The organism is Geobacillus sp. CCR, assembly GCF_052906625.1.
In genome coordinates, this window is record NZ_JBREBQ010000004.1 from 112,957 (window position 1) to 155,793 (window position 42,837).

The following is a 42,837-nucleotide window of genomic DNA, read 5'->3' on the forward strand; positions in this document are numbered from 1 at the left end:
CTCGCTGATCAGCATCCGCATATGGTCGATCATGTCATTGAAGTGGCGGGCGAGGCGGCCAATCTCATCTTTGGCAGTGATGCGCGCGTGCACCGTCAAGTCGCCGCCCGCCGCCTTTTCGACTTGCTCTTGCAGCGCAGCAATCGGCCTTGTGATCGAACGCGCCAAGAAATAGACGGCAACAAGCGCTACAACGAGCGCAATGACGGTAATGACAAGCATGTTCTTCCCAATGGAACGGCTCATGGCGGCTAAGTCTGCTTCTTTATAGACAGCGCCGACTTTCCAGCCGAGCTCTGGAATCGTAGTGAAGTAAATCACCCGCCGTTCGCCGTCTTGCTCATATTCGTGCATTCCTTTTTCATGCTCGAGCATATAGCGGACCGTCGCGTTTTTCGCCATGTTTTTCCCCTTGTATTGTGGGTGGACGACCGCCGTCCCCTTCGCGTCAAACAGCACCGGATAGCCGTGATAGCCGACGTCGCTCGCATTGACGATTCTTGTCACCGCATCGAGCGTCATATCGATGCCGATGACCGCAGCAATGCGGCCGTTTTCGCTCACCGCTTTGGCCAACGTCACAACGTGCTTGCCGGTAATCGCATCGACGTACGGTTCGGTCCACACCACTTCATCCGGCCGCTTCATCGCCGCTTTATACCACGGGCGGCTCGTCGGATCGTATCCGTCCGGGAGCTCTGTCATCGGCGATATATACATTTTCTTCTGCTCAGTGCCAATATAGATGAATTGCACATTCTCATGCAGGCGCAAAAACGTGCGGAACTGTTTCTCAAGCTGCAGCCACATTTTTTCATCTTGAACCATTTGCAAAGCCAACGGCGATTCACTGAATTGCACTAAGCTATTCTCCTCACTTTGAAAACTGTCGCGAATATCGCCGAGCAGTCCGTCAAGCGCCGTCTGCGCCCGCTGTTTCACGTCAGCATCCACCATCTTCCGCATTTGCACAACCCCAACGAGTTGTGTTGCTGCCAATGAAATCACTAACAATAAAGCCATCAAGACGATCAATTTGCTGCGCAATGTCCGGAACACTCTCTATTTCTCCCCTCTGTTTCCTCTTTTTGTCGCACTAATTTTCATTATACAAAGGACGATCGGCCCCCGTCTATAGGAGGACCTTCTTAATTCATACATAACGAATCGACGCACATGAGACAATAAACGAGAGGAAGGTGAATGACAATTGGGCGCCATCGAACACGAAGGATATCGATTTGAGATCGAATACAGCGTCCTGTTGCAAAAAGGGGCGCTGCATGTTTACCGCAACGGCGAATTCATCGATGAAATTGTGTTTCCCTTTCGCGGCGAAAAGCCCGATGAACAGCAAATTGAAGCGCTTGTGAGCGAGTATGTCGAGCAAAAAGCCCGCGGCCGCTAACAGCGGCCGTTTTCTTTTCTTGCCATTTTTTCGAGTTTTCCGTTATGATGAGGGTAAAAAAAGCAAGGGGGATCGGCATGTACTATAAACGTTTATACGTCTTTGACGGCAACACCCCGCGCGAAGCGGTCATCCGCAACTATACGACAGACGACTTTGCTGATCTCATCCGCGTGCAGCAAGAAAGTTTTCCGCCCCCGTTTCCATCGGAGTTATGGTGGAACGAACAACAGCTTCACAACCATGTCACCTTGTTTCCCGAAGGAGCGCTTTGCATCGAAGTCGGCGGGCGCATCGTCGGATCGATGACTGGCTTGATCGTTGACTTTGATCCAGCCCATACCGATCATACATGGGAAGAGATCACCGACGGCGGCTACATCCGCAACCACCGCCCGGATGGCAACACGCTTTATGTCGTCGACATTTGCGTCTCGCCGCCATACCGGAAGCTCGGCCTCGGCAAGTGGCTCATGCAGTCGATGTATGAAGTCGTCGTCCATCTCGGCCTCGACCGGCTGCTCGGCGGCGGGCGGATGCCTGGCTACCATCGTTACGCTAATGAATTATCACCCGAAACCTACATCGACAAAGTGGTTGCTGGCGAGCTGAACGATCCGGTCATTACGTTTTTGCTCCGTTGCGGGCGAACGCCGCTTGCGATTGTCCGTAATTATTTAGAAGACGAAGAATCGCTCAACCATGCCGTGTTAATGGAATGGCGCAATCCATTTAGGCAGATGACCAAAAAAAATTAACAGACACCAAATGACAGGAATTGTCGGCAACGAACGCAAAAAAATAAGGTTCATCACCACAACGTGTACTTGACAAGCGAGGCTTTTTCTCGTGTCACCATGTAGGAAAATCGTTGATTTACTGATTTTCCTTATGCATGTAAGCAAGACATGATCTGAAACAGTCAAGTACAACTTTTGGTGAAGAGCTACAAGATCAAGCTGATGAAACGTCGGGGATACGGATACCGAAATATCCAGCGTTTTGCATTGCGGGTTCGGCTAGAAACAGCTAACATACTTTCATGACAGGTGCAAGTACAACTTTTGGTGATGAACCATATAAATTATCTTACCCTATAAGGCTTGACATGGAGCCTCTGCATGCATAGATTCTTTTGCGAAGGCCGCAGCACAAAAGGAATTCGCAGAGGCAACCAGCCTACCATGCACGCCACTTCATGTAAAGCCGTGTCTGTGAAATTATATTTTTTGAGAAAAACTGACCTGTTTTGTTTCCAATTTAGTGCTTAATTTTTATCTTGCATTTTGCTAAAGTTTTATTTTGCATTAAACAATTCGGCACTACGCTCCCAAACCAAAATAGCCATAGAGGAGATCTCCCCTATGGCTAAATCTTATTCATCTATACCTAAATATTGTTTCGCATTAATTGTTGTTTGGTATAAGAGAACGGGTTTCTTCTTTAATAGTTCTTTAAGACCTTCGAGTTCTAATGATGGATTTATTATTTCTGAAATGTTCGCTTCTAATGATGAAACAATAACACTACTTTCATTTATTCTATCAAGGTCAAGACAGTCAACTTCCTTACCTTCAACTTTGAAATAGAACCTACATCTAATATCACCGTCAACATCTCGTGGAAGCTCTAGCCCTTTATTTATTTCCTTAATCACTATACCTACATTTACATAATAACAATTAGAGTAATTTGATTTCTGCAATCCAAGGCAACATATTACCTCAGGACTTTCCTTATAATAATATTTGCCTTTTTTCGAGAAACCGTTTGCTAATAAACAGTCATTAACAATCTTTTTAAACTCTTTCCTTTCCATCGCCTCTACCTCCTCAATAAACTTCTAATACTGTTCTCCAGCCTTTACCATAAATTTTTTCAACTTCTTTTTTATAAGCTTTTAATTGTTTTAGGCCTTTTTTTATTGCTCGTGGGTTATTTGGTTTAAGTTCATATATAATTTTCTTCTCGAAATCAATAAAATCAATTCTTTTTCCACTTGGTAAACGAAATTCCTTTTCTCTTACCCCTTTAAGTACCTTATTAGCTTTATATGATTTATGCATTTGTCGTCCTAATTTTAAATTTGACTTTGTATATCGTTTAGCAGCTTTCTTAACGGTTCGTTTTACTGCTTTTTTTATTAAGGATTTGGCTACTTTTTTAGCAACAATCCTTCCACCAACGGAGACCAAGATAATTATATAAGGATTCTCTCCATCTGGGTCGGTTAACATCACCGGATTGTTGTTCGCATACGCATACCCATTCTGCGTGAGAATATCATCTGCATCCCCTGGATCTGGATCCAAAGAAAGGAACACGCCATGCGTTGGATGATAGTATCGGGCAATCAGGTAGTATAGACCCGTTTCGTTGTCATATTGGTACCCCGCATATCGGTATGGGTTTTCGTCCGCCAAGGCACCGGATTGGGAAAGAATATTCCCCCACGCATCGTATTGATAGCGGGCAACAATGTTTCCTTGTTCATCCGTCAGGGCGATGACATCCCCATGCGCGTTATAGTGGTAAAAATACGTCGCATTGCCTTTTTTCATGGTAAGGAGTTGCCCGTTTTCTCCGTATATATATGATCTTACCACATTTCCATCCGCATCGGTTTCATACAGAACGTTTAGGCTATCCCCTTGGTAATGGTAGTTCGTAATGACGCCATTTACATTCTTTTGGATGCGCCGGCCGTCTTCATCATATTTGTACGTCACAAAAGGAGTGCTTTCTCCTTTTCTCGTAATAGAAACCAATTGGTCCGCTTCGTTCCATTGGTATTGATATTTTCCATCTTCGAGACGGTTGCCGTTGGCATCATATGTGATCGATTCGTTTCCAAAACGAATGAGCTGATTGGCAGCGTTATAATCGGCATTGGTCGTCGTCGACTGCCCATCCTTGGTTTTCACGATTTGCTTCCGGTTTCCGAATCCGTCATAGGCATATTCGACTTTTGTACCATCTGGAAGCTGCTCTTCCACTAATTGGTCTAGGGCATCGTAACGGTAGACGGTCGTTTCCCCCGTTGGGGATTCCACTTTCGTCCGGTTGCCGTTTTCATCGTAACGGTACGTTTCCGATAAAATTTCTTTTCCGTCCGCCGTACCGATCGAAACGCTTTCCACTAAGCCGCGGTCATCATACGTAAAGGTTGAACCGGCCCCATTTCCTGTCGTGAAGGTGCGAACGTTTCCTCTCTCGTCATAGTCAAAGCGGTACGTATACGTTCCATCTTGGACGACCGTATTTTGATCCAATGCATTGTATTGGTAATTGATCGTTTGACTAAAGGACCCATGAGAGAACATGAACTGCTGCAATTTATCCGATGTGGTTGGGTACAGCCATTTTTGCAGCCCGCCACGGTCCGACAGTTCCACCAGCCGATTCGCTTTATCAAATGTTCTCGTTTTGGTGGTGCCGTCTTTTAAATATTTGACGGAAAGTTCGTTCCCATTTTTATCATAACTAAATTCGTAATACGAGACGTTGTTGTAGGAAACAGTTTTGACTCTTTCGGCCCCGTCATACGTCCATTGAATCGTGTTTCCTTTCGGCAAAACCGTTTTGATTTTATTTCCGTTGGCATCATATTCATTCGTTGTCACATCATTCAACGGACCGACGGTTTTAATGAGTTTACCGGTCGCATCATAAGAATAGGCAAATGTTTGAGACTGGCCGTCGCTGGTTCGAATGACTTTTGAAGTCATATTGCCATTTAAGTCATAATCGTAGTTGACGGAAGTACCGTTCGCTAACAACAGCTGTTTTAAGCGATCCGATAAATCATACGTGTACTCTTTCTTGTTTCCTTTCTTATCGTACTCGCTTAACAGGTTTCCTACGGCATCATAATTCTTTTTCGCCACATAGCCTTCTTCATCCACTTCTTCCGTGACATAATTTCCGCTTGCATCATACTTGTTTTTCGTCACCACGTTTCCTTCCATTAAACGGATCGCGTCAAACCATACCGTTCCCGTGTAATTGCCACGGAAGACAGCGGATATGTCGATTTTATCAATTGGCTTGGAAGGTTGAATCGAAACGGCGGCACGGTTCCAATCTTGATTGCCAGTAGGGAAATCGGCGGTATACGTTTGGGTCGTTCCATCCACAAAGTATACTTTAGCCGTAATGGAATAATCGCTTGCGCTCACTGTGCCATTGGCTTTTACATTTTCAGCTTTCGAAACCCCAGTAAGCGTAAGGTTAATTGGTGCATCACCAGATGTTTGGCCAACGATGATGGTCTGCTTATACTCACTTGCCGATTGCGTGGTGCTTGTTCTAGATATTTTTAGTGAGTACCCTCCATCAAATGATTGCGTAGAATCTACGCTTCCTCCTGTTCCACTCCAATTCGTGGTGGTTCCTTCAAAACTACTATTTACAACTGGGTTGTAGCAAGAAAGTTTAGAAGACGAAGAATCGCTCAACCATGCCGTGTTAATGGAATGGCGCAATCCGTTCAAGCAAAAACAAGGACACAATTGACAGAAACGAAAAAAAGGAATCACCAGCATCGGCCGCGAACTAAGAAAAGGAGAACGACCGACAGAAAGGAATCGCGGCCGATGAAATCGATTTTGTATAGTGATCCGCTTGCTCCTTTGCTTATTCGCAATGAATTGTTTTCCCTGCTGCCAGCGCACATTTCCCGTTTGACCGTCGTTTGCATCGGCAGCAACCGTATCAACGGCGACAGCCTAGGGCCGTTCGTCGGCACGCTGCTTGAAAACGCCTATCCGGATCATCTAACCGTAATCGGCACACTCAGGCAACCTGTCGATGCGACAAACATCCGACGCGTTTCCGAGCAATTGCAAAACGAACACGGAGCATATGTAGTGGCGATCGACAGCATTGTCGGGCCGCAGCCGTTTGTCCATACGATCGCCATCCGCCCTGGCGCCCTTTCCCCTGGCACTGCGCTTGGCAAATCGCTGCCATCGATTGGCGACATCAGCATGATGGGCGTCGTGATGGAAGATACCGCCGATATGAGCGCACTTCCGTACACGAATTTGCACATTGTTTACCAAATGGCGAAAGTCATCGCTTTAGGCCTTTCACTTACGATCCGGCAGCGGTATGGCTATGAATCATCGACACCGTTGTTGGCTTGAACAGAGCGCGGAAACATATGTCTTGCCTTTAAAGGCAAAAAAAGGCGCAGCGGCCGATTCATGCCGCTGCACCTTTCGCTATGATCAAGCCATATGGAACGTTCGTTTGACAAACGACACGACTTCCTCAGCCGTGCCGAGCGACAGCACTGTCTCTTTCACGCAGACCGCATCCTCTTTTGACAGCCGCTTCAACTGGGCGCGCGCCGGCAAAATCGAGGTGGCGCTCATGCTGAACTCATCAAGGCCAAGGGCAAGCAAAATCGGAATCGCGATCGGGTCGCCGGCCATTTCCCCGCACATCCCAACCCATTTCCCTTCGCGGTGAGCGGCGTCAATGACATAGCTGATGAGCCGCAAAATGGCCGGGTTGTACGGTTGATATAGATACGACACCCTCTCATTCATCCGGTCGGCCGCCATCGTATATTGGATCAGGTCGTTCGTTCCGATGCTGAAGAAATCGACTTCTTTCGCAAACTGGTCCGCCATGACGGCAGCCGCCGGAATCTCGACCATCATGCCGACTTCAATTCCATTCGCAACTGGAACCCCTTGGCGGAGGAGCGCTTCTTTTTCTTCGAGTAAAATCGCTTTCGCTTGGCGGAATTCATCGAGCGTCGCAATCATCGGGAACATGATTTTCAAATTGCCGTGCACGCTCGCCCGCAGCAAGGCGCGCAGCTGCGTGCGGAACATGTCTTGCATTTCCAGGCAAAGGCGAATGGCTCGAAACCCTAAAAACGGGTTCATCTCTTTTGGCAAGTGTAAATACGGGAGCTCTTTGTCGCCGCCAATGTCAAGCGTACGCACAACGACCGGCTTGCCGCCCATTTGTTCAAGCACCGTTTTGTAAGCCGCAAACTGTTCGTCTTCCGTAGGCAGCTCCGATCGTCCCATGTATAAAAATTCCGTGCGATACAATCCGATCCCTTCTGCCCCGTTGGCCAACGCTCCTTTCACATCGTCCGGCGTGCCGATATTGGCCGCCAGCTCAACGTGCACGCCATCAGCGGTGACCGTCGGTTGATCGACAAGCTTCGCCCATTCCGCTTTTTGCTCCTCATAGCGAGCCCGCTTCTCTTCATAACGCGCAAGCAGCTCCGGGGACGGATTGACGACGACTTGACCGTCAAGTCCATCGACGATGACAATGTCTCCGTTTTGCACTTCCGCCGTAATCGCCTTCGTGCCGACGACGGCAGGGATTTCGAGCGAACGGGCCATAATGGCCGAATGCGACGTCCGCCCGCCGATGTCGGTGGCAAATCCTTTCACATATTGGCGGTTCAGCTGCGCCGTATCGGATGGCGTCAAATCCTCAGCGATAATGACGACCTCTTCGGAAATGAGGCTCGGATTGGAGATCGTCACACCAAGCAAATGGGCGAGGACGCGCTTCGTCACATCGCGGATATCGGCGGCCCGCTCTTTCATATACTCATTGTTCATGCCTTCAAACATGGAAATGAAAAACGATGCCGTTTCATGGAGCGCATATTCCGCATTCACTTGTTCTGTTTTGATTTTTTCCTTAATCGGGTTCAGCAATTCTGGGTCGTCAAGCACAAGCAAGTGGGCGGCAAAAATGGCGGCTTTGTCTTCGCCAAGCTTTTCCAAGGCATGCTGTTTGATGGCTTCCAGCTCTTCTTTCGCTTTCGCGACCGCCGCCTCAAGCCGCGCAATTTCCGCCTCGACGTCGGCGACCGTCCGTTTTTCGGCCGCCAAATGAGGCGTCTCCAAGCGGTATGCCTTGGCGATGGCGATGCCGCTTGAAGCGGCGATGCCATGAATCGTCTTTTCCATTATTCCGCAAGGCCTTCCTTTGCCAACGTATCGGTTAACGCCGCCATTGCTTCTGCCGCATCGGCCCCTTCTGCCGTGATTTTGATCGTCGCCCCTTTCGGAATTCCTAACGACATGACGCCCATGATCGATTTCAAGTTCACCGTTTTGCCGTTGTGCTCAAGCTGGATTTCGCTGTTGAATTTGCTCGCTGTTTGCACCAAAATCGTCGCCGGACGAGCGTGGATGCCGGAATCAGAAACGACTTTAAACGTTTTTTCTGCCATGTCCATCATTCCCCTTTTCTTCAATTTTTTCTTTGCCATCATATCAAATGCAGGGGCGGGGAGGCAACGGAAAATGCTTGGCCCCGCCCCGCCGCGAATAAGCAGTTTAGCTGAGCGTAACAACAGCGTCTTCTCCTCGAGCAACCGGGCCTTGCTTGTTGACATGAACCGTTTCGCCGGCTTTGAGATTCGTGAAAATCACCGGCGTGACGATCGATGGCGCGTTCTGTTTTACATAATCAAGGTCGACGCGCAAAATCGGCTGCCCTTTTTTCACTTCGTCGCCTTCCTTGACAAGCGCTTCAAACCCTTGGCCGTTCAGCTTCACCGTGTCGATGCCGACGTGGATTAACATTTCATGCCCGCCGGCCGACTGAATGCCAATGGCGTGCTTCGTCGGAAATACGTTGATGATTTTGCCATCAACCGGAGAGACGACCGTGCCGTCCGTCGGCATGACCGCGAAGCCGTCGCCCATCATTTTTTGCGAAAACACTTGATCAGGCACTTCAGCGAGCGGAACGACCTCTCCTGACATCGGCGAAGCAATCGTTTCGGACTTCGCGGCTTCCGAGGCCGCTGCTTTCGGTTTCTCTTCCGCCCGGGCCGGCGCTTTTCCTTGCATGATGTCTTGAATTTGCCCTTTTAACATATCCGATTTCGGACCGAAAATCGCTTGCACGTTGTTGCCGACTTCAAGCACCCCGGCGGCGCCGAGCGCTTTCAACCGGTCTTTATCGACCCGGCCGATATCATGGACCGAAACGCGCAAACGCGTAATGCATGCGTCCAAATGTTCGATGTTTTCCTTTCCGCCAAGGGCGGCGAGCACTTCGTACGGCAGATCGCCAGCGGCGGCTGCCTCGGCTTTCGGTGCTTCCTCGACCGTTTTTTCCCGGCCCGGCGTCGCCAAATCCCATTTGCGGATCGCAAAGCGGAATCCGAAATAATAAATCACGGCAAACACCAAGCCGACCGGAATGACAAGCCACCATGCCGTCCGGTTTGGCAGAACGCCAAACAGCAAGAAGTCAATGACCCCGCCGGAGAAGGTCATCCCGATTTTGACGTTCAACAGGTGCATGATCATAAACGACAAGCCGGCAAAGACGCAGTGAATGGCAAACAGCGCCGGGGCGACGAACAAGAACGAAAATTCGATCGGTTCGGTAATCCCGGTCAAAAACGATGTCAACGCGGCCGACCCCATGATGCCGGCAACGACTTTTTTGTTTTCCGGTCGCGCTTCGTGGTAGATCGCGAGCGCCGCTGCCGGGAGACCGAACATCATAAACGGGAATTTCCCGGTCATGAACGTGCCGGCCGTCAATTTGACCCCGTCTTTCAGTTGCTCGAAAAAGATTTTTTGATCGCCATGGACCACTTGCCCGGCTTTATTGACGTACTCGCCAAATTCAAACCAAAACGGTGCATAGAAAATATGATGCAAACCAAACGGAATGAGCGCCCGTTCGATGACGCCGAAAATGAACGCGGCCAACGTTTTGTTCGCATCGATCATATTGTGCGAAAACGCATTGAGCCCGTGCTGAATCGGCGGCCAAACGAATGTCATGAGAATGCCAAGCACGACTGCGGACGCCGCCGTCACGATCGGCACGAACCGCTTGCCGGCGAAAAAGCCGAGATATTGCGGAAGTTCGATATTGAAGTATTTGTTGTACATGTACGCTGCCAAAATCCCGACGATAATCCCCCCAAAGACGCCGGTTTGCAACGTCGGGATGCCGAGAATGTTGGCGTACGACGGGTCGGCGCCGATCATATCGGAAGTCACGCCCAAGATGACGCTCATCGTCACATTCATAATCAAGTAGCCGATGATCGCCGCCAAGCCCGCGACCCCGTCCCCGCCGGCAAGGCCGATCGCCACACCAACCGCAAACAAGAGCGACAAGTTGGAGAAGACGATGCCGCCTGCTTGCTCCATCACATTGGAGATGAGCACGACCCAGTCGGCTTTGAGCGCCGGAATTTTGTCAGTGAGCGCCGGGTTTTTCAAGGCGTTGCCAAGCGCCAACAAAATCCCGGCCGCCGGCAAGATCGCCACCGGCAGCATGAGCGCTTTCCCGACCTTTTGCAGCGTGCCAAACGCTCGTTTCATCTTCATAACCTCCTTTAGTTTCCTTTTCTTAAGTTTTACAGCAAACGACCGATTCATGTACCGAAAATGAAGCGGGCGTTTCCGAGGGAGCCGGCGCAATAAAAAAGGCATGACTAAAGAGAGACAAAAAGAACGCTTACAACAGCGCAAAGATGAATTCGCAGCTGTTGCCGCCTTATTTGCCCTCTTTACTCATGCCTGATCGAGTCAGTAACACGTAAAGCGAGACAACCTATGCAGTTGTATTGTTCTTTTTCTCCGCCAGCCGTTGCAAATGCAACGTCAAATAGACCGCCTCGGCATCGTCCGCCGGCAGATGAAGCGTTTGCTGCATGACTTTGACCAACTTCCATGCTAGATTATAGCATAATGGATACGCTTCCTTCAAGATTTTCGACAAATTTTTTGGTTCTTCGACTTTTTCGCCTTTTTTCATCCGCTCAATCGCATAGCGCAAGTGACGGACAAACCGCAAATAATGAACGCTCTCGCGGTCGATGTCAACGCCAAGCTGTTGCTCGACGATCTTGACAAGATCAGCAATGAGCTGGGAATATCGATTCGCTTCCGACACGCTTTGCTTGGAAATCGCGCTATGAATATGAAGGGCAATAAAGCCTGCCTCTCCTTCAGGCAGCACAATCCCAAGCTTTTGTTCAATCATGCGGGCCACTTCATTGGCAATTTCATATTCCAACGGATACAAGCTTTTCGTCTCAGCCAAAAACGGGTTTTTGACATCCAATCCTTGTTCAAGCCGCTTTAATGTAAAAGCGATATGGTCCGTCAGCGCCACATGGATGTGCTCGTCGAGCGGCGCGCCCACGCGTTGCTGAATATGTTGAACCACCTCGCTCATGAGGGCGATGAATTCTTCGCTCAATTCCGGAAGCAGCTTTTTGTATTGCTCTTGTTCGCGTTCGTTTTTCAGAACGAAACATTTTTCCACAGCGCTCTTGGCAATCTCGTCCCCCCGTTTTTTGCCGAAGCCGATTCCTTTGCCGAGCAAAACGACTTCGCCATATGCCGGATGGGAAGCGATTAACACGTTGTTGTTGAGCGTTTTTTCGACGCGAAACGGCTGTTCCATCAGCCTCCCTCCTTTCCGCACCCATCGTCTGCCGCTAGTCTATGCAGACTACATTATAAACCGGATGGGCCATCGCTCTCAATGACGTTTTTTGGATGGGACGCCGCTCTTCTCGACATACTAATGGGAGGGAGGAAAGAATATGCCATACGTATCGATCAACCAACGAGTCCGCCTTTACTATGAGGAAAAAGGAGAAGGAACGCCGCTTTTGTTCATCCATCCCCCAGGAATGGGGCATGCCGTTTTTTGCCGCCAAGAACCGCTCGCCCGCCATTTTCGCCTTATTTTGTATGATATGCGTGGAAACGGGCGAAGCAGTTCGTCAGATGCACCGATCACCGTACCGCTGCTTGCCGACGACATTTCCGTATTGCTCCGCGCCCTCGGCGTTCGGCGCGCCATCATTTGCGGCTACTCAAACGGCGGATCCATTGCGCTTGATTTCGCGCTCCGCTATCCCGAGCATGTCGAACAGCTCGTTTTGATCGGCGGGTTTCCGGAAGTGTGCACCCCGCTTTTGTTCAGCGAGTTTTTGCTCGGCATCTCCGCCGCAAAACTTGGGGCCATCCCGCTGCTTGCGGCGGCTCTTGCTTGGGGGCACAAAACGAACTGGCGCGAATGGCAGCTGTTGCGGCGGTACGCCCGGCTGACCCATAAACGGGATTTAAACGCCATGTACCAGGCTGGGCTTGTTTATGGATGCACAAAACAACTGTCTTCCCTCCGCTTGCCCGTGCTCCTTATTTATGGAGCACGCGATCGTTACATCCATCCGTATATCGCTATGTTCCAACGTTATGTGCCGCATGCAGATATTGTGTTTATTGACCAGGCCCGCCATCAAATTCCGACGAAACATAGCAGCGAACTAAACAGCATTTTGCGGGCATACGGCAAGCGGAGCGAAACTGGCCGAAAGGAGGGGATCGCATGTCGAACAAAGGAAGACAAAACAAGGTGAGCCAAGAAGTAGCCAACCCGACCGTCTCCAAGACGGAGGCAGAAATGGCCAAAGACAGCGTGGATACGGCCAAGCAAGCGAAAAAGAACCGCTCGTAGCGACAGCGAGGCTGCCCTTTTTTGGGGACAGCCCCGCTGTTTTGCCGCTATAGCGCCGGCCATCGGCCCGGCTGCCCACTTCGACGGCGACTAGGCCGTCCGGCGCACCGGATGAAGACGGCTGAAAATCATCTTCAATAACGGCGGCGTCACAACAGTCGTTACCAATACGACGATGATCATGACCGCAAACATGTTCCCATCAAGCAGGCCGGCTTCCAAGCCGATGCCGGCGATGATGAGCGCCACCTCACCGCGCGACACCATGCCAGCGCCGACCGCCAGCGAGCTTCCCCACGAAAATCCGGCCCATTTTGCCCCCAGCGCGGCGCCGACAAGCTTTGTCAAAATCGCGAGCGCACTCCAACCGACAATCAGCGGCCAATGCTCGACGATGCCGGAAAAGTCGGCCGCAACCCCGATGGAGGTAAAAAAGACAGGGACAAACAAAGAATAGGCGATCGTTTCCACTTTCTCAAATACTTCTTCCCGATAGTCCGTAAAACTCGCGCCAAGCCCGGCCATATAGGCGCCGATGATCGCCGCCACCCCCATCGCCTCAGCAAAATAGGCAAATGCAAAACAGATGACCAGCCCGGCCGAGACAACCGCCTCTGTCACACGCAACGGGGCAAACCACTTTAATACAAGCGGGATGGCTTTCCAAGCGAGCAAAATGGCGACGGCAAAAAAAACAGCTTTTTTCAGCACGACCGCACCAAGCTCGACGTCGCCGCCAGTTAGGCTTAATAAAAACGCCAAGGCAATGACGACCAGCACGTCGTCGATGACCGCCGCGCCAAGAATCGCTGATCCTTCCTTCGATTGCAGCTGTCCCATCTCTTTGAGCGCCTGCACGGAAATGCTGACGCTCGTTGCGGACAGCAAAAGTCCGAGGAAAAGAGCCGTGCCGGTTTCCATGCCGAACGCTGCGCCGGCCGCATACCCGGCGAGCAGCGGAACGAGAATGCCAAGCACTCCGACCGCCACAGCAGCTTTTCCAGTGCGCCGAAACTGGTCCATATCCGTCTCAAGGCCGGCGATAAACATAAGCAAAATGACGCCGATTTGACTTAACTCCTGCAAAAGATCCGTATCCTCGATCACACCGAACACGCTCGGGCCAAGCACAATGCCGATGAGCAGCTTGCCGAGCACGGCGGGCTGGCCAAGGCGCACGGCCGCATCACCGGCAAGTTTGGCGGCGAACAAAATGACCGCCAGTTGGGCAATCAACATCCCTTCACACTCCTTCGCTTTAAGTCTCTTTTTCGAATTACGTTTATCATGCGTGGAAGGTTTCACTTTTATCATTTCCCGAATTCAGGCCAAAACGAAACATCTCCCTTAGTTGTCTTACCGCTATCGACGCCGCGCCGGGCCAAGCCGGCAAACAAAGAAGCGTTTCATGTTCCAAACCGCTATGTGCCGACATTGCCTATGGTGATCGGCAAAGCATCGGCCTCTGCCCGCCGTGCAACTCGACTGTCTATCAGCCATCGATTGAGACGTTAGCCAAAAAAAAACAGACATCCTCGCTCTGCGTGGACGCCTGTTGTTATGACAGCGCATTTTGCCGGCCGTTTGCGGCTTTGACGCCGCCGGACGGAAACGTCAAATGAACAGTCGTTCCCTTCCCAACCTCGCTTTCGATCCGCATCGTTCCTTTATGTTCTTGAACGATTTTCATGCTTGTCGTCAGCCCGAGCCCCATTCCTTTTTCTTTCAAAGTGAAAAACGGTTCACCGATTTTCTGCAGCCGCTCTTTCGAAATGCCGACGCCGGTGTCGGCAACATCGACATAGATCTTCCCGTCCCCTTCCGCAACGTGGACGTATAAAATTCCTCCATCAGGCATCGCTTCGACGGCATTTTTCATAACGTTCAACAACACTTGAACAATTTGGTTTTGATCGCCGTACACACAAGCTTTCGGAGCGGTGTTATGGACGGAAATGGAAACGTTGTTCAACGTCGCCTCATGGCCAATCAAGCTGATGACATACGAAATGGCCTCGTCTAGCAAAAACGGCCGATAATCGTGGCTTTGCGGCTTGGCGAGCACCAGCAGCTCGCTGACAATTTGGTTGATGCGGCCGAGTTCACTTAACATAATGCGCATATAATGATCATTCACTTCGCGCGTTTCTTGCATCATCTGAATAAATCCTTTCATGGAGGTGAGCGGATTGCGGATTTCATGGGCAATGCCGGCGGCCAGCTCGCCAAGGACGGACAGCTTTTCTTTTTTCAAGAGCAGCTCCTCGGCAAGCTTTTGCTGGGTAATGTCGCGGCCGATCGTCAACAACCCTTTGCGCGCTCCGTTTTCGTCAAAGAGCGGCACTTTAATGACGTCAAACGTCTTCACTTCCCCATCCGGCGTCGCAAACGACTCCTCGCGGCGCATCACCTTTCCGCTCTCCCACGCCTCGCGGTCTGATGCAATGCACTGCGCAAACGCTTCTTTAAAAAACGGCACAAGCTCGCCAAGCTCGCGGTCCGTCTTCCCGATATAATCGATCTGTTCGAGGCGGTACAGCCGCCGGCCAAAATCGTTGACGCGCAGCCATCGCCCCTCGCTGTCTTTAAAGCAAACGAAATCTGGCATCGAATTGATGAGCGTAAGCAGCTGCTGTTCATTTTCCTCGGTCTTTTCCAGCTGCTCGCGCTTTTTTAACAGCTGGTACAAAAAAATGGCCGAGAGCAAAATAAACACGGCCCCTTTGGCGGCGCCAAGCGCCATATATACATCGCGGCTGATCGACAGCATATTGAGCAGGGTGTCGGTGGCGACAATCCATAAAATGCTGCCTATGATATATACTGCGATTACTTTTGTTTTGTTGACCACGTTGTCATCGAACCCCTAACATGCAAAGTCGCGGCAGCCACGGTCGCCCTCTAGGCTACATTTCCCGCGCCCAGCCGAGCAACCGCACGGCCAAGAGGGCGGCGCGCTCATGGTCAAGCCGCTTTTTTAGCGATGCCTCAAGCCGCTCGGCCACCGCCTCCACCTCTTCCTCATAGGCGAACGAAAATGACCACTCAAGCGCCGGAATGGCAATCACGATATATTCTTCTTTTCGATTTTCGTAAATGTAGACATTAGCCGGAGCTTGTCCGTCCATCACCGGCGTTTTGCGGATTTTCATTTTTCCGTCCCACCTTTTCCTTTGAAACCGTCTCCATTTTGTTTATTTTAACAAACGCCCGCTCCCTACTCAATATAAATCATTTTCCTGGTCATTCCCCCGTCGATCACCAAATTTACCCCAGTGATAAAATCGTTTTCCTCATCGCATAAATACAGACAAGCGCGGGCGATATCATCCGGTTTGCCGACGCGGCCGGCCGGGTGCTGCCGGTGGTCAATGTCTCGCAGTTGCCCATAATCGCCCGTTTCAATCCAACCGGGGCTGATGCAATTGACGCGAATGCGATCATCCGCAAACGACACCGCCAGCGCATGGGTCAAAGCGACAAGGCCGCCTTTCGATGCAGCGTACGCCTCGGAATTCGGCTCGGACATGAGCGCCCTTGTCGAGGCAATGTTGACGATTGCTCCGCCTTTTGCATTGCGGCGCATATATTTAGCTGCTTCTCGAGAAGCAAAAAAAGCGCTGCGCAAATTCGTTGACAGCACGTCATCCCACTCCTCAACCGTCAGCTCATACGGCGACTTCCAGCGTGAGACGCCAGCATTGTTGATCAAATAGTCAATGCGGCCGAAGCGGCCGGCAGCTTCTTGTACAAACCGTTCAATATCGTCCACCTTCCGCACATCCGCCGCCACAAAGATCGCCTCGAACCCGTCCGATTGCAATTGCGCGGCGAACGCTTCACCGTTTTGAATATCGCGGTCGATGATCACGACGTTCGCTCCCTGTTTTGCGAATGCTCTAGCGATCGCCTTGCCGATCCCATTCGCTCCACCGGTGACAATGGCTGTTTTCTGTTCCATGCTCATGTGCAATCTCTTCTCCCTTCCTTTGCTCCGTTTGCTTTCGGATGGGATCCAACCGAAAGAGGTAGGCTTTATGCATGGCCTTCCCTCCTACGATAAGGAACGTTTGTTCTATTCATGACCATTTTATACCTTTCGTTCTCTTGATGCAAGAGAAAGGTGGATGAGGAAAGATACCGATTCATCCCCCACTTGCGCTCACGCATGGAAGTGAGGATTTTCTCGGCTCCAGATGTAAAAAAGACCGCCATTCGGCGGTCTTTTTTGGCATCTTACCGATAGGGGCCATACGAGATTGGAAAGCCAGGCGCATACGGGGTTCCTCCGCCATAATATGGAGGCAGCGGCGCAGCGGGATAGCCATAGCCATACGGCATCACCGGGGCATACGGCTGCGGCGCCATCGGTGGATAGTACAGCGGCGCATACGGATGTGCGCCAGGAACGAAACCTGGTGTTGCACCAGCAGCCATTCCAGACAGCGTGCCAGGAACGGCCACGGGAGCCGTGCTGCCAGCCGGGGGAACGTTTTCTGCATACGGGGCCGTCATGCCATACGGAATAGCGGCGTCATCAGGCGTCATCGGCGGCGTGTTTTCTTTCCCACCCATCGGCCAAACGGAAGCATGGGCCATATTCGGCCCGGCTCCTAAACCGAGCGGCGGCGCCGGCAGCATCATATCGGAGCTGTCCGGACTGTCTGGACTGTCAAGATGGACCGGACTGACAAGCGGCGCTGGCGGCGCAACCGGTGGACACCAATAGCCATAAGGCGCTGCCGGCGGATAATACGCCATCGGCATCACTTGAGTCGGCGTCGCTTCATTTGGTGTCGTTGCCGATAGCGGAGCCATCGGCGGCACGTTATTCTCCATCCATCCGGCTTCATTGTCATGGCCGGAAGAGGTTGAAAACGGACCATTCATATACGGATCCCAATGATTCATTGTTCTCTCCCTTTCTTGCTTATATTCTCGGGGCGCGTACCCACCCATATTGTATGTCAGAACAAGCAAAGGGTGTTTGCCCGGCCAAAATATAGGTATTTAACCCAACAGTCGTCTGTGATACGATAAATAACGGTGACGATGCCGAATCAACGCTTGGGGGGACATGCGATGGATGAAGCACTGGCGGCCAAGCAAATCGATGAATTGCGCAACGGAATCATCTCCGAACTGTTGGTGAAAAAAGAGGACTTCCCTGTTTTTCGTGCCGTGCTCGTCAAACAGCCCGACTTCAAACGATTTCGCGGCATCGCCCAGCGCGGCGGCCACGTTATTTACCACTATATGGATGCTCCACGCAGCTAAAAGCTCCTGTTCCCATGGCTTCACACCCGGCTTTCCGTCCTGGAAGCCGGGTGTTTTTGCTCGCGGAGAATTTTCCATCCCTCTCTATGAAACTAGTCATTTCAATGCCTCGCGCGTTTTTTCCATCATTTCGATAATGACTCATCGCGTGATCCTTGTTACTCTAGTAGCGAGTTTGCAAGACAAAAGGAGGGATGTGGATGAAACAAGCAAAAGCATGGGTGACGGCTATGTTGTGCGGCATATTTTTCTTTGCCGGCCATGCCGATGCGGCGATGATCCACACCGTCAAGCGCGGCGATACGCTTTGGAAAATCGCGAAACAATACGGTGTGCCGCTGAAACAACTGCAGCAGACAAACCGCAAAGGCGATTGGCTATATCCTGGTGAAAAACTCGTCATCCCTGATGCCGGCATCACGGCGGCGGAGAAAGATTTGCTCGCTCGCCTCGTCCATGCCGAGGCGAAAGGGGAACCGTACGCCGGGAAAGTGGCCGTGGCAACGGTCGTGCTCAACCGCGTCGACCATCCGGATTTTCCGGATACGATCCGCGCTGTCATTTATGAGCGCTCTGGCGGCCATTATGCATTCACGCCGGTCGCAAACGGATCGATCAACGAACCGGCCGACCGTGAATCATACCGCGCCGTTGAAGAAGCACTTGCTTTTCGCGGTTTAGGAAACGGCTCGCTCTATTTCTATAATCCGAAAACGGCGAAAAGCAAATGGCTGCGCTCGCGTCCAGTGACCGTCGTCATCGGCAACCACGTCTTCGCCAAGTAAAAGAAGGATAGGCTGCCTTAAAAGACCGTTTTCTCCTAAGCGAGGCGCCATATATGGTCTTTTGAGCATATTGGATGCATATATGCACCCATAAGGAAGGTGCCCAAACTCTTTTTCAGGGCACCTTTTTTAAATATTTAGGAAATAAATCTCTTTACTTGCGCATAAAAATAAGGCACACTAGTAAAAAAGCGCCTAATCCCCGCCGACCGGGGAGCGGCGACGGAATCAGGCAAGCCTCGATTCCCGCGGCCGTTCGCTTGAGCGGTCCGTCCATCATTTTGATTAAAGGAGAATGATGATGATCAAAAAAGCGAAAGTCGGAGATATTATCGAATTTAAAAATGGGCTGCGCGGCATTGTGGAGAAGGTGAATGAAAACTCCGTCATCGTGGATTTAACGTATATGGAAAACTACCGTGAACTCGATTTGCAAGAACGGACAGTCGTCAATCATAAAAACTATAAGATCATCGAATAAAAAAGAGGCTGCCAAGAGCCTCTTTTTTGTTTACGAAATGCGGGCGAGTTCATCACATTCATAGATATGGACGCCGCTCGTTGCTGACGCCGCCCGGTAAAACATCGCCAAAGCAAGCTGATGGGCGTCAACCGGCTTATACTTTTTCCATTTGCCGACGAACAAAAACGGAAGACGGCATAACAACCACCCGCCTAACGCTTCGCCAAGGCGGAACTCCCGGCGCTTGCCGACAAGCAGCGACGGACGAAAAATATGGAGCGACGGAATGGAAAGCCGCTGCAACGCCTCTTCCGTCTCTCCTTTGACTCGCTGGTAAAAAAACGGCGAGCACGGGTTGGCGCCGACCGAAGAGACGGTCAAAAAGCTTTTCGCACGGCACTTTTCCGCCAGCGCCGCGGCGCGCAGCGTATATTCATAGTCGACTTGAATGAACTGCTGCTTTGTTTTCGCCTTTTTGCGCGTCGTCCCTAGGCAGCAAAACACATCGTCCACATAAAAATATCGTTCGTACGATTCAAGCCGCGCAAAATCGACGACGACTTGCTGCAGCTTTTCATGTTCCACCGGCAGCGGAGTGCGGACGAAAATCGTCACACAGCGGTACAAATCCGACTGCAGCAACAGCTTCAGCAACTCTCCGCCGACCAAACCGCTCGCTCCAAGCAAAAGAGCTGTTCTTCGCTCCAACGCCAAAACCTCCAAGGCAAACATTCATTGTTCATTATATAGGAGTTGGAGCGAAAAAACTACCTCTTTTTTTATCTCTAGCGGTTGTCGACTTTTTCTGGATACAAGTCATGATTGAGCAGCCGGTATTCCGCCATTTTTTCGTATTTCGTCCCCGGGCGTCCCCAGTTGCAGTACGGATCGATGGAAATGCCGCCGCGCGGGGTGAATTTGCCCCACACTTCGATATAGCGCGGTTCCATAACTTTAATCAAATCGTTCATAATGATGTTGACGCAGTCTTCGTGAAAGTCGCCATGATTGCGGAAGCTGAACAAATACAGCTTCAACGATTTGCTTTCGACGCATTTTTTGTCCGGGATGTAGCTGATGTAAATCGTTGCGAAGTCCGGTTGTCCGGTTTTTGGACACAACGTCGTAAACTCCGGACAATTGAACTTCACGAAATAATCCCGGTCAGGATGTTTGTTGTCAAACACTTCAAGCAGATTGGGATTGTACGTAAACGAATACGTTGTCCCTTGATTGCCAAGCAGCGTCAAGTCTTTCAATTCTTCCTCTTTTCTTCCTGCCATTCGTTCATTCCTCCCTCATTATTCATTGCCGGGCGAATCGCCGCACCCCGCTTTACACGCCGCGCTTGTTTCCCCAAAGAAGCGTGTGCAGCTGCGGCAGGATGTGGACGTCTGCCAGCTCCTCCGAATCGGCGGCTTGTTCCACCAGCCATTCCAACCGACTGAAAAGCTTCGCACGGAGTGCATCCACATCCGAATCGGCCACATCGGCGTTTCCTGCCTGCAAATAAAACGGAACACTTGGGTAGCGGCAGTGCACCTCTTTCGCATACGCCAAATCGGCGTCATCAAAGACGACGACTTTCAAGCTGATGCGCCGCACTCGGCTTTGGTCAGCCTGCAACCGTTCAATGATTTGATCGAGCGCCGCCCAGTCGGTGTCCATCCCCGAGCTTGGCGGCTTCGGGGAAAGAGTGACGTCGTCAATGTCAAGCAGCCAATCCTGCCAACGGCTCCCTTGCGTTTCAACCGCGACCCGCATCCCTTTTTCATGAAGAAGCGCGATGAGCTCCCCAAGAGCCGCAATCAGAAGCGGGTTGCCGCCTGAAATCGTCACGTGGCGGAAGCGGCGGCCGCCAATGGCTTCAAGCCGCCGCCAAATTTCGTCTGCCGTCAGCTGCTCGATCTCGTCTTTTGCTGATCCGTCCCACGTAAACGCCGAATCGCACCAGCGGCAGCGGTAGTCGCAGCCGGCTGTGCGGACGAACATCGTCTTTTGGCCGATCACCATTCCCTCTCCTTGGATGGTCGGACCAAAAATCTCCAACACCGGAATCGTGCGCGCCATTACCGCTCCCCCGCTTTCGGACGGTAGACGACATAACTTGTCGGCGTTTCGCGGACAAACACTTGCAAACATTTCGGCTTGTGCGGCAGCGTATCCAAATAGCGCTGAATCGTTTCATAAATCGTGCGCGCCACCACTTCCGACGTCGGAAACCGATTCGGGTCATGACCGTCAAACCAATCGCTATGGTCGTTGAGCAGCGTATGGTCCAGCTTGCGATGAACGAGCTGTTTTAACGTTTGAAAATTGACTAAAAAACCGCTCTCATCGAGCTCATCGCCGGCGACCGTCACATTGACGATGTACGTGTGGCCGTGCACGTTTGCGCAACTCCCGGCCGCTTCGTGCGGGATGAAATGGGCGGCGGCGATGTGCATATCTTTGTTCAACTCATAGCGGTAATGATGCGCCACCTGCGGATAGAGCTGATGCATCATCGCGACTCCACCTCCGCTTTTTCCCGCAAATATTCATCCAACCCGCGCTTGCGCAGCGCACATGCTGGGCATTCGCCGCAGCCGTCGGCGATGATGCCGTTATAGCACGTCAGCGTCTTCGTGCGAATGAACTCGAGCGCCCCGAGCTCATCAGCGAGCTTCCACGTCTCCGCTTTCGTCAGCCACATGAGCGGCGTATGAATGACAAATTCGTAATCCATCGCTAAATTCAGCGTGACGTTCAATGATTTGATAAACACATCGCGGCAGTCCGGATAGCCGCTGAAATCTGTTTCGCACACTCCAGTCACAATATGGCGCGCGCCCCGCTGTTTGGCGAACACGGCAGCGAATGATAAAAACAATAAATTGCGTCCGTCCACAAACGTCGTCGGCAGCTCGCCTTTCTTTTGTTCAATGGCAATGTCGCGCCGCGTCAAGGCGTTCGGCGCCAACTGCCCGAGAAGCGACAAATCAAGCACTGTATGGCGGACGCCAAGCTCGTCAGCGATCGCTTGAGCGACGTCAATTTCCCGGCGATGGCGCTGGCCGTAGTCAAACGTCACCGCTTCCACTTCACCAAACTGTTTTTTCGCCCAAAACAAACACGTCGTGCTGTCTTGGCCGCCGCTAAAGACGACGACCGCCTTTTCTTCATTCATCTTCATCATGATCAACCTCCTTCTGAATCAGCAGAAGAAGAGGTTTCCAAAACAAAAAAGGCCATACCCCTAGGATACAGCCGTCCCTAGTTTTTTATAGAGGGTTTTGCTAGAAACCTCTCCCGTACAAGCGTACGGAATTGTGATTCTTCTGTTTTCTTTATTTACTATACCATACTTATGGCTTTTGTTGTAGCGCCTTTTTCACTTTTTCCGCCATCCATACGTACACATACAGGAGCGGAACATACACCGCGACAAGATAAAACCCTGCCTTCGCTGTCCATTGCATCAACTGCTCAATGTCTGTCTTCTCTTGGAAAAACAGCGTCCCGACAAACAAGCAAGCGAGCAACACTGGAAGCGAACGGCGCTGCTGAACAGCAAACAGCTGTTTGATCACGCGCGTCGCCGCCCAAATAGAGACCGCGATGATCGGTAACACAACGAGCACATAAATCGAGATGACAATATACTCCATCCGCTCGATAAACGGCACTTCCGGAATTTTGGCCAGCGTCAGCGTCGGCCATGTAATATGCTGGATTTGCTCTTTGTTATAAAACACGATGGAAATGAGGATCAAAACAAAATAAATGAACATCGTAAACGCGTTGGCCGCATGCGCCCACTTTTGCGAGGACGGAGCCTGTTTTAAAAACGGGTAATACATAAGCAGCATTTCAAACCCTAAATATTGCAGCACCATCTCTTTCGATGCTTTTGCCAATTGCCCAAACGAATGGTCGAACACCGGCAATAAGTTCCGGTATTGAGCATACTCAAGCGGAAAGAAAACCATCGGAAAAATCGTCAACAGCGGAATCACCACCCCCCAAACGCATAAGCCGACAACGACGCGAAACCCGCCGGAGACGGCGTAATACGTCATCAGCAAAAACATAAGGCTGAACTGCCACACCCCAATCAACGGGAACACCCATACTTTAATGATTTCAATGTATGATTGAAGCACCATAAACGCCGCCAACGCGTAGTAAAAAAGAAGTCCAAGGCTCAGCACCCCGCCGATCCACCGCCCGAAGTACTGTTCATGAAGCGACACGAGGTCTCCGCCTGATGGCAAATGCGACAGCAGCCGATACATGAGCCAAATCAACACGTGCGCCGACAGCCCGGCCATTAAGACTGCCATCCAGGCATCCTGCCCCGCCTCTTTCATCAGAGGACGCTGAAAATTGAGTGCCCCGACCCCAACTTGCGTAGCGTGAATGACAAAAAACACAAGAAACGGGGAGATGAGAAACCGTTCCTGAATGGCCTGCTTCATCCTAATCCCTCCTCATGTTCCCCGTCTTATTCGCCAATGCCGGTATGGACGATATCCACCGTGACGTGCGGGCGGATGTCTAGATCCGGGTATTCGCGGTAAAACGCGTCGGAATCCCAATGTCTTGTCACGCTGCGAACAAAATCGCCAATGCCGAGCGGGTCAATCCGTTTTTTCTGAAAATAGTGGAATAACCGGCGCATATTATGCTCCAATTCGTTTTGCATCTTTTTCTTCACATCAGCAAACAAATCACCTCCCGGCTGATCGAGCCATGACGGGTAATCCCTCACCGACGCATGGATATGGACGAACACGTCAAGCACATGGCGTCTTCCATCACGCTTCCATTCATATTTCGGCTTCGCCCATAAGTTTTGCAGCATCACCCGATCCTCCCCCTGTTTTCCGCGATTCCCAACCTTCAGCTGGTAGACGCCGTTTTTCGTTTCCCCGAGCAAAATTTTCATTAAAAACGAATCACGCAAACTTACATGCCCGACATATTGGTCATCGCGAAACAACGCGACCCCTTCAAGCTTGACGAAATCTCCTTTTTTCTCAAAATACGGCAAAAAAGGGTCGCTCCCCGGGGAAAAATAGCGATACAAAAACAAGTGCAAATTCGTTTTCGGCAAGTTCATCGACTGCTCGTTCTGCTCCACAAGATTCGGCAAATACAACGTATCGCTCAGCGTCGTTTTCGCCGTGATTTTCAGCAGCTCCTTCGCGCTTTCTTCCGCCACGCCAAGCAGCAAATGGCTGCCGACTTTGTTGTTGCGCGCGAGGCTGTGCGTAATTTGCGTCACCCCCCGCCGAGCAAACTCCTTGCCGAACAAAATCAAGCGCAGCTGCCCTTCCTCAACCGGCAGCGCGGATTTCGATGACAGGCGCGGAATCAAGTCGTAGACCGTCGGCGACGTCGTCGTCAGCATATTCGGCTTTGTCATCGGCCCTTGCTTGAACGTCGGGTACACCGCAGTGCCCGTGTAGCGGCCGTTCTCGAAATCATACCCCATCTGTTGAATAATTTGAATTTCGTCAATCGGCCGCGAACTGACGCAGCCGCCAAGCAACAGCAGCGCACCGACCCATGCGAGCCCACGCCTCATCATGATCCCCCTTACTCATCAATATCGCGTTTTTGCTTCGCCGCATTCGGATCGTAACGAAACCGCGACCGCGGACGAAGAAACATCGGCCGCTCCGCCGTTTCACTGTATGGCGAACGAATGAATGTATCGCGGAAGCTGCGAACACGAAATGGATAAAACGGCAGCAAATACGGATAACCAAACGACTGCAGCCGCCCTAAATGAATGAGCAGTCCACAGACAGCAAAGATGATGCCGATCCCGCCCCAACATGCAGCAAACAAAATAAACGGAAACCGAATGAACCGAATCGTGTTGGACATTTTGAAAATCGGCGTTGTAAACGAAGCGAGCGCCGCCAACGCGACGACAATCAACAAAATCGTACTCGTCAGCCCGGCATCAACGGTTGCTTGCCCGATGACAATCCCACCGACAATTCCGAGCGTTTGTGCGACTTTCGTCGGCAGCCGCGCCCCGGCCTCGCGCAACAGCTCAATCGTAATTTCCAAAAACAGCACCTCGAGCATCGGCGGAAATGGCACGTTCGAGCGGGAATAAATGATCGGGCCGAGCAAGTCTTCGGGAATCATTTCATAATGATACGTCAGCACCGCCACATAAATCGGCGACGCTAACACCGAGAACGCAACGCCGAAAAACCGGATGAGCCGGAAAAACGTGGCGAGCACCCATGGCAAATAATAGTCTTCCGGCGACGTAAAAAAATCGAAAAGAGCGGCGGGGCCAATCACGGCATACGGGGAGCCGTCGCAAAAAATGGCCACCTGCCCCGACACAAGCGCATAAATGGCCCGGTCGATCCGCTCGGTCGAGATAAAAAGAGGAAACGGTGTCCGCGAATTGTCCGCGAGCAGCTGATCCAAAATAGCGTTGTCAAACACGACGTCAAAATGAATGGACTCAAGCCGCTGCGTCACCGTTTGAATGACTTCCGGATTAACGACACCGTCGATGTAGGCGATGATCACTTTCGTTTTCGACATCGAACCGATCGACATTTCCCGAAACACAAGATTTGGCGTCACCACTTGCCGGCGGATGAGATGCAAGTTGACGCCGACATTTTCCACAAATCCGACTTTGGGCCCAACGACGCTGAATTCGTTTTCCGAATCATTGTTTTCCCGAAGCCCCAAATTTTCAGCCGCGGCGCCCATGAGCGCCGCTTTGTTCGGTTGCTCGCGGAATGTAACAGCGACAAACCCTTTCAGCACCTTCTCTTCAATCAGCGCCGTGTCTTCGCTCACTTCAATGCGCTGAATCGGCACGATTTGCTGCAAGTCTTCCAATCGGACGTTCGGATGCTGGGGAATGTCGTTTTGCAAATGGCAAAAAATCCGCTCTTGCAGCACTTGCGGATCAACGAGCGAATCGAAATAGTAAATCGACAGCTCCTTGCCTCCGACAACAAACGACACTTCGACAAAATCGCTCGATTGCCGAAGCTTTTCCCAAAGTTGCGAAAGATTCCTCTGTGCGGGGCGCTTTTTCTTTTTCTTCCAAAACGAGAACCAACCCACGATGATCCCCTCGCCTTTCCGTTTACGGCATAGTCTTCCAATCGATCGATATTTTTATGCATCCCCCTTTCATCCTATTGATTCGACAAAATCTTCTATATATTATTGAAAATAGACAAATAAAAAAAGGAGAATCGTCTATGAACAAATTGACGAAACGGCGCCGGGCAAAACAGGCGTTAAAAAAAGTAACAGCAACGGCGGAAGCACTGCGGCGGTCCATCGACCGAACGCGCCCGCTTGAAGAGCAGCTCGACCGCATCCGCGCCTTGTTGGATGAACAGCTTGGCCATGATGAATATTTTGTTCTTGTCGATGAAAACGGATACGGACTCGTTCATACGAACCGCCTCCGCGAGGGAAGGGTGTTTGCCGACCCGGTCGGGCTGGCTGCCGCCCGCACGAACGAGCCGCTCTTGCAAGTGTACGAACGCGATACAGGCGAAGTGTTGATTGACGCCAGCTGCCCGCTTTGGACGGAGCCGGGCGGAAGGCGGATCAATTTGCGGATGGGGCGGCTCATGCACCGTCCGTATTTGCAATGGGCGTTAGCAAGCATCGCCATCGCGCCCGCAGCCGTTGGGCTGGCCGCTTCCATCGCAGGGGCGCCGCCCGTTTTGGCCGCGCTGTGCGCCGCTGCGGTTGGGCTTGGGCTTGGCGCCGCCTGGCATCGGGCCATTGCCGCCCAGCTTCGCCATTGGTACAGCGTCACCCGCACTGTCTCCTCGGGTCAATTGCGGACAGAAGTGAAAACGACGGGAAAACGGGATGAATTTCATCAAATCGCCTACGAAATCAACAAAATGATTCTCGGCATCCGCACGATCATCAATGAGCTTGGCAAAGCGGCCAAAACGGTGCATGATGTCAGCCATGAGCAACAAATGGAAATGCGCCGCCTCTCTGAATCGTTTGACGAAATCGCCGCTGCTGTTGAAACGTTCCGCGAAGGGGCGAAACAACAAACGACCGCTGTCGAACAAGCGGGTGACGTCATCGGGCAGATGGTGGAACGCGTGCAACTCATGCGGGCCGCCGTTGAACGCGTCGTACGGCAAGCGGGCGACGCTTGGTCGTCAGCAGCAGAAGGCATCCGCCTCATTGAGGAAACGAAAACAAACATGGACGCGATGCAGCGCGGCATCGGCGAAATGACTGCCCTCATCGACAAAGCAGCCAATGAAGCAGCGCGCGTTCATGAGATGATCGCCGCCATTCGCACGATCGCCAAACAAACGAACTTGCTCGCCCTAAACGCCTCGATCGAAGCGGCGCGGGCCGGTGAAGCGGGCCGCGGTTTTTCGATCGTCGCCGAAGAAGTCCGAAAGCTCGCTGAAGATACAAACGCGTTCGCCGCTGAAATTTTTGCTTCGCTCGACGCCATGACGAACGCGCTCAAAGAAACGGTGCAAGCTGTACAAGGAAGCGGCCTCCGCGTTGAAACAACGAAAGACTCTCTTTGGAAAACAGGGGAAACGTTCACATCGTTTCAAGGCATGTTCGCCCAACTGAACGACTTGCTTCAGCAAAACGAAGCGTATGTTAACGCCATCACCGCCGATGGCGAGCAGCTCGGCGGACTGATGGAAGACGTACGCACCGTCGCCGCCGATTTTTCAAATATGGTGCAAGAAACGGCGGCGGGGCTTGAGCAACAGACGCTCGCCCTTCACCAGTTGGCGCGGGAAGCCGACACGTTGGCTGCAGCAGCGCGCGATTTAGAAAAAATGATCGCCCGCTTCCACTCATAACGAAACGAAGCCCTTTCGTCCCCCTTCACCAAAAAACTTTGGGGAACGAAAGGGCTCATTTACCGGCGCGGCAGCTGCCGGCGCCAAAGAAGCCACAACAGCACAAGACTCATATAACCAAACAGCGGATAGATGAATGACAGCAGCTCCCCGTAATGAAACGGGCTGACCGCCGCAAACAGCAAAACGAGCAGCACGCCCAGCCATTTCCCGCCAAGCGGCGCCCAAACGCGCACTTGGCGTGCAAGTCCAAACATGCCGCCGATGACCGATGTAAAAATTTCTCCGTAAATGACGACGACATAAAGCCAATACAACACAGTAAAAAACGTATGAACGACTTCGGCCATTGGAATATCATAATCGTCCTTGTGTGGAAACGACAGCAGCACCATATGGTTCAACAGCAGCAAAACCGTCAACACCATTCCGCCTAACATCGCTCCGCGCCTCACCGCTCGCTCATCGGTCGCTTCGCGGGCGATGGGGACAAGCACCGCTTGGGCCATCGCCAAGTTAAAGGCCGCATAGGAAAACGGGGACAACATCGCCTTGAGGGAATAGTCCACCGCAGCCATGTCCGGACGGCACAAATCGCCAGCCACGATTGTTTTCACAAAGGCGATGGCGCTGAACAGCACCATCATCGGCGCGACAAACACGTTGACGCCAAACAGCCCTTTGCGGTCAAACAACATGACAAGAAGCGCCAACCCGAGCGTCAGCGCGACGCCTGCCTGCCGTGTCCAGCCGAGCTGCTCTTCAAACACGGCACCCGCCCCGGCGATCATCACCGCCGTCACCCCCGCGATCATCGCCGTCATCACAAGCGTCACAAACGGACTCAACATTCTTCCGAACAAATAGCGATTCAATTCATCATAGGACGCGGCTCCAATGCGGCGCGCCATCACCATTAGGCGCGCGCCGCCCCATGTGAACAAAACGCCGCTGACCGCCACCCCGATCGTCCCAGCCATTCCGTAGCGGGTAAAAAATTCAATAATTTCCCTGCCAGTCGCAAATCCCGCTCCAATCACCGTGCCGACGTAAACAGCGGCGATTTGCCATGCTTCCGACCATTCCGCTTTCTTCTTCACTGACTGCCCTCTCCTTCTCCTTGTCCGTTGCTTTACTTCCATATATATGTCCGCAGCGGACAAGAAAGACGAGTAGAAAAAAAGGATGCCTCCCTCGGCATCCTTCGTTACTGAACCGTCACTTGTTCGACTTGATGTTCGTGCAGCCCGCCGCTTCCTTCGACGTGCACTTTCACCGAATACGTTCCTTTGTTGGCAAACGTGGCCATTGCTTCGTATTCGCCGTTTCCTTTTTCATCTGCATCCACAAATTCATGCTTATTGTCCGCCTGCCAAATCTCAAAGCGAACGGTGGCGTTCGTAAACGGCTTCCCATCTTTGGTGAGGTGAACGGTCAATGCCGCCGGTTTTCCGGCTTCGAACGAACGGGACGACAGCGAAATGGCGACGGCGCCATGATGATTTTCTTCAGCACTGCCTTGGGAATTTTCGCGCGCACCGTCGGCCGTCGCCGCCTGTTCCGGGTTGCCGGCGACAATATCTTTTTTCGGCATGTTATGCATATCGCGCGCCGTCACATGGGCGACGACCGAATATGTTCCCGCTTGGGTAAATGTTTTTTCCACCGAGTAGCGGCCATCGCCGTCATGCTTCGCTTCAAGCATTTCCCGCTCGCTGCTTCCGTGTTTCCATACTTCAAACTTGACTTCGCTCGCATCGTCCACTTTTTCACCGCCGTACGTCACGACGCAGGCGAGCTTGGTCGGTTTGTTCAAATCGATGTGATCCGGAACATCCATTTTCACTTCAAGCACGGCCGGCGTCTCGGCTTGCTTGTTGTGATTTGTACAAGCAGCCATGATCATCATCCCCAAAAGTACAACAGCAAACGCGAAACCAACATGTCTTCTCATCTTCACCTTTCTCCTTTTTCCTTCAAATTCATGATCATCGTCAGCACCAAAGACGGAGTCTTTTCCGCCTCTTTTTCTGTTTTTCACTTTATCATAGCTTTGCCGCACCTACATTAGTATTCACCATTTTTTCAAAAACATTTCATCGTTATCACAATTTTTTTGTACAAAACACTTGAAAGTCAAAAAAGGTCAAAGTATAATAAAGTCAGAAAGTCAAAGAAAGTCAAAGTCAAATCCCGAATAAGAGAAAAGGGGGTATGTCTCATGCTATGCCAAGCATGCCAACAACGTGAAGCAACAGTGTTTGTCAACTTGCAATGGAACGGGGAAAAACAACAACTTCACCTGTGCCATGAATGCTATGAAAAGCAAAAACAACAACTGTCCATTCCGATGAACTTCGGCTTTTCACCGTTTTCCTTTGATGACTTCTTTACTAGCCCGTTCACAGCCGCCAACGCCGGAATGAGCGCGCCGAAAACGATGGCGAAGCGCCCGCAAAGCCATGGCGGTGGATTTTTGGATCAATTCGGCCGCAACTTGACGCAAATGGCGAAAGCGGGCTTGATCGATCCGGTCATCGGCCGCGACAAAGAAATCGCCCGCGTGATCGAAATTTTAAACCGCCGCAACAAAAACAACCCGGTGTTGATCGGGGAGCCGGGTGTCGGGAAAACAGCCATCGTTGAAGGGCTCGCGCTGAAAATCGCCGAAGGGCAAGTGCCAGAAAAACTGTTGAACAAAGAAGTGTACTTGCTTGACGTCGCTTCGCTTGTTGCCAACACCGGCATCCGCGGCCAGTTTGAAGAGCGGATGAAACGGCTCATCGCCGAATTGCAAGAGCGGAAAAACATCATCTTGTTCATTGACGAAATCCACCTGCTCGTCGGCGCTGGCGCCGCTGAAGGCTCGATGGACGCCGGCAATATTTTAAAACCGGCGCTCGCCCGCGGGGAACTGCAAGTCGTTGGGGCGACGACACTCAAAGAATACCGGCAAATTGAAAAAGACGCGGCTCTTGAGCGCCGCTTCCAACCGGTCATCGTCCACGAGCCGACCGTTGAGGAAGCGATCGCCATCTTAAAAGGCATTCAGCCAAAATATGAACAATTCCATCATGTCCGCTATACGGACGAGGCGATCGAAGCGTGCGTGAAATTGTCGCACCGCTACATTCAAGACCGCTTCCTCCCGGACAAGGCGATCGACTTGTTGGATGAGGCCGGCTCGAAAGCGAACTTGCGCCTCGGCCCGACCGATGAAAAGCAACTGCAAGAGCGATTGATCCAAATCGCGAAAGAAAAAGAACAAGCGGCGAAAGAGGAAAACTATGAACTGGCGGCGAAACTGCGCGCTGAAGAGCTGAAGCTTGAGAAACAACTCGAGCAAGGCGTCACCCAAGAACGCCCAACAGTCGATGTGGCGGACATCGAGCAAATCATTGCCGAGAAAACCGGCATCCCGGTCGGCAAACTGCAAGCCGATGAAAAAGAAAAAATGAAACATCTCGAAGAAAACTTGGCGAAAAAAGTGATCGGCCAAGCGGAAGCGGTGAAAAAAGTCGCCAAGGCGATCCGCCGCAGCCGCGCCGGCTTGAAAGCGAAACACCGCCCGATCGGTTCGTTCTTGTTTGTCGGCCCGACCGGCGTCGGGAAAACGGAGCTCGCCAAAACGCTCGCTGAAGAGCTGTTTGGCACAAAAGACGCCATGATTCGCCTCGATATGAGCGAATACATGGAGAAACATTCGGTCTCGAAGCTGATCGGTTCGCCGCCGGGCTATGTCGGCTTTGAAGAAGCCGGCCAGCTGACAGAAAAAGTGCGCCGCAATCCGTACAGCATCATCTTGCTCGACGAGATTGAAAAAGCGCACCCGGATGTACAGCACATCTTCCTGCAAATTTTGGAAGACGGCCGCTTAACCGACAGCCAAGGCCGCACCGTCAGCTTCAAAGACACCGTCATCATCGCGACAAGCAACGCCGGTGTGACCGACAAAAAAATCACCGTCGGCTTTGAAAAAGAGGGCAACAGACAAACAAGCGTCCTTGACTCGCTCAGTGCCTACTTCAAGCCGGAATTTTTGAACCGCTTCGACGCCATCATCGAGTTTAAGCCGCTCGAAAAAGCGCACTTGCTTGAGATCGTCGACCTGATGCTCGCCGATGTCAAAGCGGCGATGCGCGAACAAGGCATTGAACTCGAGGTGACCGAAGCGGCGAAAGAAAAACTGGCCGAACTCGGCTACCATCCGGCCTTCGGCGCCCGCCCGCTCCGCCGCGTCATCCAAGAGCAAGTCGAAGACAACATCGCCGACTGCCTGCTTGACGCGGATCAATCGGTGCGTGCGATCCGTATCGATGTCAAGGACAATGCCATTGTGGCGGAAATCGCCTAATTGTGGCTTAACGACCAACGCGCACACCTATATCATCCATCACCCGAATGACTCGAACATCGCCCCATCCCGTTTTCGGGGTGAGGAAGTGTTTTAGGGAAGAGCAGCAAAAAGAGCCGCCCCGAAGTTTGTATGTAAGGAGGAAATGAATCAATCAGCCCCTGCTTCTTTCGCTCAGAGGGATTGGCGCATCATCGCCATCCCTTTTTCTTTTTCCATCTTTTCGCCAAGAACAATAAGATTTTGCTATAATGAAGAAAAACGCAAGGGGGCATCGCGATTGCCAAACGAAATGGAGACGATCATCATTCAGACGCTCCGCCCGGCTCTTCACCCGTTCGTCATCTACCTGTTCGGTTCAGCCGCCCGTGGGACGCTGCGCCCAGACAGCGATGTCGACATCGCCTTTGTCAGCGACGGCGAACCGCATGATCCGTATGAGCTGTTTCGGCTCGCCGGGGAGTTGGCTGACAAGTTAGGGCGAGATGTCGATCTTGTCGATTTGCGCCAAGCCAGCACCGTGTTTCAAGCGCAAGTCGTCTCGACGGGAAAAGCCATTGATTGCCGCGACGAGCGGAAACGGGCTGAGTTCGAAATGAAAACATTGAAAATGTATGTGAAACTAAACGAAGAGAGAGCACCGGTGTTAAAACAAATTACGGAAAGCGGGAGCATATATGAAAAGTGATGTCATTTTAAACAAGATCAGCGTGATCGAACGCTGCCTGAAACGAATTCGTGAAGAATATAACGGCGATCCAAAAAATTTACAAAATTACACAAAACAAGATTCGATCGTTCTGAATTTACAGCGGGCGTGCGAGGCATGCATCGATTTGGCCATGCATATTGTGGCCGAGCAGAAATTCGGATTGCCGCAGCATAGCCGCGATGCATTCGCTCTCCTCGAAGAACATGGGGTCATCTCCCCTTCCATAAGCAAAAAGATGAAGGCGATGGTCGGATTCCGCAACATCGCCGTTCACGACTATCAACAACTGAACCTTGGCATCTTGCAAGCCATCGTCGAACACCATCTTGATGATTTCAAACAATTTACGAAAGCCATCCTCGATTATGCTAAGAAAAACAGCTAGGCCGGCTTCAGTGCGGAAGCCGGCCGGTTAGCGCCGCAGACCGTTCATCAACACGTGAATCGTCCGCTCCATCTCCGCCTCATCGTCCCAATGGTGGTCAGGCAAAAGGAGAAAGCGGGCGGCCAAAAAGCCGGCGAGCGATGTGATCGTCAGGCGGATGACGGAATCGACCGGCAGCTCGGCCAACTCACCTTTTTCTTGAAAATGGCGGACAATGCGGGCGAATTTTGGATACACGTGCTCGGTAAACACGCGTTGAAAGCACTGTTTAATCTCGGAATGAAAGGCAACCTCCTGCCAAAGCACGCGAATCGCTGGCAAATACTTTTTCACAAAGGCGTAGCGATTGGAAAACACCGCGCGCAAAAACTGTTCGTACGTCTCATATTCGTTGTCAAACACTTCACGGACAAACTCTTTCGCCAAAAACGGGGCGACGGACTGAAACAATGTCGGCGTGACGATCGCCAACAATAAGTCTTTTTTCGTCTTATAGTGGCGGAAGATCGTGCCTTCCGCCACCCCGGCCTTTTTGGCGATTTCACTCGTGGAAGTCGCCGCATAGCCTTTTTCGGCAAACATTTCCACTGCGGCTTCCAAAATTTTCAGCTGCTTTTCACTGAACTGCTCTTCCTTGCCGCCGATTTGCAGCAGCTCTTGAATCCATGGATGCTCACTCATGACTCTACTCCTTACAGCTTGCGGTATTTTTTCAGCGCTACTACATTTAATAGCATAAACAGCAACGTAAAGCCAAGCAGCACGTACACATCCACGGCGATGGCGCCAAAGCCCTCTCCCCGCACCATAATATCGCGCAGCGCATCCGCCCCGTAGGTGAGCGGCATGATGACGCTCAGCGAGCGAAGCCATTCTTCCATCGTGTCAAGATTGAACAAGCCGGAGAAAAACACTTGCGGCACGACGACAAGCGGGATAAACTGCACCATTTGCAGCTCGTTGTTGGCGAACGCCGACAGCAGCATCCCAAGCGCCAGCGCTGTCATCGCCAGCAAAAACGTAATGAGCAGCACATACCAAAACGAACCTTCCATCATCATGTCCAACACATCAATGGCAAACCATGAAATTAAGCTCGCTTGAATCGTGGTAAACAATCCGAACCCGATCATGTAGCCAACGCCCATTTCCCAGCGCCGAATTCACTCGCTTGATCAATGCCGGCGATCATGCGCACCAACGTCGTCTTGCCCGCCCCCGACGGGCCGAGCAGGCCGAATATTTCCCCCGTCTGGACTTCCAACGACACATCGTCGATGACTACTTTTTTTCCAAACCGCTTGGAAACACGCTCGACTTGAATAGGTGGATGAGTGCGCATTGTTCATTCCCCCTTTACACCTCATCATGACGTCACCAGTTTGCCGGATTCCTCCGATTCCTGAACCATACGTTTCTTGAATGCCGAAACGATGACGAGAACAACCCCGACAAACGCCAGCCAACATAAGACGGAAACGGGTTCGTTCCATTGAAATGTCGGATCAAAGAAAAAGAGTTCCCGAAGCCCCTCGACCATGAAGCGCTGCGGCAGCCATGAATAAACCCAATCGCGGTAAAATGATGTCATCAATTCCGGCGCCATGGGAAGCAGTGGAGCGCCGAAGAACAAAAGAAGAATAAAAATCAGGATCCCTTTTAACCCAATCCAAGCGAACACGGCGCTTTCAATGGCAAAAAAGCTAAAAAAGGCAAGGGAAACAAACAGCGCCATATCTATAAATGAAGGGATATGAAATCCGATCGCATCCGCCATCCCGATAAGTCCAAATCCTGCGATCAGCGCCAGCAGCAGCCCAACAACCGTTTTCATCACCTGTGCAGCTAGCTTCTCGCGTCGATGGGCAAACGCGCGTCGATCCATCGCTAAATGTAGCAGCGCCGCTGCAGCGAGGCTTGCCATCCAAATCGGCTGAACGAACGAAACAGGCGCATTGCCGTTGGCGCTGTGTGTGCCGACCGCGTGAATGACGGCCGTCTCTTTCTCAACAGGCGAGGCGAGAAGAGCAGCCTGTTCAACCGTCACCATTCCCCCTTTTTTAGACATCGCTTGCAACAATTGTTGGCGCACGTTGGCATTGATATGGTCCGCCGCTTGATTCAAGATTTGCTGCACGATGGCAGACGCTGCGGCATTCATTCCTTGATTGACGACGATTTTCACTTTTGGGGCAGAAGGACGGGGCGTCTGCAGGGACGCTACTTTCTTGCTGAAATCTTTTGGAATGATGAGAGCGCCATAATAGTGTTGCTTATCCATTCCTTTTTTCGCTTTGTTCTCGCTGTCAACTTGCATCCAATCAATTGGGGGTTGATCCTTTCCAGCTGCATTCGATTTCGCCATGTTTTGGATGGCTTGTTCAATGTTCTTCCCCATGTTGATCGGGGGCTGATTCGGCAATTGCACCCCTTCGTCCTCGTTGACAAACGCAACGGGAAGCTTTTGCGGCTTCGGATGCACGGTTGGAACAAGAACAAGAGAGAAAATCAATACTACAATGGCCACCATGACAGGCGACAAGGCCACCCACTTACTTCTCAAAATGCTCATGCACCTTTCCTCCTTCTTGAAATAAAATAGTGAGTAATCACTCACAAAAAGTATAAAACAGGACAAACGTGTTTTTAAAGTGAGTAATCACTCGCAAAACAAATTTTTTGAGCTGCCGAACTGTCGGCAGCCCCTTCCTAGTTCATCGTTTGAATGTCTTGCCAGCCGTAGCACCACTCCGATAACACTGTTCCGCCGATTTCCACCCTTTCCTCGGCCAGTTTTTCACCGCCAAGCCGTTCGTAAAAACCGCGCGACGGATTGGCGGCAAGCACCCAGACGACGAGCGAATGAATGCCTTTTTGCGCCAAGTCGCGGGCCAAGGCTTGCACAAGCCGCCGTCCCCATCCTTTTCCTTGGGCCTCTTTGAGCAAATACACCGCGTACAGCTCCCCGTCATACTTCGCTATCGGACCGTCGGATGCTCGATTTCGTCCGCCGGAGACGAATCCAACGACGCGTCCGTTTTCCTCGGCGACAAACACGGAATGGTCCGATTGGCTGAGCACCTTCTCCCATAACGTTTGTTTTTCTCCCACTGCCAACGTCTCCAAGTACGCGTCCGGCACGATGCCGCTGTACGTCGTCTTCCAACTTTCGACGTGGACCGAAGCGATGGCCAGTGCGTCGACCCATGTGGCTTTACGGATCATCGTTTTCCCCCTTTTCCCCAGTTTGATAGAAGTTTTCAAATTGAACGCTCTCCCACCTACGCTTGAGCTTTGAGGTGAGAGATTGTTGGAAACACCCGCCCCACAGCAGGCTGTCAACCAAGCCATCCCCGCCCAACACGTGGAAGTGGGGGTCTTCTCGGCGCGAGATGATAAAGAAAAGCAGGGCGGTGCTGTTCCCGCCCGCCTTCTTTGCTTCTTTTTACAAGGCTTTGTCATCGACGCTGTCCAACCACCGCTCGATATGGCCGACGACCGAAGCGACCGCCCCGTCAGCAAACGGCGACTTTAGGTTGGCGCTTTTGACGAGCTCAGTAAACGGCCGGCTGCCGCCCAATCGGCAAAGCGCCACATAGTCGCGCCAGGCTGATTCCCGGTCTTCCTGCGCCCGCTTCCAAAACTGGAACGCGCACACTTGCGCCAATGTATAATCAATGTAATAAAACGGATCGGTGTAAATATGCCCTTGCCGCTGCCAAAACCCGCCGCGCTCAAGGTAGTCATGGCCGGCATAGTCTCTTGTCGGCAAATACGCTTTTTCGATGCTGCGCCAGACACTCTTCCGCTCCGCTGGCGTCATATCCGGGTTCTCGTAGACCGCGTGCTGAAATTCATCGACCGCCACGCCGTACGGCAAAAACAAGAGCGCGTCGCTCAAATGGGCGAACCGGTATTTGTCGGCGTCGTCGGCGAAAAACAGCTCCATCCACGGCCAGGTGAAAAACTCCATGCTCATCGAATGGATTTCACACGCCTCAAGCGTCGGCCAGTTGTATTCCGGAATGTCGTAATGACGGCTTTCATACACTTGGAACGCATGTCCGGCTTCATGGGTCAATACGTCAATGTCGCCGGATGTGCCGGTAAAGTTCGAGAAAATAAACGGCGCCTTGTAATCATCGATATACGTGCAATAGCCGCCGCCCGCCTTCCCTTTTTTGGCGACGAGGTCCATCAATTCGTGTTCGACCATATAGCGGAAAAACTCGCCGGTTTCCGGCGACAGCTCTTCATACATGCGCCGGCCGTTGTCAACAATCCAAGCGGCGTCCCCTTTTGGCGCCGGGTTGCCGGTTGGAAACATAAACGGTTCGTCGTAATAGTAGAGCTTCTCGACCTTGATGCGCTGCCGCTGGCGCTCGCGCAGCTTGGACGCGAGCGGGACGATGTGCGTTTTTACCTGCTGGCGATAGCCTGCAACCATGTCGGCATTGTAATCGGTCCGTCCTAAACGGGCATAGCCGAGCTCAACAAAGTTTTGGAACCCAAGCTTCCGGGCGATCGCTGTGCGGACGTGGACGAGCTCATCATACAGCTCATCGAGCTCTTTTTCGTGGTCCGTGAAAAACGAAAACCGCGCTTCGCTCGCCCGTTGGCGCATCGTGCGGTCCGGCGACTCGACAAACGGCTGCAGCTGGGCGAGCGTCCGCTCCTCTCCTTCAAACATGATTTTCGCCGATGCAATGAGCTTCGTATATTCGCTGGCCAGCTTGTTTTCTTTTTGCAAGTCTTCGACAACCGCCGGCGCGTATGTTTTCAGTTGCGTTTCCGCCAACGCAAACAGCTGTTTTCCCCACACTTGTTCCAATTCAGCGCGGAACGGCGAGGAAACAAGCGCGCGGTAATAATCGTTGACGAGCCCCTTGACGACCGGCTCGGTTTCATCGAAAAAGTCCTGTTCTTGTTTATAAAATTCATCGTTTGTATCAATCGTATGGCGGATGTGGCAAAGGTTCGCCATCGTGCTGTAGCGGCGGCGCAGTGCATTGATCCGCTTCATCGCCTCGTGCTGCAAGGCGGCGCTCCCGGCACGGCGGAACGAATCAAGCGCTTCTTGAAACGATGCTTGCAATTGAGCGATGTCCGGCCGCTCGTAACGAAATTCGGAAAACTTCATGCTCTGTCCCTTCTTTCCTTTCATTTTTACATTTTTTCATCACTCAGCCGACCTACTGTTTATTCGCCATGAATCCTCAAAATCCTTCTCGATTTCCTATTCTCTGGGTTCATCACCACAAATTATACTAATCATTTCACTCATATTTCGCAACCTTTGCATAATATATAAAAAACCACCCATATATGCGCATAAAAAGGCTCTTCACCAAAATTTTGCGCTTTCTCTTTTCCATCGGTCCATCAGGCGCGTTGGAAATCTTTATCTGAGAGAGCGTGCAAACGTTCCGAAAGAATGTGCAAAATCTGGAACAATTGGAGGCTTGGATTCATCGTTATTCGTTTTGTTCTTGTTCAGTTGTGCGAGCCATCGCAAAATCACTCGTCAAACGAACAGACGAAATCATATCATGCATTTTATCGTCTTATTCGAATGGGAAAATGGAGGAAACGAATAACAAGATTAAGCGGATCAAACGTCGGGGATACGGATACAGAAATATCCAACGTTTTGCATTTCGGGTTCGGTTAGAAACAGCTAACATACTTTAATGGCTAGTGCAAGTACATCTTTTAGTTTTTAGTGATGAACCATTCTCTGAACAAATTTCCATTTTATTTCCTCATAGAAAAAGAAGGCAACTATCATGATCTTGATCTTCGCAACCATTTCTATTTTTCAAAAACAAATCATATTCCCATTCGCGCCCTCTTCCCCCTAGAAATAGCGGCCATGGATTGGGAATCTCGTCCCATCTTCTGTATTTCCCAAAAACATATTGACGATTTTTGTCGAATCAGGTAAGATAGTGTCGGCAACCATATACCCCCTCTCCACTTCAATGGGATAGAGGTTGCGGTGAACAAAAGTAGCGCTGCCGAGGCTCGGAGCGGTCCATGACGCAGCGGGAAAGGGTTCACCGCCGAAGTTTGCGGCGCGCTCCGGCGGCGCAAGCTGGGCCTGCGGCCGAACAGGCGCAGGACTGCCATCGCCCTTGGGCGATGGAGCGCTATCGCCATTCAGTTGGATGCGAATCGATCATGCACCCGCTGAAAAGGCGCGGGTGCTTTCTTTTTTCGAAAGGAGCGTTTTGACCTTGGATCAGCAACGAAAACTTGGCATTTGGGTGTTAACCGCGCTTGTCGTGGGCAATATGGTCGGATCCGGCATTTTTATGCTGCCGCGCTCGTTGGCGGAGGCGGCGAGCCCCATCGGCGTCATGTTCGCCTGGCTGCTGACCGGAGCCGGTGTCCTCATGACGGCGCTTGTGTTTGGCAACTTGGCAATCCGCAAGCCCGACTTAGGCGGCGGTCCGCAAATTTACGCGAAGGAGCTGTTTCCGAAAGGTTCGAACTTGTCGATTTTATCCGGCTTTATGTCATCATGGGGCTACTGGGTCGGCAACTTTGCCGGCAACGTCGCGATCATTACAACATTTGCAAGCTACTTGTCGACGTTTTTCCCGGTGCTGACAAGCGGCCAAACGGTGTTCACCGCCGGGTCGTTCACCTTGAAGCTTGGGAACTTGTTGACGTTTCTCGTCTGCACGGCGCTCCTTTGGGGGATGCATATCATCATTTTGCGCGGTGTAGAAGGCGCTGGCAAGCTGAATTTTGTCGCCACCGCGGCCAAAGTGCTTGGCTTTTTCCTATTTATCGTCATCGCCTTGTTTGCCTTTGACAAAGCGGTCATCGGCCCGCTTGATGCCCCTCGCTATGACGGGAACGGACAGCCGATCGGTTTGCTTGGACAAATCAACAACGCCGCTTTATCGACACTCTGGGCGTTTGTCGGCGTTGAATCGGCGATGGTGTTCGCTTCCCGCGCGCGCAAACAAGCGGACGTAAAACGGGCGACGATCGCCGGCCTGCTCATCGCCTTAGCCATTTACATCGGCATCAGCTTTTTGGTGATGGGCGTCTTGCCGCAACGCGAACTGATTCAATCGGAAAAACCGCTCGTGGACGCCATCAATGCCATCGTCGGACCGGCGGGCGGCTACGTGTTGGCTGGCCTTGGGCTGATCAGCTTGCTTGGCTCGACGCTCGGCTGGATCTTGTTGAGCGCCGAAGTGCCGTACCAGGCGGCGAAACAAGGGATGTTTTTGCCGGTTTTTTTGAAGGAAAACAGAAAAGGGGCACCGAGCTTCTCGCTCACATTGTCAAACGCGCTGGCGCAATTGTTCATTTTCTCGACCATTTCCAACTCGATGGCAACAGCGTTTGACTTCGTCATTTACATCGCCACGCTCGCTTATCTCGTTCCATATTTGATTGCTTCCGTCTTCCAGCTGAAGCTCACGCTCACGGGGGAAACGTATGCGGCAGGACGGGAGCGGCTCGCTGACGGCATCGTTGCGGCGCTGGCAACATTGTATTCCGTCTGGGTCGTCATCGCCGGGACGGCGGATATGAAAACGTTCCTGCTGGGCGTTGCCTTGCTGGCAAGCGGCGTGATCTTCTACCCGCAGGTGAAAAAGGCAGCGCAGCAGGCAAATGAAAAACAAAAACTGTCGGCATAGCTAAAAAACGGACGCCTATCGTTTGGGCGTTCGTTTTTTTCTGTTTTGGGGCAGGATCTTTTCTTTCGTAAGACGAAATATACAAGATGGTTCCATTTTTGAAGGAAAGAGAGGTCTTGCTGATGAACAACAACGAGCACCTGACGAAACGCCGCGGCATGACGGCGGAAGATTTGCTTCGCCTCCGCTCGGTGCGCGACCCGCACTACGCGCCGGACGGAACGCGCGTCGTGTTTGTGGAAAAATCGATCGACGAAGAAAACCAATACCGCTCCCATCTATCTATGTGGACGGAAGACGGCGCCGTCCGTCCATGGACGTTCGGGCGCTGTCGCGACACGAAGCCGCGCTTTTCCCCGGACGGCGAAACGATCGCCTTTTTGTCTGACCGCTCGGGGCGTGTGCAGCTTTGGCTGCTGCCTGCCAATGGCGGCGAAGCGCGCCAGCTGACGTTTTTCAAAAACGGCGTGCGCGATTACGTCTGGTCGCCGGATGGAACGTTTCTCATCGCCCTAACGACGCTTGGCGATGATGAAACGATTGAAGACCGCGAAGAACCGGAAAAGGCAGAAGTGAAGCGAACCGACCTGAAACCGCGCGTTGTCGAGCGGCTGTATTACAAATCGGATGCGGCTGGTTTTCTTGACGGCAAACGGGCGGTGCTCGCGCGCATCGATGTGCTGTCAGGAAAAATCGAAGCGTTGACGGGCCGCGAGGAAGAAATCGGTTCGTTTGCCGTTTCGCCAAACGGACGGACGCTCGCCTTTGTCGCCAACCGAAACGAGGATCCGGACACCACCTTTACCCGCGACATCATTTTGCTCGATCTCGAGAAAAAAACAGAAACGAACTTGACGAACGGCTGCGGCGCGTTCGCTTCACTCGCCTGGTCGCCGGACGGAATGAAGCTCGCGGCCATCGGCCATGATTTGGCTTATCTTGGGGCGACGCTTCACCAGCTTTACGTCTTTGAGCCGGAACGTGGAACGAAGCGGGTGTTGACCGCCGACTGGGACGTCCATCTCGGTGACGCCATGGTCGGCGACATGCACGCTGATGCGAAAGGCCCGGGCCCGATTTGGGCGAGCGACGGAAGCGGCCTGTATGTCACCGCCTCAGAGCGCGGACGCGTCAACGCATATTTCGTCTCGCTCGCCGGCCCGATCGTTCCAGTGGTCGAAGGAGATTTTCATCTATACGGATTCACCGTCCATCCGAATGGACGGCAAGCCGTCGCCGCCATCAGCTCGCCTACGTCCGTTGGCGATTTATATGCGGTCTCGCTTGCCGATGGAACGAAAACACGGCTTACGCGTGCCAGTCAACTACCCCCACTTAGCTAACGCTTGAAGTGGGGGCTTGCAACTCCCCAGAAGTACAAGCGGACTTCGTCCTCCTTCCTTGACTTGGGGTTGCATCAGGGCAGGTTGACAACTACCCAACGACG

At 51.9% G+C, this 42,837-nt stretch carries 39 protein-coding genes, 4 pseudogenes and 1 riboswitch (1 of these 44 only partly in view); of the genes and pseudogenes, 15 read left to right on the forward strand and 28 right to left on the reverse strand.

Annotated elements, in window-relative coordinates:
* On the reverse strand, positions 1-1,059 hold the 5' portion of the coding sequence (locus ACVBDQ_RS03620; RefSeq protein WP_042380206.1) for a methyl-accepting chemotaxis protein. Its footprint begins 918 nt before the window's first position; 1,059 of the gene's 1,977 nt are visible here — the first part of the coding sequence; it begins with the start codon at positions 1,057-1,059; its stop codon lies beyond the left edge, outside the window.
* Between the two features lie 151 nt (positions 1,060-1,210).
* On the opposite strand from ACVBDQ_RS03620, the gene ACVBDQ_RS03625 reads away from it, so the two are divergent.
* Both ACVBDQ_RS03625 and ACVBDQ_RS03630 read left to right on the forward strand, forming a co-directional pair.
* A complete protein-coding gene (locus ACVBDQ_RS03625; RefSeq protein WP_011230519.1) occupies positions 1,211-1,408 on the forward strand; it encodes a YbxH family protein in 198 nt (65 codons plus the stop codon).
* 77 nt (positions 1,409-1,485) lie between these two features.
* Positions 1,486-2,166 (forward strand): GNAT family N-acetyltransferase, encoded by a 681-nt coding sequence (locus ACVBDQ_RS03630; protein ID WP_138187337.1) that lies wholly within the window; start codon positions 1,486-1,488, stop codon positions 2,164-2,166.
* A 617-nt stretch (positions 2,167-2,783) separates the two neighbouring features.
* Here ACVBDQ_RS03630 and ACVBDQ_RS03635 read toward each other — a convergent pair.
* On the reverse strand, positions 2,784-3,227 hold the full coding sequence (locus ACVBDQ_RS03635; RefSeq protein WP_011230501.1) for a DUF4304 domain-containing protein: 444 nt from the start codon (positions 3,225-3,227) through the stop codon (positions 2,784-2,786).
* 13 nt (positions 3,228-3,240) lie between these two features.
* Positions 3,241-5,586 carry an RHS repeat-associated core domain-containing protein gene (locus tag ACVBDQ_RS03640; protein ID WP_446663043.1) on the reverse strand — a complete coding sequence of 782 codons (2,346 nt, stop codon included), beginning with the start codon at positions 5,584-5,586 and terminating at the stop codon, positions 3,241-3,243.
* Between the two features lie 417 nt (positions 5,587-6,003).
* Between ACVBDQ_RS03640 and yyaC the strand changes: the two genes are divergently transcribed.
* Positions 6,004-6,555, forward strand: coding sequence for a spore protease YyaC (yyaC, locus tag ACVBDQ_RS03645; RefSeq protein WP_011230498.1), 552 nt, complete (start codon positions 6,004-6,006; stop codon positions 6,553-6,555).
* Positions 6,556-6,639: 84 nt separating this feature from the next.
* On the opposite strand, the gene ptsP is transcribed toward yyaC, so the two are convergent.
* The 4 genes from ptsP to glcT all read right to left on the reverse strand — a co-directional run bounded on the left by ptsP (position 6,640) and on the right by glcT (position 11,842).
* Positions 6,640-8,361, reverse strand: coding sequence for a phosphoenolpyruvate--protein phosphotransferase (gene ptsP, locus ACVBDQ_RS03650; protein WP_138187767.1), 1,722 nt, complete (start codon positions 8,359-8,361; stop codon positions 6,640-6,642).
* A complete protein-coding gene (locus ACVBDQ_RS03655; protein WP_033012410.1) occupies positions 8,361-8,627 on the reverse strand; it encodes a phosphocarrier protein HPr in 267 nt (88 codons plus the stop codon). Before ACVBDQ_RS03655 ends, ptsP begins: the two co-directional genes overlap by 1 nt.
* Before the next feature lie 106 nt (positions 8,628-8,733).
* A complete protein-coding gene (ptsG, locus tag ACVBDQ_RS03660; RefSeq protein WP_138187761.1) occupies positions 8,734-10,752 on the reverse strand; it encodes a glucose-specific PTS transporter subunit IIBC in 2,019 nt (672 codons plus the stop codon).
* Between the two features lie 232 nt (positions 10,753-10,984).
* The gene (gene glcT / locus ACVBDQ_RS03665; protein ID WP_011230491.1) at positions 10,985-11,842 is read right to left on the reverse strand and encodes a glucose PTS transporter transcription antiterminator GlcT; all 858 of its coding nucleotides are present in this window, start codon (positions 11,840-11,842) and stop codon (positions 10,985-10,987) included.
* Positions 11,843-11,984: 142 nt separating this feature from the next.
* Here glcT and ACVBDQ_RS03670 point away from each other — a divergent pair, with 142 nt between their 5' ends.
* Both ACVBDQ_RS03670 and ACVBDQ_RS03675 read left to right on the forward strand, forming a co-directional pair.
* Positions 11,985-12,806: an alpha/beta fold hydrolase gene (locus ACVBDQ_RS03670; RefSeq protein ID WP_011230490.1), complete on the forward strand. Its 822-nt coding sequence runs from the start codon at positions 11,985-11,987 to the stop codon at positions 12,804-12,806.
* A complete protein-coding gene (locus ACVBDQ_RS03675) occupies positions 12,776-12,904 on the forward strand; it encodes a hypothetical protein (RefSeq protein ID WP_011230489.1) in 129 nt (42 codons plus the stop codon). Before ACVBDQ_RS03670 ends, ACVBDQ_RS03675 begins: the two co-directional genes overlap by 31 nt.
* A 90-nt stretch (positions 12,905-12,994) precedes the next feature.
* On the opposite strand, the gene ACVBDQ_RS03680 is transcribed toward ACVBDQ_RS03675, so the two are convergent.
* From ACVBDQ_RS03680 to ACVBDQ_RS03700, 5 genes are all read right to left on the reverse strand, one after another.
* A complete protein-coding gene (locus tag ACVBDQ_RS03680; RefSeq protein WP_014195304.1) occupies positions 12,995-14,143 on the reverse strand; it encodes a cation:proton antiporter in 1,149 nt (382 codons plus the stop codon).
* Between the two features lie 319 nt (positions 14,144-14,462).
* The gene (locus ACVBDQ_RS03685; protein ID WP_138187759.1) at positions 14,463-15,755 is read right to left on the reverse strand and encodes an ATP-binding protein; all 1,293 of its coding nucleotides are present in this window, start codon (positions 15,753-15,755) and stop codon (positions 14,463-14,465) included.
* A gap of 55 nt (positions 15,756-15,810) precedes the next feature.
* Positions 15,811-16,056 carry a YueH family protein gene (locus ACVBDQ_RS03690; RefSeq protein ID WP_138187757.1) on the reverse strand — a complete coding sequence of 82 codons (246 nt, stop codon included), beginning with the start codon at positions 16,054-16,056 and terminating at the stop codon, positions 15,811-15,813.
* Positions 16,057-16,121: 65 nt separating this feature from the next.
* Positions 16,122-16,871 (reverse strand): SDR family NAD(P)-dependent oxidoreductase, encoded by a 750-nt coding sequence (locus ACVBDQ_RS03695; RefSeq protein WP_023634225.1) that lies wholly within the window; start codon positions 16,869-16,871, stop codon positions 16,122-16,124.
* A 269-nt stretch (positions 16,872-17,140) separates the two neighbouring features.
* Positions 17,141-17,815: a hypothetical protein gene (locus tag ACVBDQ_RS03700; protein ID WP_011230484.1), complete on the reverse strand. Its 675-nt coding sequence runs from the start codon at positions 17,813-17,815 to the stop codon at positions 17,141-17,143.
* Between the two features lie 171 nt (positions 17,816-17,986).
* Between ACVBDQ_RS03700 and ACVBDQ_RS03705 the strand changes: the two genes are divergently transcribed.
* The 3 genes from ACVBDQ_RS03705 to ACVBDQ_RS03715 all read left to right on the forward strand — a co-directional run bounded on the left by ACVBDQ_RS03705 (position 17,987) and on the right by ACVBDQ_RS03715 (position 19,447).
* Positions 17,987-18,181 carry a hypothetical protein gene (locus ACVBDQ_RS03705; protein ID WP_011230483.1) on the forward strand — a complete coding sequence of 65 codons (195 nt, stop codon included), beginning with the start codon at positions 17,987-17,989 and terminating at the stop codon, positions 18,179-18,181.
* Between the two features lie 200 nt (positions 18,182-18,381).
* Entirely contained in the window at positions 18,382-18,966 is a 585-nt protein-coding gene (locus tag ACVBDQ_RS03710) for a cell wall hydrolase (RefSeq protein ID WP_014195301.1), read from the forward strand.
* 301 nt (positions 18,967-19,267) lie between these two features.
* On the forward strand, positions 19,268-19,447 hold the full coding sequence (locus ACVBDQ_RS03715; RefSeq protein ID WP_013145942.1) for a YkvS family protein: 180 nt from the start codon (positions 19,268-19,270) through the stop codon (positions 19,445-19,447).
* A gap of 30 nt (positions 19,448-19,477) precedes the next feature.
* Here the strand turns inward: ACVBDQ_RS03715 and ACVBDQ_RS03720 are convergent, their stop codons facing one another.
* The 8 genes from ACVBDQ_RS03720 to ACVBDQ_RS03755 all read right to left on the reverse strand — a co-directional run bounded on the left by ACVBDQ_RS03720 (position 19,478) and on the right by ACVBDQ_RS03755 (position 26,527).
* Positions 19,478-20,161 (reverse strand): NAD-dependent epimerase/dehydratase family protein, encoded by a 684-nt coding sequence (locus tag ACVBDQ_RS03720; protein WP_014195299.1) that lies wholly within the window; start codon positions 20,159-20,161, stop codon positions 19,478-19,480.
* Between the two features lie 53 nt (positions 20,162-20,214).
* Complete coding sequence (queF, locus tag ACVBDQ_RS03725) at positions 20,215-20,712, reverse strand: preQ(1) synthase (RefSeq protein WP_011230479.1); 498 nt, start codon at positions 20,710-20,712, stop codon at positions 20,215-20,217.
* Positions 20,713-20,764: 52 nt separating this feature from the next.
* A complete protein-coding gene (gene queE, locus ACVBDQ_RS03730; RefSeq protein WP_011230478.1) occupies positions 20,765-21,499 on the reverse strand; it encodes a 7-carboxy-7-deazaguanine synthase QueE in 735 nt (244 codons plus the stop codon).
* On the reverse strand, positions 21,499-21,936 hold the full coding sequence (queD, locus tag ACVBDQ_RS03735) for a 6-carboxytetrahydropterin synthase QueD (protein WP_011230477.1): 438 nt from the start codon (positions 21,934-21,936) through the stop codon (positions 21,499-21,501). The genes queE and queD overlap by 1 nt, the downstream gene beginning before the upstream one ends.
* The gene (gene queC / locus ACVBDQ_RS03740) at positions 21,933-22,598 is read right to left on the reverse strand and encodes a 7-cyano-7-deazaguanine synthase QueC (protein ID WP_025039182.1); all 666 of its coding nucleotides are present in this window, start codon (positions 22,596-22,598) and stop codon (positions 21,933-21,935) included. The genes queD and queC overlap by 4 nt, the downstream gene beginning before the upstream one ends.
* Before the next feature lie 178 nt (positions 22,599-22,776).
* Positions 22,777-23,889, reverse strand: coding sequence for a GerAB/ArcD/ProY family transporter (locus ACVBDQ_RS03745; protein WP_014195298.1), 1,113 nt, complete (start codon positions 23,887-23,889; stop codon positions 22,777-22,779).
* 26 nt (positions 23,890-23,915) lie between these two features.
* Complete coding sequence (locus ACVBDQ_RS03750; protein WP_021322459.1) at positions 23,916-25,001, reverse strand: Ger(x)C family spore germination protein; 1,086 nt, start codon at positions 24,999-25,001, stop codon at positions 23,916-23,918.
* An 11-nt stretch (positions 25,002-25,012) separates the two neighbouring features.
* Positions 25,013-26,527, reverse strand: a complete 1,515-nt coding sequence (locus tag ACVBDQ_RS03755; RefSeq protein WP_014195296.1) for a spore germination protein — start codon at positions 26,525-26,527, stop codon at positions 25,013-25,015.
* Between the two features lie 140 nt (positions 26,528-26,667).
* Here ACVBDQ_RS03755 and ACVBDQ_RS03760 point away from each other — a divergent pair, with 140 nt between their 5' ends.
* Positions 26,668-28,278, forward strand: coding sequence for a methyl-accepting chemotaxis protein (locus ACVBDQ_RS03760; protein WP_014195295.1), 1,611 nt, complete (start codon positions 26,668-26,670; stop codon positions 28,276-28,278).
* Between the two features lie 59 nt (positions 28,279-28,337).
* On the opposite strand, the gene ACVBDQ_RS03765 is transcribed toward ACVBDQ_RS03760, so the two are convergent.
* Together ACVBDQ_RS03765 and ACVBDQ_RS03770 are read right to left on the reverse strand one after the other, a co-directional pair.
* Positions 28,338-29,378: a YkvI family membrane protein gene (locus tag ACVBDQ_RS03765; RefSeq protein WP_014195294.1), complete on the reverse strand. Its 1,041-nt coding sequence runs from the start codon at positions 29,376-29,378 to the stop codon at positions 28,338-28,340.
* A 107-nt stretch (positions 29,379-29,485) separates the two neighbouring features.
* Positions 29,486-30,232: a FixH family protein gene (locus ACVBDQ_RS03770; protein WP_025039183.1), complete on the reverse strand. Its 747-nt coding sequence runs from the start codon at positions 30,230-30,232 to the stop codon at positions 29,486-29,488.
* Between the two features lie 267 nt (positions 30,233-30,499).
* Here ACVBDQ_RS03770 and ACVBDQ_RS03775 point away from each other — a divergent pair, with 267 nt between their 5' ends.
* The 3 genes from ACVBDQ_RS03775 to hepT all read left to right on the forward strand — a co-directional run bounded on the left by ACVBDQ_RS03775 (position 30,500) and on the right by hepT (position 33,729).
* On the forward strand, positions 30,500-32,632 hold the full coding sequence (locus tag ACVBDQ_RS03775; RefSeq protein ID WP_014195292.1) for an ATP-dependent Clp protease ATP-binding subunit: 2,133 nt from the start codon (positions 30,500-30,502) through the stop codon (positions 32,630-32,632).
* Between the two features lie 280 nt (positions 32,633-32,912).
* A complete protein-coding gene (gene mntA, locus ACVBDQ_RS03780) occupies positions 32,913-33,320 on the forward strand; it encodes a type VII toxin-antitoxin system MntA family adenylyltransferase antitoxin (RefSeq protein WP_014195291.1) in 408 nt (135 codons plus the stop codon).
* Complete coding sequence (gene hepT, locus ACVBDQ_RS03785) at positions 33,310-33,729, forward strand: type VII toxin-antitoxin system HepT family RNase toxin (protein WP_014195290.1); 420 nt, start codon at positions 33,310-33,312, stop codon at positions 33,727-33,729. Before mntA ends, hepT begins: the two co-directional genes overlap by 11 nt.
* A 27-nt stretch (positions 33,730-33,756) precedes the next feature.
* Here the strand turns inward: hepT and ACVBDQ_RS03790 are convergent, their stop codons facing one another.
* The 6 genes and pseudogenes from ACVBDQ_RS03790 to ACVBDQ_RS03815 form a co-directional block, all read right to left on the reverse strand.
* The gene (locus tag ACVBDQ_RS03790) at positions 33,757-34,410 is read right to left on the reverse strand and encodes a TetR/AcrR family transcriptional regulator (protein WP_014195289.1); all 654 of its coding nucleotides are present in this window, start codon (positions 34,408-34,410) and stop codon (positions 33,757-33,759) included.
* Between the two features lie 11 nt (positions 34,411-34,421).
* Positions 34,422-34,892 (reverse strand): annotated as a pseudogene (locus ACVBDQ_RS03795) (ABC transporter permease); the annotation flags it as partial.
* Positions 34,892-35,071: pseudogene (locus ACVBDQ_RS03800) on the reverse strand (ATP-binding cassette domain-containing protein); the annotation flags it as partial. The pseudogenes ACVBDQ_RS03795 and ACVBDQ_RS03800, both read right to left, overlap by 1 nt.
* A 24-nt stretch (positions 35,072-35,095) precedes the next feature.
* Positions 35,096-36,301 carry a YhgE/Pip domain-containing protein gene (locus tag ACVBDQ_RS03805; protein WP_014195286.1) on the reverse strand — a complete coding sequence of 402 codons (1,206 nt, stop codon included), beginning with the start codon at positions 36,299-36,301 and terminating at the stop codon, positions 35,096-35,098.
* Positions 36,302-36,438: 137 nt separating this feature from the next.
* Entirely contained in the window at positions 36,439-36,954 is a 516-nt protein-coding gene (locus tag ACVBDQ_RS03810; RefSeq protein ID WP_014195285.1) for a GNAT family N-acetyltransferase, read from the reverse strand.
* A gap of 220 nt (positions 36,955-37,174) precedes the next feature.
* Complete coding sequence (locus ACVBDQ_RS03815) at positions 37,175-38,869, reverse strand: M3 family oligoendopeptidase (protein ID WP_021321685.1); 1,695 nt, start codon at positions 38,867-38,869, stop codon at positions 37,175-37,177.
* 299 nt (positions 38,870-39,168) lie between these two features.
* Between ACVBDQ_RS03815 and ACVBDQ_RS03820 the strand changes: the two are divergent.
* From ACVBDQ_RS03820 to ACVBDQ_RS03830, 3 genes and pseudogenes are all read left to right on the forward strand, one after another.
* Positions 39,169-39,420: pseudogene (locus ACVBDQ_RS03820) on the forward strand (transposase); the annotation flags it as partial.
* Between the two features lie 288 nt (positions 39,421-39,708).
* A riboswitch (Lysine riboswitch) is annotated at positions 39,709-39,889 on the forward strand.
* Positions 39,890-39,965: 76 nt separating this feature from the next.
* Positions 39,966-41,390 carry an amino acid permease gene (locus tag ACVBDQ_RS03825; RefSeq protein WP_014195281.1) on the forward strand — a complete coding sequence of 475 codons (1,425 nt, stop codon included), beginning with the start codon at positions 39,966-39,968 and terminating at the stop codon, positions 41,388-41,390.
* Between the two features lie 122 nt (positions 41,391-41,512).
* Positions 41,513-42,715: pseudogene (locus ACVBDQ_RS03830) on the forward strand (S9 family peptidase); the annotation flags it as partial.
* Positions 42,716-42,837: the final 122 nt, after the last annotated feature.

Bases quoted from the DNA above. Each gene is read 5' to 3' on its own strand.
- ACVBDQ_RS03630 (WP_138187337.1), top strand. From the start codon at position 1,486: ATGTACTATAAACGTTTATACGTCTTTGACGGCAACACCCCGCGCGAA.
- ACVBDQ_RS03635 (WP_011230501.1), bottom strand. From the start codon at position 3,227: ATGGAAAGGAAAGAGTTTAAAAAGATTGTTAATGACTGTTTATTAGCA.
- yyaC (WP_011230498.1), top strand. From the start codon at position 6,004: ATGAAATCGATTTTGTATAGTGATCCGCTTGCTCCTTTGCTTATTCGC.
- ptsP (WP_138187767.1), bottom strand. From the start codon at position 8,361: ATGGAAAAGACGATTCATGGCATCGCCGCTTCAAGCGGCATCGCCATC.
- ACVBDQ_RS03655 (WP_033012410.1), bottom strand. From the start codon at position 8,627: ATGGCAGAAAAAACGTTTAAAGTCGTTTCTGATTCCGGCATCCACGCT.
- ptsG (WP_138187761.1), bottom strand. From the start codon at position 10,752: ATGAAACGAGCGTTTGGCACGCTGCAAAAGGTCGGGAAAGCGCTCATG.
- glcT (WP_011230491.1), bottom strand. From the start codon at position 11,842: ATGGAACAGCCGTTTCGCGTCGAAAAAACGCTCAACAACAACGTGTTA.
- ACVBDQ_RS03670 (WP_011230490.1), top strand. From the start codon at position 11,985: ATGCCATACGTATCGATCAACCAACGAGTCCGCCTTTACTATGAGGAA.
- ACVBDQ_RS03675 (WP_011230489.1), top strand. From the start codon at position 12,776: ATGTCGAACAAAGGAAGACAAAACAAGGTGAGCCAAGAAGTAGCCAAC.
- ACVBDQ_RS03680 (WP_014195304.1), bottom strand. From the start codon at position 14,143: ATGTTGATTGCCCAACTGGCGGTCATTTTGTTCGCCGCCAAACTTGCC.
- ACVBDQ_RS03690 (WP_138187757.1), bottom strand. From the start codon at position 16,056: ATGAAAATCCGCAAAACGCCGGTGATGGACGGACAAGCTCCGGCTAAT.
- ACVBDQ_RS03695 (WP_023634225.1), bottom strand. From the start codon at position 16,871: ATGAGCATGGAACAGAAAACAGCCATTGTCACCGGTGGAGCGAATGGG.
- ACVBDQ_RS03700 (WP_011230484.1), bottom strand. From the start codon at position 17,815: ATGAATCATTGGGATCCGTATATGAATGGTCCGTTTTCAACCTCTTCC.
- ACVBDQ_RS03705 (WP_011230483.1), top strand. From the start codon at position 17,987: ATGGATGAAGCACTGGCGGCCAAGCAAATCGATGAATTGCGCAACGGA.
- ACVBDQ_RS03710 (WP_014195301.1), top strand. From the start codon at position 18,382: ATGAAACAAGCAAAAGCATGGGTGACGGCTATGTTGTGCGGCATATTT.
- ACVBDQ_RS03715 (WP_013145942.1), top strand. From the start codon at position 19,268: ATGATCAAAAAAGCGAAAGTCGGAGATATTATCGAATTTAAAAATGGG.
- ACVBDQ_RS03720 (WP_014195299.1), bottom strand. From the start codon at position 20,161: ATGTTTGCCTTGGAGGTTTTGGCGTTGGAGCGAAGAACAGCTCTTTTG.
- queF (WP_011230479.1), bottom strand. From the start codon at position 20,712: ATGGCAGGAAGAAAAGAGGAAGAATTGAAAGACTTGACGCTGCTTGGC.
- queE (WP_011230478.1), bottom strand. From the start codon at position 21,499: ATGGCGCGCACGATTCCGGTGTTGGAGATTTTTGGTCCGACCATCCAA.
- queD (WP_011230477.1), bottom strand. From the start codon at position 21,936: ATGATGCATCAGCTCTATCCGCAGGTGGCGCATCATTACCGCTATGAG.
- queC (WP_025039182.1), bottom strand. From the start codon at position 22,598: ATGAATGAAGAAAAGGCGGTCGTCGTCTTTAGCGGCGGCCAAGACAGC.
- ACVBDQ_RS03745 (WP_014195298.1), bottom strand. From the start codon at position 23,889: ATGAAGCAGGCCATTCAGGAACGGTTTCTCATCTCCCCGTTTCTTGTG.
- ACVBDQ_RS03750 (WP_021322459.1), bottom strand. From the start codon at position 25,001: ATGAGGCGTGGGCTCGCATGGGTCGGTGCGCTGCTGTTGCTTGGCGGC.
- ACVBDQ_RS03760 (WP_014195295.1), top strand. From the start codon at position 26,668: ATGAACAAATTGACGAAACGGCGCCGGGCAAAACAGGCGTTAAAAAAA.
- ACVBDQ_RS03770 (WP_025039183.1), bottom strand. From the start codon at position 30,232: ATGAGAAGACATGTTGGTTTCGCGTTTGCTGTTGTACTTTTGGGGATG.
- ACVBDQ_RS03775 (WP_014195292.1), top strand. From the start codon at position 30,500: ATGCTATGCCAAGCATGCCAACAACGTGAAGCAACAGTGTTTGTCAAC.
- hepT (WP_014195290.1), top strand. From the start codon at position 33,310: ATGAAAAGTGATGTCATTTTAAACAAGATCAGCGTGATCGAACGCTGC.
- ACVBDQ_RS03790 (WP_014195289.1), bottom strand. From the start codon at position 34,410: ATGAGTGAGCATCCATGGATTCAAGAGCTGCTGCAAATCGGCGGCAAG.
- ACVBDQ_RS03805 (WP_014195286.1), bottom strand. From the start codon at position 36,301: ATGAGCATTTTGAGAAGTAAGTGGGTGGCCTTGTCGCCTGTCATGGTG.
- ACVBDQ_RS03810 (WP_014195285.1), bottom strand. From the start codon at position 36,954: ATGATCCGTAAAGCCACATGGGTCGACGCACTGGCCATCGCTTCGGTC.
- ACVBDQ_RS03815 (WP_021321685.1), bottom strand. From the start codon at position 38,869: ATGAAGTTTTCCGAATTTCGTTACGAGCGGCCGGACATCGCTCAATTG.